General features: G+C 61.2%; 40 protein-coding genes and 2 pseudogenes. 15 read left to right on the forward strand and 27 right to left on the reverse strand.

The features are described 5' to 3' along the window. Positions 1-285: 285 nt before the first annotated feature. The 4 genes from LCM32_RS21555 (at position 286) to LCM32_RS21570 (ending at position 7343) form a co-directional block, all read left to right on the forward strand. Positions 286-1479 (forward strand): hypothetical protein, encoded by a 1194-nt coding sequence (locus LCM32_RS21555; protein ID WP_224823152.1) that lies wholly within the window; start codon positions 286-288, stop codon positions 1477-1479. 8 nt (positions 1480-1487) lie between these two features. Continuing rightward, on the forward strand, positions 1488-2354 hold the full coding sequence (locus LCM32_RS21560) for a DUF5677 domain-containing protein (protein WP_224823153.1): 867 nt from the start codon (positions 1488-1490) through the stop codon (positions 2352-2354). A gap of 157 nt (positions 2355-2511) precedes the next feature. Then, positions 2512-6015, forward strand: coding sequence for an AAA domain-containing protein (locus LCM32_RS21565; protein ID WP_224823154.1), 3504 nt, complete (start codon positions 2512-2514; stop codon positions 6013-6015). Next, positions 6012-7343 carry a hypothetical protein gene (locus tag LCM32_RS21570; protein WP_224823155.1) on the forward strand — a complete coding sequence of 444 codons (1332 nt, stop codon included), beginning with the start codon at positions 6012-6014 and terminating at the stop codon, positions 7341-7343. The genes LCM32_RS21565 and LCM32_RS21570 overlap by 4 nt, the downstream gene beginning before the upstream one ends. Positions 7344-7375: 32 nt before the next feature. Here LCM32_RS21570 and LCM32_RS21575 read toward each other — a convergent pair whose 3' ends face one another. Continuing rightward, entirely contained in the window at positions 7376-8683 is a 1308-nt protein-coding gene (locus tag LCM32_RS21575) for a hypothetical protein (RefSeq protein ID WP_224823156.1), read from the reverse strand. Between the two features lie 95 nt (positions 8684-8778). Between LCM32_RS21575 and LCM32_RS21580 the strand changes: the two genes are divergently transcribed. Beyond that, a complete protein-coding gene (locus LCM32_RS21580) occupies positions 8779-9597 on the forward strand; it encodes a hypothetical protein (protein WP_224823157.1) in 819 nt (272 codons plus the stop codon). A 644-nt stretch (positions 9598-10241) separates the two neighbouring features. Here the strand turns inward: LCM32_RS21580 and LCM32_RS21585 are convergent. The 4 genes from LCM32_RS21585 to LCM32_RS21600 all read right to left on the reverse strand — a co-directional run bounded on the left by LCM32_RS21585 (position 10242) and on the right by LCM32_RS21600 (position 11821). Then, positions 10242-10466: a hypothetical protein gene (locus LCM32_RS21585; protein ID WP_224823158.1), complete on the reverse strand. Its 225-nt coding sequence runs from the start codon at positions 10464-10466 to the stop codon at positions 10242-10244. Next, a complete protein-coding gene (locus tag LCM32_RS21590) occupies positions 10463-10663 on the reverse strand; it encodes a hypothetical protein (protein WP_224823159.1) in 201 nt (66 codons plus the stop codon). The genes LCM32_RS21585 and LCM32_RS21590 overlap by 4 nt, the downstream gene beginning before the upstream one ends. Further along, positions 10660-10881, reverse strand: coding sequence for a hypothetical protein (locus LCM32_RS21595; RefSeq protein ID WP_224823160.1), 222 nt, complete (start codon positions 10879-10881; stop codon positions 10660-10662). Before LCM32_RS21595 ends, LCM32_RS21590 begins: the two co-directional genes overlap by 4 nt. A 208-nt stretch (positions 10882-11089) precedes the next feature. Next, positions 11090-11821 carry a thioredoxin domain-containing protein gene (locus LCM32_RS21600; protein WP_224823161.1) on the reverse strand — a complete coding sequence of 244 codons (732 nt, stop codon included), beginning with the start codon at positions 11819-11821 and terminating at the stop codon, positions 11090-11092. 187 nt (positions 11822-12008) lie between these two features. Between LCM32_RS21600 and LCM32_RS21605 the strand changes: the two genes are divergently transcribed. Then, a complete protein-coding gene (locus LCM32_RS21605; RefSeq protein ID WP_224823162.1) occupies positions 12009-12635 on the forward strand; it encodes a tyrosine-type recombinase/integrase in 627 nt (208 codons plus the stop codon). Between the two features lie 120 nt (positions 12636-12755). On the opposite strand, the pseudogene LCM32_RS22170 reads toward LCM32_RS21605, so the two are convergent. The 3 genes and pseudogenes from LCM32_RS22170 to LCM32_RS21620 form a co-directional block, all read right to left on the reverse strand. Further along, positions 12756-13262 (reverse strand): annotated as a pseudogene (locus tag LCM32_RS22170) (poly-gamma-glutamate hydrolase family protein); the annotation flags it as partial. Then, the gene (locus LCM32_RS21615) at positions 13259-13654 is read right to left on the reverse strand and encodes a hypothetical protein (protein WP_224823163.1); all 396 of its coding nucleotides are present in this window, start codon (positions 13652-13654) and stop codon (positions 13259-13261) included. The gene LCM32_RS21615 and the pseudogene LCM32_RS22170, both read right to left, overlap by 4 nt. Beyond that, positions 13654-14700 (reverse strand): hypothetical protein, encoded by a 1047-nt coding sequence (locus tag LCM32_RS21620; protein WP_224823164.1) that lies wholly within the window; start codon positions 14698-14700, stop codon positions 13654-13656. Before LCM32_RS21620 ends, LCM32_RS21615 begins: the two co-directional genes overlap by 1 nt. A gap of 49 nt (positions 14701-14749) precedes the next feature. Between LCM32_RS21620 and LCM32_RS21625 the strand changes: the two genes are divergently transcribed. The 8 genes and pseudogenes from LCM32_RS21625 to LCM32_RS22175 all read left to right on the forward strand — a co-directional run. Next, a complete protein-coding gene (locus tag LCM32_RS21625; RefSeq protein ID WP_224823165.1) occupies positions 14750-15154 on the forward strand; it encodes a hypothetical protein in 405 nt (134 codons plus the stop codon). Then, the gene (locus tag LCM32_RS21630) at positions 15151-16770 is read left to right on the forward strand and encodes a type IV secretory system conjugative DNA transfer family protein (protein WP_224823166.1); all 1620 of its coding nucleotides are present in this window, start codon (positions 15151-15153) and stop codon (positions 16768-16770) included. Before LCM32_RS21625 ends, LCM32_RS21630 begins: the two co-directional genes overlap by 4 nt. Next, positions 16763-17110, forward strand: a complete 348-nt coding sequence (locus LCM32_RS21635; protein ID WP_224823167.1) for a hypothetical protein — start codon at positions 16763-16765, stop codon at positions 17108-17110. The genes LCM32_RS21630 and LCM32_RS21635 overlap by 8 nt, the downstream gene beginning before the upstream one ends. 175 nt (positions 17111-17285) lie before the next feature. Further along, positions 17286-17612 carry a hypothetical protein gene (locus LCM32_RS21640; RefSeq protein ID WP_224823168.1) on the forward strand — a complete coding sequence of 109 codons (327 nt, stop codon included), beginning with the start codon at positions 17286-17288 and terminating at the stop codon, positions 17610-17612. After that, positions 17609-18028: a hypothetical protein gene (locus tag LCM32_RS21645; protein ID WP_224823169.1), complete on the forward strand. Its 420-nt coding sequence runs from the start codon at positions 17609-17611 to the stop codon at positions 18026-18028. The genes LCM32_RS21640 and LCM32_RS21645 overlap by 4 nt, the downstream gene beginning before the upstream one ends. 2 nt (positions 18029-18030) lie before the next feature. Then, complete coding sequence (locus LCM32_RS21650; protein WP_224823170.1) at positions 18031-19665, forward strand: recombinase family protein; 1635 nt, start codon at positions 18031-18033, stop codon at positions 19663-19665. A gap of 1111 nt (positions 19666-20776) precedes the next feature. Continuing rightward, positions 20777-23665: a calcium-binding protein gene (locus LCM32_RS21655; protein WP_224823171.1), complete on the forward strand. Its 2889-nt coding sequence runs from the start codon at positions 20777-20779 to the stop codon at positions 23663-23665. Positions 23666-23821: 156 nt separating this feature from the next. Then, positions 23822-24316: pseudogene (locus LCM32_RS22175) on the forward strand (type II toxin-antitoxin system HicB family antitoxin); the annotation flags it as partial. Here the strand turns inward: LCM32_RS22175 and LCM32_RS21665 are convergent. Further along, positions 24223-24903, reverse strand: coding sequence for a Crp/Fnr family transcriptional regulator (locus LCM32_RS21665; RefSeq protein ID WP_224823173.1), 681 nt, complete (start codon positions 24901-24903; stop codon positions 24223-24225). The pseudogene LCM32_RS22175 and the gene LCM32_RS21665 overlap by 94 nt on opposite strands. A gap of 211 nt (positions 24904-25114) precedes the next feature. On the opposite strand from LCM32_RS21665, the gene LCM32_RS21670 reads away from it, so the two are divergent. Then, a complete protein-coding gene (locus tag LCM32_RS21670; RefSeq protein ID WP_318246216.1) occupies positions 25115-26560 on the forward strand; it encodes an arylsulfatase in 1446 nt (481 codons plus the stop codon). 300 nt (positions 26561-26860) lie between these two features. Here the strand turns inward: LCM32_RS21670 and LCM32_RS21675 are convergent, their stop codons facing one another. From LCM32_RS21675 to LCM32_RS21760, 18 genes are all read right to left on the reverse strand, one after another. Next, entirely contained in the window at positions 26861-27229 is a 369-nt protein-coding gene (locus LCM32_RS21675) for a hypothetical protein (RefSeq protein ID WP_224823175.1), read from the reverse strand. A gap of 108 nt (positions 27230-27337) precedes the next feature. Continuing rightward, entirely contained in the window at positions 27338-28075 is a 738-nt protein-coding gene (locus LCM32_RS21680) for a peptidoglycan-binding protein (RefSeq protein ID WP_224823176.1), read from the reverse strand. A gap of 1008 nt (positions 28076-29083) precedes the next feature. Beyond that, complete coding sequence (locus LCM32_RS21685; protein WP_224823177.1) at positions 29084-29701, reverse strand: hypothetical protein; 618 nt, start codon at positions 29699-29701, stop codon at positions 29084-29086. Between the two features lie 16 nt (positions 29702-29717). Continuing rightward, positions 29718-29864, reverse strand: coding sequence for a phage tail assembly chaperone (locus tag LCM32_RS22130; protein ID WP_224823178.1), 147 nt, complete (start codon positions 29862-29864; stop codon positions 29718-29720). Beyond that, positions 29852-30250: a hypothetical protein gene (locus tag LCM32_RS21695; RefSeq protein ID WP_224823179.1), complete on the reverse strand. Its 399-nt coding sequence runs from the start codon at positions 30248-30250 to the stop codon at positions 29852-29854. The genes LCM32_RS22130 and LCM32_RS21695 overlap by 13 nt, the downstream gene beginning before the upstream one ends. After that, positions 30240-30746: a hypothetical protein gene (locus LCM32_RS21700; protein ID WP_224823180.1), complete on the reverse strand. Its 507-nt coding sequence runs from the start codon at positions 30744-30746 to the stop codon at positions 30240-30242. The genes LCM32_RS21695 and LCM32_RS21700 overlap by 11 nt, the downstream gene beginning before the upstream one ends. Positions 30747-30756: 10 nt before the next feature. Next, positions 30757-31947: a pyocin knob domain-containing protein gene (locus tag LCM32_RS21705; protein WP_224823181.1), complete on the reverse strand. Its 1191-nt coding sequence runs from the start codon at positions 31945-31947 to the stop codon at positions 30757-30759. Beyond that, positions 31947-32855, reverse strand: coding sequence for a hypothetical protein (locus LCM32_RS21710; protein ID WP_224823182.1), 909 nt, complete (start codon positions 32853-32855; stop codon positions 31947-31949). Before LCM32_RS21710 ends, LCM32_RS21705 begins: the two co-directional genes overlap by 1 nt. Further along, complete coding sequence (locus LCM32_RS21715; protein ID WP_224823183.1) at positions 32855-39376, reverse strand: hypothetical protein; 6522 nt, start codon at positions 39374-39376, stop codon at positions 32855-32857. The genes LCM32_RS21710 and LCM32_RS21715 overlap by 1 nt, the downstream gene beginning before the upstream one ends. 55 nt (positions 39377-39431) lie before the next feature. After that, the gene (locus tag LCM32_RS21720) at positions 39432-39605 is read right to left on the reverse strand and encodes a hypothetical protein (RefSeq protein ID WP_224823184.1); all 174 of its coding nucleotides are present in this window, start codon (positions 39603-39605) and stop codon (positions 39432-39434) included. Positions 39606-39763: 158 nt separating this feature from the next. Then, positions 39764-40162 (reverse strand): hypothetical protein, encoded by a 399-nt coding sequence (locus LCM32_RS21725; RefSeq protein WP_224823185.1) that lies wholly within the window; start codon positions 40160-40162, stop codon positions 39764-39766. 83 nt (positions 40163-40245) lie between these two features. Beyond that, positions 40246-40692 (reverse strand): phage tail tube protein, encoded by a 447-nt coding sequence (locus LCM32_RS21730; RefSeq protein WP_224823186.1) that lies wholly within the window; start codon positions 40690-40692, stop codon positions 40246-40248. 8 nt (positions 40693-40700) lie between these two features. After that, a complete protein-coding gene (locus LCM32_RS21735; RefSeq protein WP_224823187.1) occupies positions 40701-41087 on the reverse strand; it encodes a DUF3168 domain-containing protein in 387 nt (128 codons plus the stop codon). Then, positions 41087-41644, reverse strand: coding sequence for an HK97 gp10 family phage protein (locus tag LCM32_RS21740; protein WP_224823188.1), 558 nt, complete (start codon positions 41642-41644; stop codon positions 41087-41089). The genes LCM32_RS21735 and LCM32_RS21740 overlap by 1 nt, the downstream gene beginning before the upstream one ends. Continuing rightward, complete coding sequence (locus LCM32_RS21745) at positions 41641-41991, reverse strand: head-tail adaptor protein (RefSeq protein WP_224823189.1); 351 nt, start codon at positions 41989-41991, stop codon at positions 41641-41643. The genes LCM32_RS21740 and LCM32_RS21745 overlap by 4 nt, the downstream gene beginning before the upstream one ends. After that, positions 41985-42557, reverse strand: coding sequence for a hypothetical protein (locus tag LCM32_RS21750; protein ID WP_224823190.1), 573 nt, complete (start codon positions 42555-42557; stop codon positions 41985-41987). The genes LCM32_RS21745 and LCM32_RS21750 overlap by 7 nt, the downstream gene beginning before the upstream one ends. Beyond that, complete coding sequence (locus LCM32_RS21755) at positions 42554-42730, reverse strand: hypothetical protein (RefSeq protein WP_224823191.1); 177 nt, start codon at positions 42728-42730, stop codon at positions 42554-42556. Before LCM32_RS21755 ends, LCM32_RS21750 begins: the two co-directional genes overlap by 4 nt. A 65-nt stretch (positions 42731-42795) precedes the next feature. Continuing rightward, on the reverse strand, positions 42796-43818 hold a 1023-nt coding region (locus LCM32_RS21760; protein ID WP_224823192.1), incomplete at its 5' end, for a phage major capsid protein.

A 43818-nucleotide genomic window follows, 5' to 3' on the forward strand; every position in this document is an offset into this window, starting at 1 on the left:
ACCGCCCCCACACGAGCCTCGACGGGCTTACCCCGTGGGAGTATCACCAACGGTCAATAGAGGACCAAATCCTGAACAGAGCGAACTAAAAAACGCGGACACTACGGGGAGCAGGTCAGTTGTTGGGGGCAACCTTCAGGGGGAGCCGACAACGATCATAATCTGTTCGATCTGTTTTGCCTGAAGCGCGCAGAGGGCGAAGCCCTAAGTTGACCGTTGGTAACGTCGATAGCATTCAAGATCGCATACTGCTGAGACCGTGGTATGATGATGATGAAAGAATGAATGGATTATATTAAGATGCAGGTTTCCGATTTATTTCCGAAAGATGGCCATGTTCAGAGGTTGTATTGTGACAACTGCAATGGATACTTGGATCTCGCCTACACAGACTTCATAAAATTTGTCTCAGAAATTTACATGGAGGTAATCGGACTCCCAATTTTGAAGTGCACCTCCCGCACTGAGGAGTTTCTCCCTGATCGATCCCGTTTTGCAATAATTGAGCTGCACCGTCGAGCGATGGAAAATGGCAGCAATACCATTTCAACTACGCGCAAAAAAACCATCGAAATATTCGATTATTGCAATGTGAGCTTTGACTACGACTCAGATGATTATTACTATCTTCCCGGCCTTGAAAGGTCATTCGATAAAGGGTTTCTCACTCCTGTCTTCTTTAACTCTAGGGTCCTTTACAAGTATGACTCTGTGCCGGGGTATCGCCTACAATTTGCATCGACAACGTACGGGTCAATTGTCACAGAAGACGACTCCATGATTTCCCTCGGAATAAACAGAAATGGTCATGTTGTTATGTGGTTAGGGGATATTGAGAAGCTACCCGAGAACGAGCAGCACTACCTCAAATCGGAAAATATCCAATCGGACCACTCAATTGGAAGCGAATTCTATGATGGACAGATCGAGTGCAAATTTACCGACCCAACAGTTGAGGGTCAGGCGCTCGCGGCGCGCACCGCGTTAATTGAATCTGCAAACGATCGATTTGGGGCATTAATTTCTCACTTGGATAGCGAGGTGGTCGAGATTGCTCTCGGATTAAAAGCCCCCTTGGTTGATACCGAGAAAGAACGCAAGGCGATTGCAGATAATTTGAACAGGGTATTTGTCGAAGCACTGTCAGATTCAATTTTGAAAGAGGTAATACAGAAACTGGGCGTCTCCGTGCCGAACAGCACCCGCAATCTCAAGCGCCTCCAACTTATTCTCACCACCCTGCTGAATGATGATAGCGCCGCTGCTGCGCTAATGAATCCTCTTTTTGTACTCTATGATCTCCGCGTTGCATATTCACATCTTCTGTCCGATGAAAAGAAGAATGAAATAATAAAGAGCGTTACAGATCGGCTGGAACTGCCAGAAAATGCGGACATTTTCTCCATCCATAACGAAATATGTACACGCCTCAAGAGTTCCCTCATCGACATGAAATCTGCGGTAGAGCGAGGAAGCTAGAGCAAGCCATGGATGAGATACTGACGATTACCGAAAAATACGACGCAGACTATGTGAGTGGGGCATTTGATACAGTTGAGGGCGTCAACAAATTTGCACTGACATTCTATAAAGATGTTGCGGAAATCTACGACTGCCTCACACGGATAAAAAATGTTGAACGTAATCCAACCGGGTATTCAATCAATGATGCACCTATTCTGGGGCTGCTGGTCCGAGTCTGGAAGCTGTTGAAGGAAGTCATCAGATACTACGAAGAGGACAATGCGGAGATTATCAGTATCCTGGAGCGTCCGCTCATCGAAGCGTCAGTTACCGCTGCATATCTGATGATGGGTGATGAAGGTCTGATGGAAGACTACCGGAAGTGCTCCTATAAGGACAGGCTTCGAATACTTCGCGATCTTGAGAGCGGTTCGGTCTTCTTCGACACAAAAGCCGGAAAGAGGCTTCTTGCGTCGGTGCGCGAAAAGATGGCGATGGAAGGGCTGACGCCACAAAGCTTCGCTCAGCAAAAGAAGAACCGATGGCGCATACAGGGAAAGTCGTTTCGAGACATTTTCGCGGACGTGGAACATGACGATCTGTATGCCTGTACATACGGGATGATGTCAGAGTCGATTCACGGCTCCTGGAATGAATCTGTCGATTGGTGCCTCGTCAGGAATGATGACGGGACGTTTTCTGCCAACCCGTTCAGCTTTCCGGCAGATATTCGCTTCGTCTCACCCACTCTGCGTTTCACCAACAGGCCGTACCGCCTTTGGCTGCAACGAATTGATTCCTACGACGAGAACCTGAAGAGTCTGTTGGACTGGGTAGAGTGCACCAATGCCGCGCTGTTCAGGAAGTTCGATGCGATGTACGATGGGTAGCCATTCAATCGGCTCCGCCATTCGACGGTACCGCTGTGGATTCTGGGCATCTCCGGAGATTCTTGCTATCATCTTGCGGTTGTGGAAAACTGCATAAAAACAAGAATATACGAGCGGGAAGCTGACATGGCTGACGCCCGGACAAGGTAACGAATTGATGGCGGCAAGACCTTACTTCAAGAAATCAATCACAGAACTGGAAGCAACCTTCGCAAGTGGCCGGAAGGACGGCGAAATACGACACCAGCTGTTGCATGAGTTGGGGTTCCGCAACACCCAACGCGCACTTGCCCTGAAAGAAAAAGTTCTCGCTGCCAATGACGTAACAACTGCGGGCACAGCGCTGTCCCCACGATCCCGCCAGACAACCGAACCGCAGCCAAGAACGAATGACACCCCACCCCGGCAACAGGAACGGGTTGGACCTTCTGAACCGGGGCCCATGGCGGCCAAACCCGGCCCTAAACCGGATGTCACAAACGACCCGCAGAACATCCTGCGCACCTGGACGGCACTTGAGGTGTTGTCCCCGCAAGGCTATCGACGCGAAACCGATCTGGTGGCAGGTGACAGATCACGGATCGCACGATTTGAAGATGCTGAACTGCCATGGATAAAGGGCGAGCGCTCACGTCCGAAAAAGCGCCTTTACTATGAGCTGATGTTGGGGGCTGTTGCCCTCGGCCCGGCGGTTGAAAGCCTGCTAAAGGTTTATGCTGACAAACGCCCTGATAAGCCGAGCATGAGGGGGAACTGCCCGATTGCCAGCATTCTGCTCGACAAAGAAGGCTGTCCTCTGGAAGAGGAAAACAGTTTTGCCATTTCCAGCTTCGCCTGGGGCGTGCCGATTGCACTGAAAGGCGACCTGAAGGCATTGGCGGAATGGCCATACCATGAAAAGAGCCTCAAGGAGGCGTTCCGCAAAATACTGATCCGGCGCGACCGGGAGGATGAAGTTCTCCCCCTGACGAAGCGGCACATCGATGAACTTTTCGCGTTTCTTGTCGATGTGATGGGCTTGGACGTACTTGAGTTAAAGCCGCCTTACTTTGCGCTGCGGCGCTATGAGTTCTTTGCCAGCAAGACGCCGCCCGAACCGGGGCTGCTCAATTCATTCTTTCTGGAAGACCTGGCGGCGGCGCGTACCCATGCCCAAAACGGCACCCTTCCGCATGCATTGAAGCATTATTTGGGGGTCGAGAAGCCACCCCATAAAACTGACCTTCTTCAGGATGACGCGGGTTTGCAGCATTTGCTCCAGCCAGCCCTGACGCCGCTTGGCCGATGGCCGGGCAATGGCCGCTTTCCATTGGCATTGTTGCAGCAAGCCGCTGTGAACGCGACGACGCCTGCCTTAATGAAGACGGGCATACTGGCGGTGAATGGTCCGCCGGGCACAGGTAAAACGACCCTTTTGCGGGATGTGGTGGCCGCCCGGATAGTTGAGCGCGCTCAGGTGATGTGCGCCTACAAACGTCCCGCCGATGCGTTTTCTCCTACATCGCAAAGCCTCCAACGAAGCGGCGCGAAGATCACCCTTTATAAGCTTGATGAGAAGCTGAAGGGCTTCGAGATGGTCGTGACCTCTTCCAACAACAAGGCGGTTGAGAATGTCAGCGCCGAACTTCCGGCACTGGATGCGATTGCCGATGACGCACCGGAGTTGCGTTACTTTAAGACGGTCTCAGATAACGTGCTGGAACGTGAAACCTGGGGCGCTATTGCGGCTGTGCTTGGGAATGCCAGCAACCGCTATGTGTTCTCGCAAAACTTCTGGCGTGATGATGAAAACGGCCTGTCCACCTATCTGAACCATGCCAGCGGCATCCCGCAGGTGGTGTCCGAACCGCAGAAGGACGGCCCGCCGCTCAAACGCAACCGCGAAATCGTTGATCGGGAGAATCCGCCTGCAAATGCCAGGGAAGCGGCTGCGCGGTGGGAAAAGGCCCGCACAAACTTTCTGCAAGCCTTGAAGACATCCGGGGAGAACCAGAAGAAACTGCAAGCGCTTCATGTCCAGCTTGTCAGGCTGGTGGCGGTCGCGGCAGAAATCAACAACCTCCATTCAAGGCAACCGGAACTTCAAGACGAAGTGGCTGCGCTTCAGGTGAAACTGTCAGAAGCCCAGGGAGAACTTCAAAATGCGGAATCTGGTGCGGCCTCAAGCCGCCAGCGAAGTGATTCCCATTTCGCCATGCGACCGGGACTGCTGGCCCGTCTGTTGCAGACGCGCCGGTTCAAAGACTGGTTGGCCGAGTTCCGCACCCTGGAAAACAAAGCGCGGGAATCTTCCGGAGCACATGCTGCATGCAAAAGGAGCTTCGATGCGCTCCATACCGATCTGGCGGCAAAGCAGAACCTGATTGAACAGTCGGCCAGAAAGATCAAAGAGCTGGAGGCTGAGAGAGAGCAACTTGAAGCGCAGACGGCTCAGGCCTGCCGAGAGTTAAAAGCGCCAGTGCCCGATGCCGCGTTCTTTGCCAGTGCGCATGAGGATATGCAGACGGCCCATGTCTGGTTTGATCAGGCCGCCAGCATCCTGCGCGATGATGTGTTCGAAGCGGCCATTCACCTGCACCGCGCCTTTATTGACGGCGCTGCCGATCCGCTGCGGCAAAACCTGTCTGTCTTCATCGAGTCATTTGGAACACGTTCCCTCGGCACACCGCAAAAAGATGCTTTGATCGCCGATCTCTGGTCATCGTTCTTCCTGGTGGTGCCGGTAATTTCCACGACCTTCGCATCCGTCAACAGGATGTTTTCACGCCTTGCCCCGGAATCTCTTGGCTGGTTGCTGGTGGATGAAGCGGGTCAGGCCGTCCCGCAGGCTGCCGTAGGAGCGATGCTGCGCACCAAACGCGCGGTCGTTGTCGGTGATCCGCTCCAGATTGAACCTGTGGTCACACTGCCAAACAGCCTGACTGAAGAGGTGTGCGCCTTCTTCGGGGTCGATCCGCTCAAGTACAACGCGCCGGAAGCCTCCGTGCAGACGGTCGCCGATGCAGCTAGCCTATACTGCGCCCGCTTTCCCATCGGCAGTGGTCACCGGGACGTGGGTGCGCCTCTGCTGGTGCATCGGCGCTGTGACAGCCCGATGTTCGATATCTCGAACGAGATCGCCTACTCAAACCTGATGGTGCAGGCGAAAAAGCCCACCCCGGAGAACCCCATCCTGGGCCCGTCCGCCTGGATCGACGTGCAGGGAATACCGGGGCCGGACAAGTGGTGCGCTGACGAAGCGGCTGTCCTGATTGAGATGCTGTATGACCTGAGAGATGGCGGAGCGGATGCCGACCTCTATGTGGTGACACCGTTCGTGATCGTTCAGGATAATCTGCGCCAGGAAATCGTTCGGAGCCGTGTACTGGATGGATGGGTGGAAAATCCGAACGCCTGGGTGTGGGAACATGTCGGGACGGTTCACACGGTCCAGGGCCGTGAAGCCGGAATCGTGTTCTTTGTTCTGGGCGCACAGATGTCTTCGCAAAACGGTGCGCGCGCCTGGGCCGGAGGAAGACCAAACCTTGTCAACGTTGCCGTTACCCGCGCTAAAGCCTCTCTGTACGTGATCGGAAACAGGCAGCTCTGGAAATCCGCAGGCGTGTTCGCCGTGCTGGATCGGTATCTTCCTAATGGCCGAACCCTCAGGACGCCGGAATGAACGAAATCTGGTTGTGGATCACCCAGAACTTCAACAACCGCGAAATCGCGGCAGCCGCATGGATTGCTCTGATCCTTGGTCTTGTTTCGACAAAAAAGGACGTGCGCAGCTCACTGTTCGGGGTTGTCCGAGCGGTCGCGGACACGAAGCTGTTGATCGTTTTCGGAGCGTTTGCCGGTTGGGTCGGCCTCCTATCATGGTTTGGGAGCAAGACCGGGCTCTGGACATCCAGCCAGGTTGTGCCAACCGTTGTCTGGTATTTTGTCGGCGGCCTCCCGTTGCTGTTTCGCGCATTCGACGCCAAAGAGGGTACACAGCATTTTCGCGGCTACGCCACAGCCGTTCTCAGCGGGACGGCTGTGATCGAGTTCATATATGTCGCCAAGACATTTAGCCTGCCTATTGAACTGGTCCTGACACCCATTGTGACCTTTATCGCGCTACTTGCTGTCGTCTCGGAGCGCGATCCGGAGCATGCAGCGGTAAACAAACTGCTGACAAGGGTACTGGCCATCGCTGCTTTGACCATTCTATGGCATTCCGTCTCTCAAATCTGGGCGGAGCCAGAGACATTCTTCACGACCGACACCGCTAGAAGTTTCACACTTCCCATCTATCTGACAATCTGCTCCATCCCATTTTTCTATGCACTTCATTGCTATTCGCATATTGAGGGCGCTCGTATCCAGATAGACCAGAAGACTTTTCAATCCGACGAGTTGAAGGCTTACGCCAAGAAACGCTTCATTCTGACATTCATGGCGCGACCGTGGCTGTTGAGACGAGCCACACGGCAATTCCAAAACATGCCCGCCAAGGATAATGCAGACGTGGACAATATCATCCAGGATATCCTTCACTATGAGCGCCAGGAAGAAACTCCTCCCGAAGTTGATGACTTAGAAGGCTGGAGTCCTTTTGCCGCGCGCGAATTTCTTGCAGATGAAGGTCTTCGAACGAACGACTATCATGCAAGCGGTGATGGTGAGGAATGGTGGTCGGGCGTTGCCGCCCGCGATCTGGATGAAGGCATCCTTCCTAGTATTGGCAACTACTCGTTTTCGGGCATCGAAGGTGTTGTAAAGCAGCTCAAGTTTCGTGGGCATTTTGTCGATCAGTATGTTACCGACGAAGCACAGGCTGAGTTTGGTAGACTAGCAGCAAAGCTATGTAAAAAAGCTTTCAAGGGAGATTCCACCTCCTTCCAAGAACGGCTTGTTCAGCAAGTGCCTTTTGAAACGAGATTTAACGAAACAACTGTTAATCTGGTCCGTGAAAGGTTTCCAAACGACAAAGGATTCGAACTGATCATATTCTTCAATCGGTAGATTTGAAGTAGCCCCACAGATAACCCAGCTCCCTATGCCTCAAGGCAGCAAACAACAAAGCTGGCCATGCTATCCCACATAGCAGTAAGATGGCTGTCAGAGGGCGCAAAGTCCGGGGAATGTACGTATCTGTTTAGAGTGTCTGCAGAAACCAACTGGTCCATTTGACCAAACTTCTTTGTTGCCTCAAATTGCTTTTTGTCGATCTTTTTATTGTCAAAAAGGTGCTTCCCGACCTTTTTTACGCGCAGCGCTAGCTTGTCGTTCTCATGAACGGTTGTTGTGTTTTGCTTGACGTAGTTCTCTACTGACAACTCCAACAGAACCCGAAACAGAACAGAGATTGCATTACGGTGCTTTCCCAGTTCCAGGGAAAACTGCAACTCTTCCCAAATCTCATGATGGCGCTGTAATCTGCCGGGCCACGAAATTCCGAAGTCCCGCTGTGGGATCAAGGTTTTCCGAGTAGAGGGTCTTGGTGGCGGTGTAGGCTTTGGCTTGGGTGTAGGCGGTGGCGGCGGGCTTGGCGGATCGTCCGGCTTCAGGGCATCCTGCGCTGTTGGTAGAATGCCCTCAAGCTCCAGTCGATCAAGGTAGGAACGCTTTCCATCAACATCCCAAAGATCACCCAACACAATCTTTCTACTGGCCAAATCTTCCGCCACACGTGCAAGCGCAGACAGCACCCTGTCGCTTTTATGCGTGTATTCAAACTTTTTCTTTCGAACGCTGAAGCCCAAACGGTTTCTGAACGCTTCTGCTGATAGCAGCCGATTCATCGTGGAGCGGGGAATTTGTCGTCTCTTTGGAAGCAATCCGGCCTTTGACAGCCGACTCTCGACCTCATCCGCTACATTGATGCCACTAGCCTGACCAGTTCTCAGAATGAAGTTGTTCTTCATTCTGTCGTCCCAATTTGACTGACCTACGCCATTCTGCGACCCCGTATGTCTTCGAAATAGAATGCTATCCAATCTATCTCGGTCATTCTCCACCTGGCACATGATCTTTTGCGGGAAGTCGCCCTTCCATTGCTTCTTTATATCAGCAAAGAATGACTGAAGTTCAGTAGTTGGCGCCCTTGACGGTTCAACAATTAGTTTTAGGCATGTCACGCGGCGGTTTCCATCAAAGACCGTGAAGACACCGTTCGTCGAGGAAACCAATGGTGGTTCGTAGATAGTGCCTTGCTCAATGATATCTCTCGCGAGATTTTTCATGTGACTTTCACGAGTATTGAAGAGCCAGGCTATCGCAGCGGTCTCGTTCTCAAGTTCTCCATGCCGGTCGTTGGCGCGGTTCACACGAAGGTCGGTTAATGGTATGTTGCGTAACTGCATGATTTAAATGCTAAAACACGCTGACGGCTCTGGCAAATGGAATCTTTCAGCCACACAACAGTATAGTGGCAGCGTTTGGAGCGAACTGGCTGCGCATGACGACGACGAACGACAAGAAACAGAGTAGCACTCGATTCCTCAAGCGGAAGATTGTGGATTCAGACACCCATGAACTGATCGGTCGCATCTACGACCTCGGCATAGTGGAGATGAACTTCGACGATTATGACACACTGGCCTCCTACCCGGACTGCAAGTACGTCTTCCACTGCGGCGCGAGCATGCGGAGCCTCGTGCGGCGCGTTGAATCACTCAACCATGTAGGGGGCTTGCTCTGGGTTGATCCCAAAACATGGGTAGCGAACACGCAGGTCACCGACCGGTATACATGGTTGAACGTTGCCTCCGACGTTCTTCTGATGCGGCTTATATCAGTGCACGACTGCTCGCTTCACCTCGTGAATGATATCTATGAATATGGGCTGGCACCTCGTCAGTGCACAATGAGAGGTCTTCAGAGGAAGGGCTTACCTGACGCGCTGTACGGCATGCTGGCTTCGCAACGCGAGGATCATGAAGATCTTCGTCATGAGCGCAACTCCAGAGTGCATCAAGGATGGGAACGCGAGCACAGTTCGTGCGATCAGTCGTTCAGGATGGCGGCATGGTTTGAACACCTTGGTCAGCCGATGAAGGGAACGGATAGTCTAGGCAAGCAAGTCAACCTGAACCGCTATATGAAAGAGGCGCTTGTGGAACTACAGCGCGACCACAACGCGGCGCTGCGCAAGCTTTCCAAACGCTTGAATGAGATTTACGACTTCTTACAGCCGGAGTTTGAGGCGCGGTTCCACGCGAAATTCAATGATCCGGTAAATGGGTTTGGATACAAGCAGCGCTTAGCTGGCAAGTGAAGATGTAATTGCGCATGGCTCGGTGTCGGTGGAGAGGCAAGTCTCCAAGTCTGACGAGCTGGGCATCCAGGGGGCGGCGATAGGCCCCCGGATCGTGATTCACCTTTGACAAGGTGACGGCATCCAATCCGCGCAGGGTTGGTCAGGATTTCAAACGGGCAAGAACGCCCTTTGATCGATGGGTGCAGGGGAGAGCGAAGTCTCCATGCGAGGGATTGAACGGCGATACGTTCTGTTGGCTGGTTGATGGGTTAAATGCCCTGAGACAAGCCAAAGGCCGGAGGGATGCAACGGGGACGCGCAGCGGGTTCCCTTGCCAAGATGCGGTGTACTACACCGCACATCTTGCGTTCGTCGCTAAGTCGGGGTTCGGGAGAAGATTGGCAATTTGGTCATTGGGTCAGCCGAGGGGCACACCATGTCATTGATTGCCTGAGGCTCGGTTCGGTTTATACGTCATGGTTTTCCGTTAGCCCAGATGTGACGGTAGCCTTCGGCCTGCTCTGCGAGGGTTCTTTCCATGAAAGCTACGTTGTGCGGGTCGAGTAAGGGCTGTTCCCCGTCCAGGCGGCACAGGCTGTCATAGAGATGGGCTGCCTCCCCTGCCATCATCTCCAGCTGTGACGTGATCCGTGCCGGGCTGTTCATTCGCTCTGCTCTCGGCTCTCAGGTATCGGGAACCTGTGCTTCCGGCTGGCGGCGAGGTTGTCCTCGATCACGCCCTTCACATGATTGCTGTCAGTCATGCCCTTGTACCTCACCTCGCACATGCGCCAGATGAAGGCCGCATCCCGCGCCAGCCCCCGGAACGGCAGAATGCGGCGGCGTTTTTGTGCGGCCTCCCAGTGGATATCGGCCTTGCCGCTCATCCGAACAGCCTCTTCATATCCCGGTCAATCTGTTCGGCAATCTCCTGGGGCGGCAGACGCTGTTCAAGAGACCGGCGGACGGCGGGCGACAGCGTGTCCTTCTTCGCCTCGAACAGCCTGACGGTTTCGGCCAAGGGGCGTGGCGGCTGTTCCAGCCACCACGCATGAGAGTATTTCGGGGGAAATTCGGCCTTCATCGTTTTCTGTGCTGTCTGCCAATCGCCCACTTCTTCTCATAGGCCCGGCGCAGCGCGCCCAGGAACCTGTTGTGGGCGGCATGAACGTGCGTCCAGTCTTCGCCCGTGAAAACGGACTGGTCGATGATGTCTGTGCCGATGGCGTTCAGGTGGGCGAGATAGGCCATGTCGGTGATTTCGTCCTTCAGATCGAAGGTGCCTGTATGCCTGACCTGCAAATTTACCTCCCGCGCGTCCTGTCCCTGAGTGCGCCAAAGATAACCGCAATAACGCCTCCGATCACGCCGACCACGATCACGACAGCCGCAAAGACACCCGCAACGGCAGCGCTGCCCGTAATCAGGTAGAGTGCCACAAACGTCACCAAAGCGGGAATCCCCAGAAGCCCGAGGTACTTCTGCCAAGATGGGCGTCCGCTCGGGGTGCTCATTGGTCGCCTCCGGGGAACATACTGGAAATGTGAAGTTCAAGGACATTGCGGATGCGGTTCAGATCGCCGCTGGCCAGTGCCTCATCCAGCCAACGGCCATCCAGTATCAGCATCGGCGCACTGACACGGCTCCGTTCCTCTCCTGCCGTCTGATCCAGAAGGACGACATTACGGGCGAAGATGTCGCGCGCGCGTTCCGCATCACAAGCTGGCTGGTCGGGATCGGTATAGACGCCGCGCTCCTGCAACAGACTGAGGAACGAGAAGTTGCGGGCGTTGGTGATTGCGGGCCATGTCGTCTCACGCCCCTGAAAGCGGCGGGTGCTGGCCATGGCATAGGAGATGAACACGTCTAGCGCGGCGTCAAAGCCTTCCTCCCCGCCTGTGGTGTAGGTGCATTGCAGCCAGCGCGCCATCCAGTCGCTGCGTTCCTGTGCGAGTTGGTCATTGCCGCTGCGATGGTAATATTGCGGGACCTGCCGATAGACGATCCGCAGGCGTCCCTGATCGATGTACTGCTCGTAGATATCCTGCACCGTGCTGTGCAGGACGATGCAGCCCGGACAGCCCGGCGAGAAATACACGATCAGTTCGTGTGTCGCGTTCTCCTGCCCGACGATGATATCCACGCTCGCATCAACCTGGTGGCCGGGGTTCAACTCGGCTGCGGCAGGCAGCCCAAAAGCCAGAAAAGCGGCTGTGACAGGGACGCTCAGGCGGTTCAGCATCGGACCTTCTCCTCAACTTCTACTCAGAAGTTGGGGTATTCGCCGTAGGTCAGGACGAGCGCCGTATTCAGGGGGAAGAGACCGTAGGAATGCCGTCCTAAAGGCTTGACCGAGCGTTACATACTCCCGTATGTCAAGTTTTGAGTAGAAGTTGACATCGGCTGATCTGTAGCGCTTTGTCGGTGCTATGCCGTTGAAGAGACTCCGAAATTCCAATCACCCGAAGGCTGGCTCCACGACCAAGGTGGAGCCGATCCGTGATCTTTCGGCGATTGCGGCGATCAAGAAGAATTTATCGGCGCGTCCGCGTGACCTGTGCCTGTTCACCCTCGGCATCAACACCGCCTACCGCGCAAATGAACTGCTCTCGATCCGGGTCGGACAGGTGGCGCATTTGAGCGGAGGCGATACCCTCGATCTCATGCAGTCGAAAAATCAGCGGCATAGGATGATTACGCTGAACGGGACGGCAGCGAACGCCATCCAGGACTGGTTGAAGTTGCATCCGGGTCCCGAAGATGCTGCGCCGGTCTTCCCGTCACAGCGAACACGAAAGGCGCTGACAGTCTCGCCGTTCATCAACATGGTGAAAAGCTGGTGCCGCGAGGCGGACCTAAAGGGCAACTACGGCAGCCATACGCTGCGCAAGACATGGGGGTATCACCAGTTGCGCGGTAACACGAAAACCCCGCCGCATCTCGTCCTGCCGCTGCTCATGGAAGCCTATGGCCATGCGAGGCAGCAGCAAACGCTTGAATATCTGTGCATCCAGTCCGACGAGGTCGCCAGACTGTTTATGCAGGTGGAGTTGTAGATAGCCCTCTGGCAAGCGCTTCTGAACAGCATTGCGGACAGCGTTGGCAAATCTCTCCATATGCTCAAGATCACCCTTCAACTGGTCTCGCATACCCGGCGGCAATTCCAATTGAGCGCCCTTTTTGGTCTTTCCCCTGTTGCAGACGTTCTGAGGCTCTTGGGCTGGGAACGCATGTCCATCAACCTTAGTCTCGAAACCAGCCGCGTTAAGCTCCGATGCAAGAAGGCCCATGAACGTCTGATCGAGACCGCCGATCCAGATCGAAGTTTTGTCTCCCCAGTCCTGACGACCATGGATTCCAAGTGCTATGTCACATTGCTCCAAAGCTTTCAGGGCACGTGGCTCGTCAAAATGATGAGATGTGATGTGCAGGTCACCATTACCGTTTGGCCGTGTACCTTCGAAGAGATAGCAAGAATAAATTTCTCCAGCGATTGCACGTGACAGCTCGGTTGTTCCACGCTCGGTCTTCCCAGCGTGCGGAGCAATAACTAGAAGGCGGGGGTCGGAACCTTCTGAAACCGATACGGAGAAATCCTTACCCTCACGCATGTCTTCGCAAAGGTGTTTAAAATTTCTGTACTTGTCCGCCAATTTCTTCTCCGGAAGAGATGGTGTGTTCATCCTAAATGGAATTCGCTCGGCTCGTTATCTGTATAATCGAGATAGCGGTCGTCCGGTGCGAATAAATCGGCGTACATGGCATCGGTCAGGATTTTGTGGCCCGTTCCATTGTTGTAAGCGGATGCATGGTCTGCGGCGACGCGCAGGTTGGCATCGCGGATTTGCGGATTGAAGGTCTCGTGCCCTGCTGCCACCCCGAGGAAGTCATTGCTGCTTCTGGCAGCGGCTATGTGAACCGGAGTCATCATCAAGCGCTCCGGGTCCTGAGTAGACAGGGATTGTCCGTCTTCTAGGGCAGCAAGAAGCTCGGCCACGTCGTTATTCTGTGCGGCACGAAAGATATCAGGTGGTGTCTGTTGCGGGTCTATAAATTCACTCAAAGCATTACTCATTAAAGCAAGTATCCTCTATAGCAATATTTGAAATATTTTTCAATAAATTCAGTATGTTTCTGGATGTTGTTGAATTTCAGAAGGTCGGTAGGCGAGCCTTTTTCCTGATAATAACGTGGGTCGCGGCTGATCGTCAGGCCGAACGGCGAGAACAGTAAATTCGGCTCGACGGCTTCCATGCTGACGAGGATCAATTCTTTTGAGAGCATGTTGGTGAAGCCGAATTTTACCTTCGCCACGACATAGCCGTACATGAAGCTGCCCCGCCATTCCGGTCGGAACAGTAACAGCAAGCATTCATAGTCCTTCCCTGCCTTCAGACCCTTGCCAAGCTCAAACGTCTCGAACTCATCGGGCTTTGTGAAATCTGGCAAGGGTATGAGGAAGCCGTCATAGAACAGGCCCGAGCGCCAGAAATCTGACGGGTTTTCCTTTTCAATGGCAAACGGGCAATAGACGAACGTGACCTTGATCATCGAACCCGTCACATCGTCCAGACGGATAGCGATATGCTTGAACTGTGACTTTTCCAGTTCCGGCGTGAGAAGGAATTTTCCGATCTCTTTCCGTAGCATCTCCACTTCTTGCATGTCGATGCTGCGGTTCTGGTACATCTCGCTGAGGCCGTGGGAAAGTCGCTCGAAGTGCTTGGCGCGCAAGTTATCACTGACGACGCTATGGGTCTGCGGCCTGTCAAGCTGGCGCACGAACCTGTCCACGAAAGCGAATGGTTTGTCAGGAATGTTGCCGTGGCGCTCCCAGTCCTGGAGGTGGTCTTTGCTTAGCCGCTCATCGCGCGCGGCCAGAACCCGTCCTGATGCGCCGTCGAAGTCCTGCATGATCGCGTCCCGCGTGGCCTGCCAGCCATATTTCTTCCTTTTCAGCCGTTGCTTTTCTGCCTCCTGAAAGGCGACAAGAACCTCAAAGCAAAAGCCCTTCCATTCCTTCGGATAGGAAATTACTGGCGGCTGTACCGCTTTTTCCCGTGTGCGTTTGTGGTGACTCTCCACAAACGCCCGGAAATCTATGGGGTCTTCTTGGCTCATACCCTCGAGCGTATGCCGCGCGTGGGGCCACGACCAAGAGGATAGCATCATGAGCGGACAAGGACATATCGGATCGCCGTTTGTCAGGTCACTGCGCGGCCTGTCATTTTTCGCGGGCATTGCTGCCGCCTTCACCTTCATGCCGAAGCTCTATGAGCGCGTGGCACCGTCTGTCTGGCGATACACGCTGGAACATTACCAGGGCATGGACACGCAGCTTGTGCTGCTTGGTCTGAAGGGGATGCTGGCGCTGGTCATCTATTTCACGGTCAGCGCTGCGATCAATGCTGCCCTGTCCGCCTACGGCCTGCATCTGGCCCTGAAGGTGATGCAGCGCGACAGCGAGGTCATCGAAGACCCTTCGAGCTTGCGCCGTCAACGCAAATCCCGCCGCAAGATGTTCATGCTCGGTGTGATCGTCGTTGTCGGCCTGATCCAGTGGGGGCTGTCATGAGTAAGAGCTGGAATGACCGTAATCCGTTTGGCTCGGCCAACTTTGCAGCACATGCTGATCTTCATGCGGCTGGCATGCTGCGTCAGAGCGATACCGCCCTGTTTCTGGGTTTTCATGCAGGTCAGCCGCTCTGGTATGATCGTCCCGGCGGTCTGCTCCTGATTAGCGGGGCGCGCTCCGGCAAGCTGCGGGATGTGCTGGCCTATAACCTATGCAGCGGGATATTCCGGCGTAGCTCGATGCTGGTGCTGGACCTGAAGGGCGAACTGGCCGCGATCTCGCAGGACCAGACACCTGACAACAAGCATTGCCATTACTGGAACCCGCTTGGCCTGCACGGCATTCGGCAGGACCGCGTGAACCCCGTGGATTACCTGCGCAAATCTTCTCCCTCGCTCTTCGCAGATGTGAAGTTGTTTGCCGAAGGTCTGGTGCCCAGTTCCGGTGCGCCGCAATCTGCCTTCTTCGAACAGAGGGCACGGGAATATGTCGAGGCGATCTCGCTGATGCTGGTCATGCTGAACGGCGCACTTGATCTGCCAGCCCTCTATGAGACCATCAACCTGATCCCCGGCAATACGCCCGCATGGCGTGACTTTGCCTATGAGATGTACCGCTCGGGCATTCCTCTGGTCGCCCGTGTTGAAGAAGAGATTGCGACCTCAAGAGAGGATTCCTCCGGCGGCTATCGCGGGATCATGGGCGAGTTGTTCAATTCCGTGGCCTGTCTTTCCGATCCGGTGCTGCGGGAATCCGTGTCGCCGCCCTTCGATTTCTCGCTGGAAGACTTGTGCCGCTCCGATCACTTCACCCAGTTCTACATGATGTGTCCGGCTGAACTGGTCGGGGCCTATGCCCCCGTTATCAAGGCGATCTTCACTGGCGCGATGATCTACAAGGCCCGCAAACCCGAAGCACCTGCCCAGACGTGGATTCTGGATGAATGCGCGCAGTTGAAAGGGTTCAGCCTCGTGCCGCGCATGTTCACCTATGGCGCTGGCATGGGTATCCGCCCGTGGGCAGTGTTCCAGTCCCTCAAGCAGATGGATGACCTGGCACCCGGCGCGCGGGACATCATCACCTCCAGTGCGGGCTGTCAGAGTTACTTCAGCCTGCGCGATGTTCTGTCCTCGCGCACCATCTCCGAAATGCTCGGGGTGCAGACCTTTAAGTGGACTGATCCCGTCCGGCAAGGCCGCGCTCGTCTCGATCAGGCCAGACTGCTTGGAAACCTCTTCAGCGGGGCCGATCCGTTCGATCTGATCCCGCAGTTCATGCAGAAGCGTCTCGAAAGCCAATGGCAGACACGGCAGCGCCGTCCGCTGCGCACCACCGATGAAGTGCTGAACCTGCCCGAGAACCGCCAGTTTATCTTTGCGGACGGACTGCCGGGGGCGGTGCTGGCGGAACGCGCGCCGTACTTCGACCAGCCGTTTATGGCGGGGCGGTATCATCCAAACCCGTACCATCCGCCCTATGACTCTGTGCAGGCCATGACGGCTGACGGCCCCCGCCGTCTTCCCGTCACCCGCGAACCTGTTCCGGATCGTTTTGCCCACCTGCCGCAATACCGGGACGGGATGTGGTCTCATATCGGGGGGCAAGGTGATGCGTGACAGCCGACCCAGTTCCTACAGCTTCCAGCACCGGGGCGAGCTGCCGTCCTATGACGCGCAGTTCACCCGTGATGCCGGGCTGTCACGGGACGCGTTTGAAGCCCTGCGGACAGGCAGAAATCCTGAACCTCGCATCACGCGCGATCCGTCCGAGCGCGACCAGTGGCACGTAAAGGTCAACCGCTTCGATCTGCCCGAACCACGACCGGACTTCGCCCTGCCAAACCGTGTGCGCTTCAATGCTGACTGGGAGGAAATGCGCCGCCTGTCCCGCGCGAAGTTTGAGGAACGGCGTCTGAATGTGGCCAGCCGTTTCTTCCGGCGAGCGCGCGACAGGTAAATATCTGCAAGCTCTAATGTTCTAATCTTGCTCAATTTTACGTTGAAAAGGAGAAAGCCGATGTGATATGTTCTATCTTTGTTCTTATTCGCTGACGGCATCGCCTCGCGGACCGTAAGAACAAAACGACAAATCCCGAAAACTAAACCACCAACCAAGGAAAGGAGTGATTTCCATGGACAATACAACTGTGCCCAACAAACCAATCGAAACCCTGCGCGATAGCCGCCTGAAGGCGAGCATCTGGGAAAACGAGTCCGAGAAAGGCCCGTATTACACGGTCTCTCTTGCCAAGATTTACGAGGACAAGGACGGCCATCTTCAGGAAACCCAGTCGTTTTCTGCAAGCGAGTTGCTGCGTGTTGCCGAACTCGCCCGTGAAGCCCACGGCGTGGTCCGCGATCTGAAGCGCGAACGCAGCCAGGAGCGGAACACTGAGCAACAGGCCGAACAGGCGACCAGCCGTTCCCGTTCTGAGCGTCCGGCACGCTTCCGCAGGTGAACAATAAGCAATCGGACGGGCGCTTGGCTGTGTGGGGCCGCGCCCGTCCTTACGCCCTGGAAAAACATCAAGAAAAGAAAGGACGCACCATGAAAGATAGAGGGAAAACAAGAACAGAGCAGAAGGACCTGAGCACGCTCGGGCCGCCAGGATCACTCGGTGATCGCCTGCTAGAAGACTACGGGGCTGAACTGGAAGGTGAAGTTCTGACCGAAGACCAGCAGAAAGAATGCCTGATCGCTCTGTGGCAGGTGATGGTGGCGTTTGTCGATCTGGGGTTCAGCGTCAAGCCTGGGGATAAGCTCTTCCCCGAAAGTGACGTGGGCTTCGATGATGTGCTAAACTACATCTGCCTTGAAGACCTGCCGCGTGAAACAGTCGCATCCCCTGACAATCAAAAACAAGAGGAGCGCTGATCATGCCAAAGCCCCAAACAGCACCAACACAGACTTTCCCGGAAACCGACCAGTTGGCCGTCATTTACTGCCGGGTATCCTCGATCAAGCAGACCACGCAAGGCTCGGGCCTTACCTCGCAGGAAGCGCGCTGCCGCGAATATGCCAAGTACAAGGGATACGGCGTTGTGGCGGTGTTCACCGATGACATGTCCGGCGGATCAAGCGCCCGTCCGGGCATGCTGGAGATGTTGTCCTTCCTGCGCAAGCATCGCCGTGCGCCTCATGTGGTCATTATTGACGACATCAGCCGCCTGGCGCGGGGGCTGGAAGCCCATCTGCAACTGCGCGCCGATATCTCCGGTGCCGGGGGACGGCTGGAAAGCCCGTCCATCGAGTTCGGAGAAGATTCCGATTCCATCCTCGTTGAGAACCTGCTGGCCTCGGTCGCGCAGCACCAACGCGAGAAAAACGGGGAACAGACCCGCAACCGCATGCGCGCCCGCATCATGAGCGGGTATTGGTGCTTCAAGGCTCCCTACGGCTACCGCTACGAACGAAAGAGCGTTCATGGCAACCTGCTGGTGCGCGATGAGCCGCTGGCAACCATCATTCAGGACGCGCTTGAAGGCTATGCCTGCGGGCGCTTTGCCTCGCAGGCGGAAGTGAAGCGCTTCTTCGAAGACCAGCCCGCCTTCCCGAAATGCCTCCCCAACGGTGAAATCCGACAGCAACGTGTGACGGATATTCTCACGCGGGCAACCTATGCCGGGTATATCGAGGTGCCGGAATGGGACATCTCGCTCCGCAAGGGCCAGCATGAAGGACTGGTGAGCTTTGCGACATGGAAGAAGGTGCAGGAGAAGCTAGACGGTAAGACCAAGGCACCGTTCCGCAAGGACATTGCAGAAGACTTTCCGTTGCGTGGATTCGTTGCCTGCGGGGACTGCGGCAAGCCCATGACCTCGTGCTGGTCGAAAGGCTCCACCAAGTCCTATCCGTACTACCTGTGCGACACAAAAGGTTGCGGCTCCTACCGCAAGTCCATCCGCCGCGCTGATATCGAAGAGGGGTTCGAGTCGCTCCTGCGGAACATGACGCCGTCGCGCAACCTGCTCAGCGTTGCTCGCAAGATGTTTGCCGATCTTTGGGACGACCGACTGGCACGGGCGGAGGCTGACGAACAGGACCTGAAAAAGCGCCTCGGTGAAATCGAGCGCCAGAGCGACGCGCTGCTGGCCCGGATCGTGGAGACGGAGAGTGTTCCCGTCATCACGGCATATGAGAAAAAGATCGGTGCGCTCAGCGAAGAAAAGCTGCTCGTCTCCGAAAAACTCGAAAATCTAACGCCGCCTTCGGGCACGTTCGAAAATCTCTTCGAACTGGCGTGGCGGTTCTTATCAAACCCTTGGAAAATATGGGAAAGTGAGGTGCTACAACTGCGCAGACTGGTCCTCAGACTGACCTTTGCACAGCATCTCGTATATGACCGGAAAACAGGTTATCGAACGCCGGATTTATCCTTACCGTTCAAACTATTAAGCCCTTCACAAACCCCTGTTTGTGAAATGGTGCGGGTGAAGGGACTCGAACCCCCACGCCAAAGGCGCCAGAACCTAAAGTTAGCGATAATTCTGCACAATCAATGCATTACTTAATTTTTTGCGCAGGACATAACGGGTACAAATCGGCAACCTGCGAAACCGCTGTTCTGCCGAATAGAGCGCGTCTTCTGGGCCCGGTTCACGCAGGTTCAGTGAACCGGAATGCATTTCGTGGAATTTACTTTACCCGCTGCACCGCCGCCGTCAGAACTCTGTCGCGCGGCGCCTGACCTACTCCAGCCCTGCCTTCAGTGTCTCGGCATAGCCGCGCGATGCCGGGTGCGTCCAGACGGCCCAGAGCCAGTGAGGATCGCCGGACCGAGGCTAGAAACTGACCCGGCCCACGGAATATCCCGGCCAATGTGCGATTAAATCGTCACTGATGCGCTCTCCGGCTGTGGCAGTAGGAATACTGGCCCAGGTCGCCCCTCAGGTGGACTCCGGTCGACAAAACGGACAAGGTCGGCTCATATGGAGTTGGAATATTTCTATGAGCAATGCCTTCGATCATGTACTTCGCACCAAAATACTGGCCTCACTGGCCACGGTTCACCCCAAGAAACTACCGCCCTCCAAGATCATCGAAATTCAGCACCCAAGTGACCTGAACTGTATGCTTCACAAACTCTCCGAGGAGGGATTGGTCGAGCTTCGGCATATCGAACTCGTCAATGGCGAAATCGCTATCAGCAGCGCAAAGATAACGGACAGAGGACTAGCAAGGCTGCAGGACAGATCGGTCAGATAGCGCACCCGCTGCACCGTCGACGCCAGATCATCTGTCGCGCGGCTCCCGGCCTGCCGCAGCCCCACCTTCAGCGTCTCAGTTGAGCTGTGCGGTGCCGGATGCGTACGGAGTTCCCAGAGCCGGCGCGGATCGCCTGCCTGATATCGGGACTAAACACCTAGTCACAACTGTCTCTATTTGATCACTTTCTTTTCCTGGCATCGCTGTCTACCGAAAAATCGAAGCCGCAAACTGGATCATCGGCGGAAACCCGCCCTATGCTGATCTCGCCCCCCCTCCGAACGCGTCCGCAAAGGATGCTGTACCCATGTGAACTGCGCCACTTTTCTTTGAAGCCCTTCAGACAAGGTCTGCGTAGTCCCGTGCGGCGGGTGAGTCATAGGATGTATTGTGTTTTATCACCGAGGAGTTCTCCGAATGCCCACGACCCCCGCAATCTGGAAGCCGCAGACCATCGTCACTTCCGGGGGACAGATTCTCAGGCCACAGATTACCCAGCTTGCCGACGGGAATATCCTCGTCGTCTGGATCGCCAACGAGTCGACCCGCAGCGACCCCCTGAACGTGGACGTCATGGCACGTCTCTACGATCCGGCGGGAAACGCCGTGAGCGAGGAGTTCCAACTAGAAGGCGCAAGCGGGGCCGAACGGCTGCCGCAGATTGCCAGCCTGCCTGATGGTGGCTTCCTCGTGTACCGCTTCGTCGGAGACGATTCCTCCTACACCTTCGACAAGACGGTGCTGTCGCAATTCACCTCCGATGGCACGCTGGTGACCACGCAGGAGGTCTACCCGGACGGGGCGGATACCGGCTCTTTCTGGAGTTGGCCGGCTTACGGGGAGTTGGCCGTATCCAGTGCGACGTCCACCCTCGTGCTGTACGAAGATGTGTCGGGCGACATTCTCGCCAAGATCTGGAACAGTGAAACCCAGAGCTTCAGCACCGGATCCTTCGTGGTCTTCGATTCTCACGCGGCCGGGGTCTATGACTACTACGGCAACTACGAGGTGGCCGTCTTGGAAAACGGCAGCTATGCCGCCGTTGCCACCCAGTACGCGGAACAAGATCCGGCCAACGTGTTCGAGGTCGAGGTGACGATCCTGTCACAGGGCGGCGCCGTCCTGATGGCCCCGACGGCGATCGCCTCCACCTCCGAGTGGACCGACCCGGGGGTCGAGTCCCTGTCTGGCGGGGGCTTCGTGGTCTCGTGGTACGAGGGCGGCAGCGACACGAACTTCCACTTCGCCCTCTTCGATAGCAGTGGCAACGCAGTTCCTATCGCTGGGGATGGCCTATTGGAGAACGTCGGCAACAACAGGGACTACTATCAGGATCCGGTGATGGTCGGTCTCGAGGACGGGGGCTTCCTCGTCGTCTATGAGGCGTCCGATGCCAATGGCATCTACGCGGTTCGCTTCGCGGCAGACGGATCGGCGGTGGGCGAGCGCATGCTGGTTTCGGATGAGTTCAATTACTCTAACATCGCTGCGACCCTGCTGGCTGATGGACGGGTCGCGGTCACATACTCGCGGCAAGGCAGTTTGAAAGAGATCGCCACGGTGATCATCGACACGCGCGACACGGTGACGGACGGCGATATGCCCGGGACGGACCATGACTACCGCGTCGGCACCGTGGGCGACGATACCTTCGTGATCACCGGTGAGCAGATCCCGGTCTATGGCGGGCCGGGCGATGACACGTTCGAGGTCCTCTCGGGGCTCGACGGGGACGAGATGGACGGCGGCGATGGCACCGATCTGATCGACTGGTCCGGGTCGGGCCTGAGCGGCATGACTTTCGACCTCGCCTCGGGCACGGCGAGCGATGGCACCGATACGGAGTTCATGTGGAACTTCGAGCGCCTGCGCGGCACCGCGGCCGCCGACGTGATCCTTGGCCGGGCGGACGCGGCTGATGCGCTGATGGGGGCGGGCGGCGACGATACGCTCGACGGTCGGGGCGGCGCCGACAGCCTCTACGGCGAGGGCGGCGACGACCTGCTTGTCGCCTCCGGGACCGGCGCACTGCTCGATGGCGGCGCGGGCACGGATACCGCCGATTTCGGCGCAGTCTCCGTGGGCGTCAGCGTCAATCTCGCCAGCGGTGTTGTCGGCGTGGACGGGGTGACCCAGCAGATTGCAGGGATCGAGGTAGTACTAGGCTCGGCCCATGATGATGTGCTGATCGGGGACCGCGACGGCAACGTCCTGGAGGGACAGGACGGGGATGACGTGCTCTCGGGGCTGGCCGGGGACGATGTCCTGCTGGGTGGCGCCGGGGACGACACGATTGCTGGCAACGCGGGTGTCGACACACTTGTCGGCGGGGCGGGCACCGACACCGCGGATTACAGCGATGAGAGCACGGGCGGTTCCTTCGATCTTGCCAGCGGTGCGGTGACGCTCGGGACGGGCGGCTCTGCGATCACCGAAAGCGCCACCGGGTTCGAGAACCTCTGGGGCACCGCGGGGAACGACACGATCCTCGGCACCTCGGGGGCCAACGAACTGACCGGCAACGCCGGCGATGACATTCTCTCCGGGCTCGGCGGCGACGATCTGCTGATCGGCAACCAGGGCGATGATCAGCTTCTCGGCGGCATTGGTGCGGACACCCTGCTGGGGGGCGCGGGCGATGACACGCTGGAGGGCGGCGATGGCGCAGACCTACTGAACGGCGGCTCCGACACGGATCGCCTGTTCGGCGGCGCAGGCAATGACACGCTGCTGGGGGAATCCGGTAAGGACTGGATCTATGGCGGCGCGGGCGACGACAACGCCGATGGCGGCTATGCCAACGACAAGCTCTTCGGCGAGGGCGGCAATGACATCCTCTTTGGCGGCGGCAACGACGATACCGTGGATGGCGGTCTTGGCGCGGATACGCTGGCGGGGGGCGATGGAAACGACTTGCTGCGCGGTGGCGCGGGCTACGGCTGGGATCAGTTGGAGGGCGGCGCGGGCGATGACCGGCTGATCGGGGGCGCGGGCCGGGACACGCTGATCGGCGGCGAAGGCAACGACAAGCTCAACGGCGGCGGGGCGGCCGACCTGTTCATCTTCGCGGGCGACTTCGGCAACGACGTGTTGATCAACTTCGACAGTGACGACGCCGAGAAGATCGACCTCTCCGATACCCTCTTCATCGTCTCCGACTTCGACGACCTGCTGGCAAACCACCTGACCGAGGTCGATGGCACGGCCCAGATCACGGTGGGCAGCAGCAGCGTGCTTCTGGTCGGGGTCGCGCTGGAGGAGATCGGCTACGGCCTCGCCTATTCGGCGGATGATTTCATCTTCTGAGACCACGACGCAAAACAGCAACGAAGGCCCGCTTTGGTCTCCCGGGCGGGCTTTCGTCATTCGATGTAGCTGCGAGCAAACTTCTCCCCGCTGCCCCGCTCCTATAGCTGCAGACCTCGGCACACCCACGAGGGCAGCGCCTAGGGCGTATCATTTCCCGACGTCCCAGACAGCTTCGCGGCAGCATGCGAAGAGGCCGACGTGATGAAGAACGCGATCGCGGCACTGGATGACTACGCGGCAGATGCTGAGGTCCCCGCCAAGGCGATGCCGCTCGGCACCGTCCGCGAAAAGTATGCCGAAGACACGGCCGAAGGTGCCTACCTGATCATGGTCCCGCTCATTCGGCGCGAAACCAAGATAGTAAGAGCGAACCTGTCCTTCGAGCGCGGCCTGCTCGAAGCGATTGACGAGGCTGCCGACCGAGCGGGGCTGAGCCGCTCTGCATTCTTGGACCTCGCAGCGCGGCATATGATCGAAGACGGTATTTGTTCTGCCGCATGGTGCGATGCGAAGAGGCCACGTCCAAAACGGGGCCCCCTCGATCCCAAACGGGATCAGGGCAGCTCGGCGCTTTCCCCTTGGCCGAACATCCCTTCGAGGGCCGCAGGTTCTGACAGCACGATCGTCCCGTACCCGCGCGTCAGATAGCCTCGCGCCTCGAATTCGGCCAACCGCGCGGCCACCGCGCTGCGTGACACCTGAATGATCGTCGCAATATCCGCCTGAGAGGCCCGCACCACGCGGGGGGCGCCGCGCTCGGGCTGTGCAAGCAGCAGCAGGGCGCGCGCGACACGTTCGGCAATGTCCTGGATCCGCAGCAGCCCGACGACCTCAAAGGTCGTCGCCATGTTGGTCGCCAGCAACCGGGCGATCTCTCGCCATCCGCAGGGCTGTTCGGCGCAGATCCGCACCAACTCGTCCCGCCGCAACCGCAGAAGCTGACAGGGGCCCCGCGTTGTCACCGTAAGCATCCGTGTGCGCCCCAGCGTCGAGGCAAGATCTCCATGCCACGCGCCGGGACCGGAAATGAAGGCGAGCGAATTCGAGGCGTCAATCCGATGCAGATGCAATTCCAGAGCGCCATCGAGAATGCCGTAGATCGCCCCAGGGGGATCGCCGGCGTTATACACGGTCTCGCCATTTCTGTAGGTCATCACGTCAGAACGAGCGAGCACCGCGTCCCGGAATTCCGGGGGCGCAGAGGCGAGCCATCCCTGACTGCGAAGCGTCTTCATGGGACTCATTTTACACAACTTTTTCCAGCGAACTGTCCACGAAACGACAAACTCAATCCTAGATTGAAGTAGGATTTATGCACTGACTTTGAAACTATTAAAAATTGGAGTCCCCGCAATGTCTTTCCGATTTGCCTTTGCGTCCGCTCTCCTGGCGCTATCGGCATCCACGGTGGCCGCGCAGGATGCGCCGGCCAAACCGAATATCCTTGTGATCTGGGGTGATGATGTCGGGATGTGGAACATCTCGGCCTATCACCGCGGGATGATGGCGGGCGAAACGCCCAATATCGACCGGATCGCCAATGAAGGCATGCTCTTCATGGATCACTACGCGCAGGCGTCCTGCACCGCAGGGCGCGCGGCCTTCATCACCGGGCAGTATCCGATCCGCGTCGGCCTTGCCACGGTGGGCCTGCCCGGCGCGCCGCAGGGCCTCTCGACCGAGGATCCGACGCTGGCGGAAATGCTCAAGGCCGAAGGCTATCGCACGGGCCAGTTCGGCAAGAACCACCTCGGCGATCAGGACACCCATCTGCCCACGAACCACGGTTTCGACGAGTTCTTCGGCATCCTCTACCACCTGAACGCCGGGGAATATCCCGAGCAGGTCGACTATCCCGCGCAGGCCTTCGAGGACGCAAACCTCGCGCAACGCGGCATCATCCACAGCTTCGCCACCCTCGATGGCGGACAGGAGATCGAAGACCTCGGCCCCTTCGGTGCGGATGTGCAACGGCACCTCGATCAGGACGTCCTGGTGGAAAGCAAACGCTTCATCACCGACGCGGTGGAGGCGAACGAGCCCTTCTTCGTCTGGCACAACACCACGCGGATGCACTACAAGACCAACCTCGATGACCATTACGCGGGCATCACTGGCCTCGGGAATGTCTATGCAGATGGCATGGTCGAGATGGACGACGACGTGGGCGAACTGTTGACGCTGCTCGACGATCTGGGCGTGGCCGACAACACGATGGTCATGTTCTCCACCGACAACGGCGCGGCCTCGAACTCCTGGCCCGACGGCGGCAATCAGCCGTTCCGGGGCGAGAAGGGCGTCGGCGGTTACGAGGGGGCCTTCAAGGTCCCGATGATGGTCAAATGGCCCGGCCTGATCCCCGAGGGGACCACCACCGGCGAGCTGATGACCATGGAGGACTGGATCCCCACCATCATGAGCCAGCTGGGCAAGCCAGACCTGAAGGAAGACCTTCTGGCGGGCACCGAGATCGGGGGCAAGTCCTTCAAGGTGCATCTCGACGGCTATGACCAGACGCCGATCCTGACCAAGTCCGGCCCGTCGAACCGGATGGAGTTCTACTTCTTCTCCGAAACGACCTTCCACGGGCTGCGGTACGGGGAGTGGAAATTCCTCTTCACCCACCAGGACCGCTGGTTCAACGGACAGCAGTACGAGATGACGTCGCCGCAGATCACCCGCCTCGATCTCGACCCGTTCGAGCGGTTCCACGGCGCGCGTGGCTTCGATGAATGGCAGGAGAACCGCTCTTGGGCGATCGGGCCGGCACTCGGCCTGGTGAACAAGTTCGTGGCCTCCTTCGAAGAGTATCCGCCGCGCATCGCCAGCTTCTCGACCTCGGTCGAGGAGATGTCGAAAACGATCATGGATGCGGCCCCCTCGCCGCAGTGACCCGGCCCTGACGCTGAGACACCGAGACACCCGGATCGCAGGATCCGGGTGTTTTCGGTTCTGGCAGACGGTTCGAGGTCGAGCGTACCGTGGTCGGTCGACGGAGGGCCTTGATGTTGAGGCCCATCGTCGTTGGCTCCGCGTCGCTGTTCGCCTAGCTGCTGTCGCAGGCACTGTCTCAGCGCTCAAGTTCGGGCGCCCGCTAAGGGCTAGGAACGGCCCCAGAAACACAGTCCAGAAACCGTCGGCTAGTGCATGGCCTACCCGAGATGGGCAGGCCACTACCCTAGAGGGCGACGACTACGCGACGGTATTGACCTCTCCGCTCACCCAGCCCACACGCTCCATGGCCTCAAGCACGAAGCGCTCGGCAAGTCGGTCGAGAACGCCATCACCCGGCACAAGCCAGGCGATCGCTTCCGGCACGCTCTCGCGGGCGTATGCGATCGCCTCGGCCTTCAGCGCGTCGAGGCCACCGCCTGCCCCCTTTCCGAGCGCAGCCTTCGCCCCCGTCATCAGCGCCGAATGCAGCGCGTTGCGATGTACTGCGTCGATCTCAACGCCCGCCTTCACTTTGATGTAGGAGGCAGCGCCGTTGATGACCCACGTCAGGAGCGCCCCGAAGAGCGCGAGAAGCGATGGCGTGAGAAGATCCAGAAGGTCGTTCATGAGTTCGTCCTTTCGAGGTGCGCCGGCGGCGCGTGGGGGCGCGGAACAGGGCCGCAGAGAGGACCAGCACGAGGCGCCAGTCGGTTATGGGAAGGAGGGGGAAGAGGATCACGCGAACGCGCTCTCCGCCTGTGCGGTCGAGGAGAGCCGCGGCAGCGCCCCCGTCGGCATCGGTACGATCGACGGCCAGCGGAAACTCGCAGCGGTGAAGCGGCTCTTCTCGATTGGCGCGATGCTGACGGTGTTCGACTGATTGCCGCCGAGGCAGTAGTACCGGGTCGCGTCCTCGCCCATGAGGAAGGCGACATGCCCGCCGCCGTTGCGGGTGATCGAGATGACCGCCCCCAGCACCGGGGCGCAGGAGACGCCGAACCCGCGCCAGTTCAGCGCCCAGTAGGGATTGACCCCGAGCTGGCCCGGGAAGGGCTCGGCGGGCAGCGCCAGGCGGATGCAGGTCTCGACGAAGTCGCCGCACCACGGGAAGACGGCAGGATCGCCAAGAGCGTGGCCGTCGCTGGCGAGAAAGGCCCGCACCTCGGCGTTGTCGTAGATCTCGTGCAGCCCCTTGAACTTGAGGCCGACCTTGATCCAGTCGGGCAGGTTCAGCGTCCCGGTCTCGGCCGGCGCAGCCGGGTCCTTCATCAGCGCCGCCATGGTGAGCGGGCCGACATAGGGGCGCGGCGCATAGCCGATCGACCGCTTGAAGGCGATGATGGCCGCATTCGTGCGCCGGCCGATGATGCCGTCCACCGGGCCGGGGTCAATGCCATGCGCCTTGAGGCGCACCTGCGTGGTCATGCGCTCGTCCAGCGTCATCGCACTGTTGTCGGTCTTGCTCAAGGACATGCCGTTTCTCCATGCAAAAGGCCCCGCCGGATGGCAGGGCAAGGCAAGTTTCGGTTTTCTGGTCAGTGTGTTGCTGCTACCGGTGGCCCGAGCGCGGAGCACGGTCGTTCAGCCTTGTTTGGCCTGTTCTCTGTTCTGCACAACCCAGAGGACAGCTCTGCGCTCACAGCTTCAATGAATTTGACAAAAGCAGTTTCAGTGGACTGCGCGTTAAAGTTGCGTCAGGGTCGGCCTTGAGCGCGGATTGCAACGTGTAATGACTGGGCCTTCATCCCGCAGCACCCAGTCAGGCGACCCCATCGCTAACCCTCATCCGTTGCGCCGCGCTCACCCTACCGCACATACAGAGAGCCGCTTTTCGCTTACCGCTACGTTCGGTCGTGCGCCGCAAAGATTACCTTGATAGTAAGGTTACTGAGCGTGGGGCGACGATCACCAACAGAAGACCGTGATTTCGGTCTCTCTTGCACCCACCCACGGCGATCGAACGCATATGCAGCTGCCCCACGCTCACCCCATTTTTTTCACTAGTCACAACCTCGCGTCAGATAGGCCTCAGCTCTATGAAGCCCTACTCTCTTTCAGGTTGAGCGATACTGTGGTATCGACCCATCAGTGATGAACGGGCCGTGCCACCGCACATCCGCTTGGTCAAGTTCTACGGTTCTGCTTACTGGCCCCCTTTTGGTCCGCCTTTTGGCTGGTACACTCGAGTTATGGCGACGATTGCCCAGGGAGCTACTTGTCGCGCCATTTACTACCACCCCCGAGTGTACCAACCAGAGCGCGGAGCACGGCTAAAGCGCATTACACCGCTCAGCCGGTCTTGTTTTCGCATTTCCAAGGCAGTTCCGCGCTCGCATTCCAGTTTCTCAATGTAACTATAGACTCTTCTAGGCTCAGTGACGCAAAGTTCTCACGAGCGCGCGGAGCTCCTCGTTCAGCCAGCCTTGATCACCCCACCCGATCTGGCCAGCCATCACCCACGGACATGCGAGCCTCCCGCGTTCACCCCCCCAACAGCTGATACGGCACCACATCGGTTCGATCCGGCACCCGCTTGCCTGCGCACTCGTAGTCAAGGACCAGGTACAGCTCGATGCGCCCGGGGAAGAGGTCAGCCGGCGGCACGATCTCGATGCGAAGCTTCTCGAAGCTGTCCCCGATCTGACGCCGGACGCCGCCCTTGACCAGGCGCGTGCCTGCGAGAGGCACGTTTCGCGCATCAGTGAAGAGAGGCGTCCAGTCCATCAGGCGGCAGTTCTTGCCGAGCCGCGTCCGGGCCACGGTCAGCCACAGGACCACCGTCTCGCCCGCCTTGACCGGCTCCTCGACGTAGGAAAGCCCCTGCGGCTGCCGAATTACCCTATCCTCGCCGGTGGCCCGCCGCACGTCCTGCGCCAGCCCCTCGACCTGGACGGCAAGCGACTGGACTGCCCCCTCCGTCGCCAGCCTCTCGAAGCCGAGTTCCTCCCGGACCGTCGCTATGATCCACTCCCGGTTCACGGCATAAAGCCCGGCCAGCATCAGCAGCATGAGCGGCGTGATCACCGTCACGATCCAGAAGAGATCGCGTAGCAGTCCGATTACAGTGCGGGTGCGCGGCAGCAAGTCTTCCTTGGTCATGTCGGTCTCGCTCTGGTCAGGCTGCCGGCATCACGGGCCAGACAGGCGCGGCGAAATCAGCCACGTCCTCGGGCCGGTCGCGCAATGCCTGGCGATAGGTCTCCCGGTCGTCGGCGCGGACCTCCACTGTCCAATGCGAGCCGCTGGCGTTCACGATGGCCACCGGCTGTCATCGGCGTAATCGTCGGGGATCGTGCCGCTGTCCACCATCGCCCAGCTGACGGCCATGACCTGCTCGACCCATTCCATCCCGGCGGAGGCCAACTCGACCGCCTGCGCGCCGGTCAACTCGTGGATCGTGTTCGCGTCATCCCGGAAGGTTACCGTCTCGGAGGAGCTTGCGGCCAGGATCGCGGCGCCCCGCTGGAGGACGGCCAGCATGATGGTCTGATCGAAGGCCCGCCCGCGCACCGGCACGCTGCCGAAGGACAGGCCGAGCGTCGTGCCGGCATCGAGCCGCCGCCCGCGCTCTTGGTGAAGCGCGGCTTTCAGGTTGGCCTGCGACACCTCGACAGCCTCCGCTGCCGTTCGCATCCAGTCATTCGGCATTGGTCGCCTCCTCTTCTCCGGCAGGTGCTTCGCTTTTGGACACGTCCGACATTGGGACGCTCTCGATCAGGACAGGCAGAACCGGGACAGTGCACCAGCCCGCCTCGCCCTGCGCGATGCCATCGCGCCACGCCACGGCATAGCTCGGCACATCGACCTCGGCGTCTTCCGCCACCTGCTGGAGGTCGGAGAGGCCCGTAGGGATCACGTAGCAGGTGGCGCTGTCATAGTCGGCGGCGTCAATCTCGACCTCGCTGCCGCGCCAATGCGCGGGCCGGTTCGGCACCCGGCTGGCGATGACCGACTGGCACAGCGTCACATGCAGTTCGCCCTCGCTGTCGCGATAGGCCCCGCGCAGGCCGATGGCCCGGGTGGTCGCATTGCCGAGGAACTGGCCGCCATGCTCCAGCGGTGAGAGGTCGAAGCCGTTGATGGCCTCGCCGTCGAGGACGTAGGCCGCGGGCGCCTTGCGCGTGGCAAGGAACAGGATCTTCATGTTGGCCTCCTTATGCCGGGGTGAACCACTCACCGATCGCGGTGAGGGCGAAGTCGCCGGTGTTGACCGAGGTGAAGGCGGCAGGGGCGAGCCAGCGCAGGCTCCAGCCAGCACCTGCGCCGGCGCTGCCCGCGTCCCCGATCAGCCCACCGCTGCCCGGCGTGGCCCGCCCGACCGCGCACTTCGGGAACGACCCGCTCACGAAGTCGACCGGGAAGTCATAGGCGGTCACGTCGCTGCGATAGGTGCCGTTCAGATTGGTGGTAGAGGAGACGGTCTCGGCGGTGGTGTTCATGGTGCAGATCTGCGTGCCGTCCGCGAAGCGCACATACTCGCCGTCCGAGTTGCTGTCCCGCTCGATCAGCGCCCCGGTCGGGACGCCCGAGGTCTCGCTCACCACCCCCAGAACGGAGCCCTGCGTGAAGAACTCGGTCCAGGCATTCCAGCCGGAATTGCTCGTCCGACCGAAGAAACGATTGCCGTTGTTGGTCACCTCCCCGACGAATTGGACCTTCCGCGCATTGGCGATCTTGACGTGGATACCCGCATAAGACCCATCGCTCCTCGGCGCGTTGGCCGGCACATTGGTCCCCGCCGCATTCCCTATGAAATGCGTGGTGTCGAGGTTGTCGAGGTCATCGCTCGAAACGTAGTTGTTCGCCGTCCCAAGAAGGCCACCGCCGCCGACCACCAAGGCCCGCCCCGCCGTCACGTCCATCATAGTGGTCTGGATCGCCACCGGGCGCTTCTGCCAAGTCCCGAAGGTTCCATTGTTCATCGTCCGGCCCCACTCCTCCGCGCCGGTGGTCGGATAGTTTGCGCGCCAGATCTGGACGCAGTTATTCGCGGTCAGGCCCGGAACCACGGTCAACGAGCCGTAGGCGTGGGGAAACTCCGCGGGAATGTTCAGCGTGTCCCCATTGGTCGACCAGAACCCACTGGTGAGGGCCGTGTTGAGGTCTGCGACCGCGTTTGAGGTCCCGCCCCAGCCGAAGGCGCCCACGATCATGCCACGCCCCGCGGATGTGTCGGTCACGTTGTCCTGCAGGGCGTTGCCGAGGATGTCCTCCGGAGTGAGGCCTTCCAGCTCGGGGATAAAGGTGCTGATCTGCCAGGAGAAGAGCGCCAGCGTCCGATCGTTGAACGTGCTGGGGTCATTGAGCGACGGCAGCGTGGGCGCGGGGGTGAAATTGATAGACATTAAGTCAGCCCTTCGATCTCGAGATTGACGATCGAGACCCCCGCCTTGCGCAGCGGGATCTCGTAATCCTGGAAGAGGCCGTAGGTCATGACCCCGTAGTTCTTGATGATGTCCTCGGAGGCGAAATAGACGGTGGGCGCGTCCCGCCGCGAGTTCAGCCAACGCTGCGTGCGCGCCGCCCCGGTGGCGGGCATCGAGAAGCGGTAGTTGACCGGATCAGACTTCGCGCGCGGCACGATCGTCCAATTGCCGAAGGCGTCCTGCTCCTTGGTGGAGAAGCTGGTCAGCCCGACCGTGGTATCCTCCAGCGTGGTGCCCAGCGTCACCACGCGGCCCAGCACGATCTGGCCCACCTCCACCGTGCCGATACCATCCCCGATCGTCAGGTCGATGTCGTATCCGACATAGGCCGCCAGATCGACGAAGAGCGCCTGCGTCTGGTAGCTGTCCAGCTCGGTGGTGAAGAAGCTGAACCAGTCCACGATCTCGCTGTCATCGACCAGCGAGAGCGTCGTGTCATAGGTTTCCGTCGCCCCGGTGTCGGTCACCTGCACCCGGATCTCCGAGGCCTCGAGGCCGAAGAAGGCGATCCCCGTCACGAGGCTGTCGACCGTGACCCGGTAAGTCACGGTCCCGGACTTCGTCACCGGGTCCGCCAGCTTCTGATCGAAGGCCTTCCAGCGGTTCGTGGCGCCGACCTCGAACCACCAGGTGCCGTCGTCGGTGGTGGGATCGTTGCCGAGGTTGCTGCCCGCCGCGCTCTCGTAGACCTTGTGGGTCGCCAGCACGATCACCTGCTCCGCGGCGGCATAGGTGGTGCCTGCGGCCCATTCGTCGGCGTCGTCCTCGGTCACGTTGGAGGCCGCGAGCGTGGCATCGGTCATGGCCATGGGGATGATCAGCTTCATCAGGCGGCCCTTTCCGGCGGTGTGCCAATGGTGTCGTCCTTCACGGCCAGCTTGCGCAGCTTGGCGAGGTCGCTGGCCTGCGAGAGCCCCAGCTGACGCTGCTCGTCCTTCAGGTCCGCCAGCTCGGCCCGCAGGCGGCGCAGTTCCTCGACCACCCCGCGATTGCCGAGCAGGTCGCTGGTCTGGGGTGCGCTGTAATAGCGGGCCGGGCCGGTGACCTCGAGTTCCGGGCCGTTCTCGCCCACCAGCCGCAGGCCTCCCGCGTGCAGCCCGCCCATGGCGAATGCCGGCACCCCGCCCATGGTGCGGATCTGCTCGCGCAGGGTCTCCATCTGCTGCGCCAGTTGCGTCGGCTGGCCGAGAAGCGCCTGCAGCTGGTCCTCCAGCCCGCCCTCGCCCCAGAAGGCATCGGAGAAGGCCGTGAGATCGGCGCCGGTGCCATATTCGACATGGCTGGCCCGGTAGGTGATGTAGCCCTCGGGGCTGACCGCGAGCCCGGCATCACCCGTGCCGCTGCGCAGGCTGACGCCGGTTGCCGCCTCCAGCGCCTCGATCTGGGAAATGATCGAGGAGGCCTGCGACACGACGCCTGCGCGCGCATCGGAGACCGCGGCCAGCTGCTGCTGCAGGTTGGTCAACGCAGCGCTCCGTTCCCGCTGCAGCGTGTCCGCGGCCACCGCCGCGCGCAGCTCATCGAGCGCCGCCTTCAGCGCGGTGAAGGGCGCGGTGATGTTGCTGCTCAGCTCATCCTCGAACCAGATCGAGAAGGCGGTGGAGGGGTCGAAGACGACCGTGCCGTTGAGGGTCACCTTGCCCGAGACGCTGCCCGCGATCATGTCGAGCAGGGTCTTCTCCCGTCCGGTCAGGCCGGAGAGGTCCACCGCGCCGTCGATGATCTTGGTGATCGTGGTGCTGCCGGCGGCGATCTGGCCCAGGAAGCTGTAGCCCGCGCCGGTGATCTCGCCCGTCCGGATCGAGGCAAGGATGCCGCGCGCCACCGAGCCGTCGCCCGCGAAGAGCTGACGGAGATAGTCGAAGCCCCAGTTGCCGATCGCGCCCGAGCTGGTCTGGCCGGTGATCGCCCGCAGCGTGTCGCCGTCGCCCGCGTAGAGCTGGCGCAGGTACTCCAGCCCCCAGGCCCCGATGCGGCCGGAGCTGGTCTGGCCGACGATGGTGCGCAGCGTGTCGCCACTGCCCTCGAAGAGCTGGTTGAGGTAGTTGAAGCCCCATTCCCCGATGCCGCCCGAACTGGTCTTGCCGGTGATCCCGCGCAGGACCGAGCCCGTGCCCATGAAGAGCTGCGAGAGGTAGCTGAAGCCCCAGCTGCCGACCCCGCCCGTACTCATGGCCGCCGTGACGCCGCGCTTGGTGTAGCCGTCTCCGCGGAACAGCTGGGAGAGGTAACTGAACCCCCAGTTCTGGACGCCGCCGGAAGACATGGCCGCGGTGATGCCCCGCTTGGTGAAGGCCTCCCCGTCGAAGAGTTGCGACAGGTAGTTGAAGCCCCACGCGGCCACGTTGCCCGAGGACATCGCTGCCGTGATCCCCCGCTTGGTGGCCCCGTCCCCATCGAAGAGCTGGAAGAGGTAATTGAACCCCCAGTCCCCGATGTTGCCGCTGCTCATCGCAGCCGTGATCCCGCGCTTCGTGAAGCCGATGCCCTCGAATATCTGCCCGAGGTAGTCGAAGCCCCAGCTGCCGATGCTGCCCGAGGACATTGCGGCGGTGATGCCGCGCTTGGTGGTGCCCGCGCCTGCGAAGAGCTGTGCCAGGTAGTTGAAGCCCCAGGCGCCGATGTCGCCGCTGTCCGTCTGCCCGACGATGCGGCGGGTGATCTCCCCTGCCCCGGCGAAGAGCTGCGCGAGATAGTTGAAGCCCCAATTGCCGATGCCCGACGCGTTCATCTTGGCGTAGATCGCGCGAGCCACCTCGCCGTCGCCCTCCACCAGCTGATCGAGGTAGGTCAGGCTCAGCCCGACGAGGCCGCCGGTCAGGACCTCCGCCTGCACGATCCGGTTCACCGGATCATCGCCGGAGGAGAGCGTTCCGAGGAAGTCGAGCGCGAGGCCGCTGAGACTGCCAGTTGCGATCATCGCGGTGATCGAGCGCCAGACATCGGGCTGGCCGCTGGCCAGCTCCTCGATGAAGGTGCGCCCGATGTCCTTGATCCCCCGGCTGTCGAGGTAGCCGCCGATGGTGCGCGCGTTCCAGGTCTTCCCGCTGGTCAGCTGGTCGAGGAACATGACGTCGAAGGTCGTGATGCCGAGCGGGTTCACCACGGCGCTGATCGTGTGCAGCGTCGTCAGGCTCCCGGTCAGCAGCAGGGTCCGCTCGTCTTCCGTCAGGCTGTCCGCGAAGGCCATGGCGATGGTGATGCCGCGCACCGCGTCGGTGTTGGCCTCCAGCAGCAGCGCCGAGACCTGCGGATCGAGCCCCTCGGAGAGCGTGCCGAGGATGTTGACGACATATTGCCCCTGCTGATCCAGCAGGACCTTGCGGGCATCCTCGGACAGGCCGTCGGAGAAGGCCGCCTCGATCATCAGCGCGAAGGTGCCGGCGTCCGCCGTGATGATGTCGCGCACCTCCTTCGAGGTCGCGACATCGAGCGAGGCGGTGATCGCCACCGAGTAGGCCCCGATGTTGCCGAGCGCGAGCGCGATGGCGTCCTCGTCCGCATCCGAGGCCAGCGCCACGTTGACCACCCGGGACAGCTCGGAGGAGCCTGCCAGCGCGACCCGCATCTCCTTGCCGGTGAGCGTGGAGCCCATCACCATGTTGACCGTGCGGGTGAGCGAGGTCACGTCGTCCAGCGCCAGCCGCATCAGGTTCGGGCTCAGCGCGTCGCCCAGCACGAAGTCCACGGTCTTCATATGCTCCGAGGCCGCGTTCACCGCGAGGAAGCGCAGGTCCGGGGTCAGGTCCTTGGCGGTCACCGCGAACTCGATCTCGGACATGATCCCGTCGGTGGCCGCCTTCAGGAGGTCCTTCACGTCCTTGGGCAGGCTGGTGGTCGGGATCAGGGTGATCTGCGCCTCCAGCTCGGCCATCAGGTCCGAATAGGAGAAGTCCTGCAGCGCCTCGATCGCGCCCTGCAGGCCGGTCAGGCTGCCCTCGAACGCGGCCAGGTCCTCTTCGGTGATCTCGCCGCTGCTTTGCAGGTAGTCGTTCAGCTCGTTGAGCACCTCCAGCTGCTGCTCGGAGAGATCGACGATCGCCTCCTCGATCGACCCCTGCAAATCGGAGACGCCGGCCAGCTTGTTCGCCTGTGCCAGCACCGCGCTCTCGGACCGCTTGTAGTCCGCCAGCGAGGTCGCCTGCACCTTGGCCGCATCGAGGTAAGTGGAGGAGAGCGCCGCGAAGTCCTGCGCCGCGCCGAGATCGCCGCCAAGCGCCGCGGTGAAGGCCTCCTGCATGGCGGCCCAGGTCGCCTGCATCCGGGCCTCGCCCGTCCCGGTCCCGGTGCTGCCGGTGATCTCGCGGATCAGGTCGCGCAGGCCATCGGCCACGCGATACCAGGCCGTTGCCGCCTGCTCCGCCTCCCGGGCCGTGGAGGTCACCTCGCTGATCATGTCCCCCAGCACGCTCGAGGTGGTGCCCACCAGCGCCGAGATGATGTCGGTGAAGCTCTGCGCCGCGGGCAGCACCTGGTCCATGGTGCCGGCCAGTTGGAGGAGGACGGCGTAAAGCTCCTGCCCGCTGTCCGTGGACAGATCGAGGCTCTCCACCAGGTCGCGATAGGCCGCGCGGGAGGTGGGCAGCGCCACGCCGAACGCGGCCAGCGCCTCGGTCGCCTGACGGGTGTAGACCTCGATCCGCTCCGCCTCGGTGTAGAAGGCCGCGAAGTAGGTGCTGGCCGCCGAGTTGAAGGCATCGGTGCTGCCGAAGAGCTGGACCAGCGAGGAGGCGAGATCCGCGCCCGCGATCGTGACCTCGAACATGCTGTGCCCCAGCGTGTCGAAAACCGCCGCCGTGGCCGTCAGATGCTCGGAGAGCCGCGACAGCGCCTCGGAGGAGCTTTCCCCGGCCAGCATCACGTCATGGCCCGCCAGCACCAGGTCGGCCATCTCGTCGGCCATGCCGGTGAGCGCCTCCCGCACCGCCGCCGCGATCTCGTCGTCCTCGAGGTCCTTGGTGGAGATGATCAGCTGCGTGGCGAAGTCATCGAAGACCGAGGAGGCCACGCCGATGGCGCCCGCCGCGGCGACGACTCCCTCCTGCACCTGTTGCACGGCCAGCAGCACAGGGTCGGCCACCTCGGCCTCGGCAGGCGAATAGCTGTACTTCTTCGACGAGATCAGCCCGAAGAGCGCGGTCTTCTTCACGTATTTGAAGGTCTCGACGAGGCCGTCCATCCCGTCGATCGTCACCCGCAGGCCCGCGTCCAGCAGCTTGGTCTTGCCGAAGAGGCCGGAGATCAGGGGGATGGCCAGCGCCAGCGGCCCGGCGATCGCGCCGATGGCCGCGGCGAAGGCGCCGAGGCTGGTGGTGGCCGCCCCCAGTACCGAGCCGAGGTAAGTGGCCGCCGAGGCCAGCCCGCCCCCTGCCCCGAAGAGCGAGGTCACGAGGCCCGAGGCCCCGGAGACGAAGCTGCCGCCCAGCCCGAGGACGCTGCCGAGGATGCCGTTGCTGCCGCCGATCGCCCCCGTCGCGCCGGAGGTGCTGAGCGTGCCCGAGGCGCCCGCAGAGCCGGTCACGCCCATGTTGATCAGGATCTCGTTGCGCGCCGCCGTCGCCATCATCTCGCGGATCATCGACTTGAAGCCGCCAAGGATGCCGTCCTTGAAGCCGCCGAAGTCGCTCAGGCCATTGGTCAGGAAGTCCCCGAAGGACCCCGCGATGCTGTCGATGCCGGAGACGACCGAGCGCGCGGCGTCTTCCTCGATCTCCTCGGCGGTCTTCACCGCGCCCTTCAGCACCTCGTCGAAGCTCTTCGCGCTCTTGGTCGCGTCCTTCAGGGCTTTCGAGGCCGAGCCCGCGCCATCGCCCACGCCCTTGAGCGCCGTGTTCAGCCGGTCCGCCGCAGAGGCCCCGTCCTCGGAGGCCTCCTCGGTCTTGGTCACCGCATCGCGAAGCGCCTGCACGGACTCGAGCGGCGCCGCGAAGGCCTTGGCGGCTGCCTCTGCATCGGCCTTCGCCGCGCCCGCGGCATCTTCCGCCGCGGTCTGGATCGCCGCGAGCGATTGCGTGATCTCTGCCGAAGCGCCCTGCAGGTTGGTCCCGAAGAGGCTGTTGAGGCCATCGGCCACCGTCCACGTCAGATCAACCCACGCGCCGACCATCGCATTGAGGCCGCCCACGAAGACCGCCTTGGCGTTGTAGATCATGGTCTTGATCGACTGATAGACGAAGTCAGCCCCGGTCCCGATGCGCTCCCAGACCTCGACGGCCACGTCCTTCACCAGCCCGAGCGCCGTGCCGAAGCCTCCGGTGGCACTGACCAGTCGTCCGAACTGGTAGACCAGCTCCCCGGCGCCCACGACGAGGATGCCGATCCCGGTGGAGATGATCGCCCCGCGCAGCGTGCGCAGCGCGGCGGACATCCCCTTGATGCTCACGCTGGCCAGCGCCGAGGAGGTCGAGGTCGCCCCGAGCGCCAGCTCCAGCGCCACCGCCTGCCGCACGGCAGCTGCTGCCGAGGCCACGAAGGTGGTGCCCAGCGAGATCGCCAGGCGCGCCCCGAAGGCCGCGGCCACCGTGACGCCGATCACCGCCAGCCGATCGAGGTTCTCCACCAGCGGCTGCAGCGCCACCGCGATGGCTGCACTCGCCTGCGCCGCGGCCTCCATGGCCGGGGCCACCTGCACCGCCAGCGTGTTGCGCAGGCCCTTCCACGCCTCGCCCGATGTATCGACCGCCCGCTGCGCGCGCCCAAGCGCCGCGATCGCGCTCTGGTCCATGACCGCGCCCAGCTCCTCGGCCCGGTCGCCCAGCCGATCCATCTCCGCGCCGTTCTGCACCAGCAGCGGCAGCAGCCCTGCGCTCTCGGAGGCCATGGCCTCCATGTAGAAGGTCATCTCCTGCTGGCTCAGCCCGGCCTTCTCGAGGCTGGAGACATAGAGCTGCAGCGCCTCCGGGCCGGAGAGGTTGCTGAACTGCTGCGCGGTCACGCCGATCTTGGGTGCGATCTTCTCGAAGAAGTCCGCCATCGGCCCGCCGCCGGTCTGGACGAACTCGCCCACCCGGTCGTTCACGTCCTTCAGGATGCCCGCCAGCTGGTCCTGCTCGATCCCGACCGACCTGGCGCCCGCCGCCCACCGCTGGAAGACGCCCGCCTGCGCGTTGGAAAGCCGCGACATGGTCTCGATCTCGCGCGCGGCACTGGCCGCGGACCGCGTGATCGCCGCCATGCCTGCCACCGCCGCGCCGAGCCCGGCGGTGGAGGCGGCCACCGTGCGGGCGAGACCGGCAAAGCGCGTGCGCATGCCATCGGTCGAGGCCGTGGCGCGGCGCACGCCCTGCTCGAATTGGGCGCTGTCGAGGCCGAGGTTGACCCTCAGCGATCCGATGACGGATTGCGGCATTGCACTGGTTCCGATGGTTAGGAGGGAGAGAAGAGACGCGCCGCTCCCGGCGCGCTCAGTCGCGCTTCATCGGACCCCGGCGCATGGCCAGCCCGATGAAGTATCCGCGCACCTGCGCATGCTGAAGCTCCTGCGACCCGGCAGCCTTGCGGCCGCCAGGGGCAGAGGACGCCGCCTTGAGCGGCTTGTACTTCGGCATCTTGGCAGGCTGGTGGACCGCGAAGGCCACCCAGCTGGCCAGCTCGTGGTTCAGCTGGCGCTGCTCTTCGTGGCGCGCCCGGCGGCCCTTCCAGACCGCCGCGAGGATCAGATGGATCTCGGCAGGCGTCAGGCGCCAGAAGCGCTCGTAGTCCTGCCCTTCCGAGACCCACTGCTCCAGCAGACGGGTCAGCTCGTCGCGGTCGCCTTGCGGGGCTTCGCGGGGGCTTCGGCGTTTCCCGGGGCCGCCTCTGCCGCGCCCTCGCCGTCAGCCGCCACCTCGGGCGGTTTGGGGAAGGCTGCCTGCACGGCCTTGCCGATCAGGTCCCCGGTCTCCTTCAGGCCGAGATTGTCGATCAGGTCCCCGACCTCCGCCTCGGTCATGGTCTCGTCGCGATCGACCCCGACGAAGAAGATGCGCCGCACGCGCTTGATGTCGCCGGGCCGGTCCTGCAGGGCCTGCACGCCCTCGATCAGGGTCTCGCCCGCGAGGTCCTGGTAGCGCACCATCGCGTTGGTGGTCAGGTGGATCTGGTGCTGCGCGCCACAGGCGGTGAAGGCGATCGCGCCACGTTTGGAATGGCTCATGGTCATCTCTCAGGTTGGAGGGGGAGAACGACGAAAGGCGGCCCCGGATGGGAACCGCCTTTCGTCGGGGATCAGTCCGGGTGTCAGGCGCCGGCGGCCGTGCCGCGGGTCCAGTCGACGCCGCCGGTGGTGCGGATCGAGATCGTCATGCCGACGATGCCACCCACGTCGGAACCTTCGGGCTGCGGGGTCGGGAAGCCGCGGAACTCGAAGACATCGCCCGAGGATTGGCTCGGGGCCGGCGGCAGCGTCGTGCGGTAGTAGATCGCGGCGGTCTCGGCCTGGTCCGAGAGCTGCTGCTCGTAGCCTGCCGGCGTGTAGCCGCAGCTCAGCGAGATGACGCCCGCATCCTTCAGGCCCTTGACGTATTCCTTGAAGCCGTCCGGGCTGTCGAGCGAGGTCGCCTCCTGGTAGTCGGTCTCGACCGCGGGCACCGCGATCGACTTGCATTCGGGAATATCTTCCCAGGTGGTGCCATCGGTCGAACGCTCGACCGTGGCGCCGTAAAGGATGAACTGATCGCTCATCATGGCCTCCTTCAGGTGGTGGTGTAGTGGACGAAAAAGTCCAGTGAAACGCGGAAGGGCCGGTCCGCTTCGTTGCTGCCGCCCTCACGCCCTTCCCGCGCATCCGCGAAAAGAACGGCCTGCAAGAGCCCGCCGCGATAGCCGCTGAGAGCGGCGCGCACCGCGCGGGCAAGTCGTTTGGCGCCGCCGTAGCTGTCCGCCTGACAGTCGATCTGGACCCGCGCATGGGCGACCCCGTTGCGCCCCTTGAGCGTGTGCCCCTCCACGTCGGAGATCACGCGCAGGATGACCCCGGGCCAGGGCGCGCCCTGCGGATGGGCGCCCCAGTTGATCCGTGTGCCGCAGATCGCCGTGACGCTGGCGGTGGCCAGAAGCCGCGCGCGCAGTTCCTCTTCCATCACTCCAACCCCGCCGTCTTGCGCGCCCGCGCCTGCGTGCGCTCCACCGCCGTGGCGATCTCGAACCAGAGGTCCTCCTTCAGCCGCGCCAGCATGTTGTCTTTGTCCTGATCCCACGCGGGCCGCATGTAGGGCGTCGGGTCCACGTCCGCCGAGCCGAACTCCTGCACCCAGGCCTTGATCGCCTCGTCCTTGCTGCTGGCCTTCTCCGGCCCCATGAAGAGCTCCACATGGGGCGCCGCGCCCCCGAGGTGCGCGGCCCGGCGTGCGGAGCGCAGGGCCGAGGCCGCCTCGCCCCGGGTCCCGCCGTCTCGCATCACCTGCGCGAACGCGCGCTTGCCCACGTCCGCCGCCGCCCCGATCGCCTTGGCCGAGACCTCGACGCTCTCGATCAGATCGCCGGTCTCCTCCGGCGCCAGGCCACGCGCCAGGCGCGCCATCGGCTCGAGCGCGCTGATCCCGGCCCGCCGCAGCGCCGCCCGGCCCGTGGCCTTGGTCATCTTCTCGAGCTGCGCCTCCAGCTCGGCAAAGCCCTCGAGGCTGACGCGTGTCTTCACAGGTCCGCCCGTGCGCTGCCGGTGATCTCGATCCACTGGCGCCGGGCGACCTCCTTCAGGCCGATGATCGCGAAGTCCTGCCCCTCGAAGGTCAAGCGGTCCTTCGGCGTGATCGCCGCCGTGAAGGGCGACCAGCGCACCAGGAAGCGCGCCATGACCGAGGCCGCCACCTCGCCCGCCCGCCAGCGCTCGGCGTCGGAGACGTCGGTGCGCTTGGCCCGCACCGGGGCGCCGAGGTCCTCGAAGTCGCCAGCGGCAGAGGTGAAGCCGTCATCCGACGTCTCCCGCCGCCGGAATTGCACCTGGCGGTCCAGGTCGCTCCAGCGCAGGTCCCGATTGCTCACCATCCGACGGCCCGCCGGTTGCCGAAGACCTGCCGCATGTCCGCCATGGCCATCGGCACGCCCTGGTCATAGGCGACACCCACCATGTGGATGATGGCGCTCTGATCCTCCGCCCGCGGCGCAAGCAGCGAGGTCGCCGCGCCGCCTGGCGCGTCATAACCTGCACAGAGGTCGATCCGTACCGCTGCCGGCCGACCGGAGAGCGCGGGCAATGCCGTGGAACGGTCGAAGCTGAGCGACCAATGGGGCACCGCCTCGGTCAGATACCACCCCGAGGCGGCAAGCGTTTGCGCGACATCTGACGGGTCGAGATAGCTGACCTCTGAGACCTCCCGCAGCGGCAGCGCAGGCAGACGCACCGCCGCGCACCAGGCATCAAGCGTCAGCCGCAGTTCGGTGGGCCGCATGAACCGCCCGGTGAAGTCCTCGTAGCGCGCGGTCTCCGACCGGATCAGCTGCTCAAGGCGCGCGTCGTCCAGCGCATGTTCGATCCGCAGCGCCGCCTTGAGATCGGTCAGATCGACCGCCAGCCCCTCCGGCTGCGCCCGCCGGATCAGGAGCCCGCTCACGTCGCAGCCTTCGTCCGGGGGGCCTTCACGGCCTTGTTCCGGGGCTCAGGCTCCGCCTTGGCCAGGACACCGCGATCGACGAGATGCTGCACCTCGGTCTCGCGCGCCTCGCGGGCCGCGCCTTCCCCATACCACTTGTCCCCCTGGTGGGGGCGCAGGACTGTGTACTTCACGGATCAACCCTCCATCGGCTTGCAGAGAGGGCGGGGTCCCCCGCCCTCCTTCGCAAACCGATCGATCACTCGGTGACGTAGCCGAGATCGCCGTAGACGAAGGCCTCCGGCCGGTAGACCGCGAGCGCGAGGCGCTCCTCGCCGAGCAGCGTCACCATGTTCCGGGTGAAGTCGTCGTTGACGTAGCCCACCTCGACCCGGGCATCCCAGCGATCGAAGATCTGCGCGCCGAGCTTGAAGGCCCCGGTCAGGAACTTGTCGACGGAGATCGCCTGGGTCTCGACCACCGGCAGGTTCCAGAGCGTCGGCGACAGCGTGCCCTGCGGGTTGCCGATGATGTAGCGGCCCTCGCTGTCCTTGGTCAGCTCGATGCGCGCCCAGTCGATCGGGTTCATCACGTGGCCCGTGGCGGGATACTCGGCCAGGGCGGCCTGCAGCATGGCGAGCCGCATGGTGTCGATCGCCGTGCCCGCGCTCGGCGTGAAGGGCGCGGCATAGGCGGTCGCGTTCGGGATCAGCCCGTGCAGGTTCTGCCCGGTGCCGTCGCCGTTCAGCAGCTGGTTCTCCTCAGCGTAGGACAGGCCGTAGATCAGCCGCTGGTCGATCATCGAGCGCAGGAAGGAGACATCGTCGAGCGCCTGCCGGCTGGCCTTCATCCAGTGGGCAATGACCTTGGCGGTCGAGCTCTTCAGGTCCAGCTTGATGTCCGAAGACGGCTTGGCCTCGCCTTCGGCCACAGGGGCTGCGTTGTTGGTGAAGCCGGTCTCCTGGACGTACTCGATCGTGTTGCCGTCCATGCGGCCCTGCGAGAGCAGGTCGCGCACCGTCATGCGGCGTTGCGGCAGTTCCTGCACCCCGGAGAGGCGCGTGGGCGCCACCCCGTCGCCGACCGAGCCGTCGGCATCGGTGGTCAACGTGGTCAGATTGGCCTTCACCCGCAGGTCGGCCTTGCCGCTGCTGGGGCCGCTTTCCAGCCAGGACTTCACCTGTTCGTTCTCGACGAACTGCTGGCCCAGCGACTTGCGCGTCTCCCGCTCGCCCTCGCCGCGGCGGGCCATCTTCTGCTCGAGCTCGCTCACCTGGCCGGT

It is taken from the genome of Pseudooceanicola nanhaiensis, from assembly GCF_020171315.1.
Classification (GTDB): domain Bacteria; phylum Pseudomonadota; class Alphaproteobacteria; order Rhodobacterales; family Rhodobacteraceae; genus Pseudooceanicola; species Pseudooceanicola nanhaiensis_A.

What these genes read in the sequence shown, in the direction of transcription:
- LCM32_RS21665 (WP_224823173.1), bottom strand. Translation starts at nt 24,903, where the DNA reads ATGAAGACGCTTCGCAGTCAGGGATGGCTCGCCTCTGCGCCCCCGGAA.
- LCM32_RS21745 (WP_224823189.1), bottom strand. Translation starts at nt 41,991, where the DNA reads ATGGTGAGCAATCGGGACCTGCGCTGGAGCGACCTGGACCGCCAGGTG.
- LCM32_RS21575 (WP_224823156.1), bottom strand. Translation starts at nt 8,683, where the DNA reads ATGCAGTTACGCAACATACCATTAACCGACCTTCGTGTGAACCGCGCC.
- LCM32_RS21630 (WP_224823166.1), top strand. Translation starts at nt 15,151, where the DNA reads ATGAGTAAGAGCTGGAATGACCGTAATCCGTTTGGCTCGGCCAACTTT.
- LCM32_RS21675 (WP_224823175.1), bottom strand. Translation starts at nt 27,229, where the DNA reads ATGAACGACCTTCTGGATCTTCTCACGCCATCGCTTCTCGCGCTCTTC.
- LCM32_RS21685 (WP_224823177.1), bottom strand. Translation starts at nt 29,701, where the DNA reads ATGACCAAGGAAGACTTGCTGCCGCGCACCCGCACTGTAATCGGACTG.
- LCM32_RS21650 (WP_224823170.1), top strand. Translation starts at nt 18,031, where the DNA reads ATGCCAAAGCCCCAAACAGCACCAACACAGACTTTCCCGGAAACCGAC.
- LCM32_RS21635 (WP_224823167.1), top strand. Translation starts at nt 16,763, where the DNA reads ATGCGTGACAGCCGACCCAGTTCCTACAGCTTCCAGCACCGGGGCGAG.
- LCM32_RS21735 (WP_224823187.1), bottom strand. Translation starts at nt 41,087, where the DNA reads ATGGAAGAGGAACTGCGCGCGCGGCTTCTGGCCACCGCCAGCGTCACG.
- LCM32_RS21695 (WP_224823179.1), bottom strand. Translation starts at nt 30,250, where the DNA reads ATGCCGAATGACTGGATGCGAACGGCAGCGGAGGCTGTCGAGGTGTCG.
- LCM32_RS21580 (WP_224823157.1), top strand. Translation starts at nt 8,779, where the DNA reads ATGACGACGACGAACGACAAGAAACAGAGTAGCACTCGATTCCTCAAG.
- LCM32_RS21620 (WP_224823164.1), bottom strand. Translation starts at nt 14,700, where the DNA reads ATGAGCCAAGAAGACCCCATAGATTTCCGGGCGTTTGTGGAGAGTCAC.
- LCM32_RS21655 (WP_224823171.1), top strand. Translation starts at nt 20,777, where the DNA reads ATGCCCACGACCCCCGCAATCTGGAAGCCGCAGACCATCGTCACTTCC.
- LCM32_RS21565 (WP_224823154.1), top strand. Translation starts at nt 2,512, where the DNA reads ATGGCGGCAAGACCTTACTTCAAGAAATCAATCACAGAACTGGAAGCA.
- LCM32_RS21605 (WP_224823162.1), top strand. Translation starts at nt 12,009, where the DNA reads ATGCCGTTGAAGAGACTCCGAAATTCCAATCACCCGAAGGCTGGCTCC.
- LCM32_RS21555 (WP_224823152.1), top strand. Translation starts at nt 286, where the DNA reads ATGGATTATATTAAGATGCAGGTTTCCGATTTATTTCCGAAAGATGGC.
- LCM32_RS21725 (WP_224823185.1), bottom strand. Translation starts at nt 40,162, where the DNA reads ATGAGCCATTCCAAACGTGGCGCGATCGCCTTCACCGCCTGTGGCGCG.
- LCM32_RS21640 (WP_224823168.1), top strand. Translation starts at nt 17,286, where the DNA reads ATGGACAATACAACTGTGCCCAACAAACCAATCGAAACCCTGCGCGAT.
- LCM32_RS21590 (WP_224823159.1), bottom strand. Translation starts at nt 10,663, where the DNA reads ATGAAGGCCGAATTTCCCCCGAAATACTCTCATGCGTGGTGGCTGGAA.
- LCM32_RS21730 (WP_224823186.1), bottom strand. Translation starts at nt 40,692, where the DNA reads ATGATGAGCGATCAGTTCATCCTTTACGGCGCCACGGTCGAGCGTTCG.
- LCM32_RS21615 (WP_224823163.1), bottom strand. Translation starts at nt 13,654, where the DNA reads ATGAGTAATGCTTTGAGTGAATTTATAGACCCGCAACAGACACCACCT.
- LCM32_RS21710 (WP_224823182.1), bottom strand. Translation starts at nt 32,855, where the DNA reads ATGAAGCTGATCATCCCCATGGCCATGACCGATGCCACGCTCGCGGCC.
- LCM32_RS21700 (WP_224823180.1), bottom strand. Translation starts at nt 30,746, where the DNA reads ATGAAGATCCTGTTCCTTGCCACGCGCAAGGCGCCCGCGGCCTACGTC.
- LCM32_RS21680 (WP_224823176.1), bottom strand. Translation starts at nt 28,075, where the DNA reads ATGTCCTTGAGCAAGACCGACAACAGTGCGATGACGCTGGACGAGCGC.
- LCM32_RS21570 (WP_224823155.1), top strand. Translation starts at nt 6,012, where the DNA reads ATGAACGAAATCTGGTTGTGGATCACCCAGAACTTCAACAACCGCGAA.
- LCM32_RS21560 (WP_224823153.1), top strand. Translation starts at nt 1,488, where the DNA reads ATGGATGAGATACTGACGATTACCGAAAAATACGACGCAGACTATGTG.
- LCM32_RS21625 (WP_224823165.1), top strand. Translation starts at nt 14,750, where the DNA reads ATGAGCGGACAAGGACATATCGGATCGCCGTTTGTCAGGTCACTGCGC.
- LCM32_RS21585 (WP_224823158.1), bottom strand. Translation starts at nt 10,466, where the DNA reads ATGAGCGGCAAGGCCGATATCCACTGGGAGGCCGCACAAAAACGCCGC.
- LCM32_RS21705 (WP_224823181.1), bottom strand. Translation starts at nt 31,947, where the DNA reads ATGTCTATCAATTTCACCCCCGCGCCCACGCTGCCGTCGCTCAATGAC.
- LCM32_RS21600 (WP_224823161.1), bottom strand. Translation starts at nt 11,821, where the DNA reads ATGCTGAACCGCCTGAGCGTCCCTGTCACAGCCGCTTTTCTGGCTTTT.
- LCM32_RS21715 (WP_224823183.1), bottom strand. Translation starts at nt 39,376, where the DNA reads ATGCCGCAATCCGTCATCGGATCGCTGAGGGTCAACCTCGGCCTCGAC.